Here is a 57,671-nt window from a genome sequence, read left to right on the forward strand (position 1 = left end):
ACATCGCCAGGCTTTGATTACAATTGATTAAAGCCAAGAGATATAAGTCTTTAGTCATACAGAATTGGTGCGGAGTGGTAGTTCAGTTGGTTAGAATACCGGCCTGTCACGCCGGGGGTCGCGGGTTCGAGTCCCGTCCACTCCGCCACTACTTAGAAACCCTAGCTGAGAAGCTGGGGTTTTTTGTTATTGAGTCGTTGGGGTGATTTGCTTTATAAATAAGCGATTAAACGTCTGAAGAGTAATTGGTGGTGGTAATTTGTCGCGGGATCGCTACAATAGGCACCTATATACAGGGGTATAGCTCCAATTGGCAGAGCAGCGGATTCCAAATCCGCGTGTTGGGGGTTCGAATCCCTCTACCCCTGCCAAATACCAAAGCATCGACATTGTCGGTGCTTTTTTGTATGTGAATCATCAAGCTTCTCGTAATCCGATTAAGGGTAGATGTGAACATGCAAACTACAAAAGGCGTGTTGGGTACTGGGTCGCCAGCCCGGTTGAATCCCTCTACCCCTGCCAAATACCAAAGCATCGGCATCGTCGGTGCTTTTTTTGTATGTGAATCATCAAGCTTCTCGTAAGCCGATTAAGGGTAGATGTGAACATGCAATCTACACAAAAGCGTGTTGGGGGCTGGGTCGCCAGCCCGGTCGAATCCCTCTACCCCTGCCAAACATCAAAGCATCGACATTGTCGGTGCTTTTTTTGTATGTGACTCATTATGCTTCTAGCACCCCTAACCCTCTTCCCTTTTTCTTCCTCCTGTTTCTTGTTCACATGTCGCGGTATGATGACTTTTTACCAATCGAAAGGAGCACCCTGTGGTAAGCATATTGTGGGTAGGACTTGGTGGCGCATTAGGGGCGTCTTCGCGTTTTTTAGTTTCAGAGTGGAGCGTCGCGGTGTTTGGTCGAGGATTTCCCTACGGCACCCTAATGGTTAATGTGCTGGGATCATTAGCGATGGGTGTCTTTTTAGCGGCGATGAGCCAAGAACTGATTGCCCCAGTGCCTTGGCGTCAACTGATTGCGATTGGCTTTTTGGGCGCGTTCACCACCTTCTCGACCTTTTCAGTGGATACCTTGCTTCTTTTTCAACATGGTGAGACGGTGAAAGCCTTGTTAAACGTGGGTCTCAACCTTGCGTTGTGCTTAGGAGCGGCCGCGATGGGGGCTTGGTTGCTAGGACGCATTACTGGGTAGGTAAAAACATGCCATTACGTCGCTTGTTGTTGCGGCGGTGATTTCTTATACTGGCGTTGAACTTGTCGGAGTGCCAATTGGCTGAGACCACGTTAAGTGGGATCCGTTGAACCTGATCTGGTTAGTACCAGCGAAGGGAACAAGAGATGCATCAGATCACAGACCGTACGCGTCTGCCAGTTTGCTCACATCTCAATTCAGCGTTTTCCGGCAAGCATTAATTCCCATAATGAACACCGGAGTAATGCTATGTCGACCCGTAAACAGGCCCGTCTTGAGGCCAAATCTTTTATCGATTCCCTCTCTGCGCAAACCTACCCCAACTCGGAAAAAGTCTATGTCGAGGGATCGCGACCCGATATTCGCGTAGGGATGCGAGAAATCCATTTGTCTCCGACCTTTGTGGGTGGCAGTAAAGATAATCCGCAGTACGAAGCCAATGAATCCATTCGGGTTTATGACACATCAGGGCCTTATACTGACCCACAGAGTGCTATCGATATTTACCAAGGCTTAGCGCCAGTGCGCAAAGCCTGGATTGATGAGCGTGCCGATACAGAGTTTCTTGATGCAGTGAGCTCAGACTATGCGCAGACCCGCCTTAGTGATGAAACCTTAGATGATCTTCGCTTTAGTGCCTTACCGTCTATCCGTCGGGCAAAACCTAACCAATGTGTGACCCAACTTCACTACGCACGCCAAGGCATTATCACCCCAGAGATGGAATTTATCGCTATCCGGGAAAATATGGGACGTCAGCAGTATCGTGAAGAGCAGCTAAACCGCCAGCACCCAGGAGAAAGCTTTGGCGCGCATTTACCCTCAAACATCACTCCCGAATTTGTGCGCCAAGAAGTTGCTGAAGGGCGTGCGATTATTCCGGCCAACATTAACCACCCAGAAGCGGAGCCGATGATTATTGGGCGTAACTTTCTGGTGAAAGTGAATGCCAATATTGGTAACTCGGCGGTGAGCTCCTCCATTGAAGAAGAAACCGAAAAGTTGGTGTGGGCGACCCGTTGGGGCGCGGATACGGTGATGGATTTATCGACCGGACGCAATATCCACGAAACCCGCGAGTGGATTTTACGTAATAGCCCAGTCCCGATTGGCACCGTGCCTATGTATCAGGCGCTTGAGAAAGTGAATGGCATTGCCGAAGACCTGACTTGGGAAGTGATGCGCGATACCTTGATAGAGCAAGCCGAGCAAGGGGTCGACTACTTTACCATTCACGCTGGGGTGCGTTTGCACTATGTGCCCATGACTGCCAATCGCGTGACTGGGATTGTCTCGCGTGGTGGGTCGATTATCGCCAAATGGTGCTTGGCGCATCATCAAGAAAGCTTCCTCTATACCCATTTTCGTGAAATCTGCGAGATTTGTGCTGCCTATGATGTATCGCTGTCATTAGGCGATGGGTTACGTCCCGGCTCAGTAGCTGACGCGAACGACGAAGCCCAGTTCAGTGAGTTACGTACCCTGGGCGAGCTAACCAAGGTGGCATGGGAATACGATGTGCAGGTGATGATTGAAGGCCCCGGCCATGTGCCCATGCACATGATCAAAGAGAATATGGACGAGCAGCTCACCCATTGCCACGAAGCGCCCTTTTATACTTTAGGCCCGCTGACTACCGATATTGCGCCTGGTTACGACCACATCACCTCCGGGATTGGTGCGGCGATGATTGGCTGGTTTGGGTGTGCGATGCTTTGCTATGTCACGCCCAAAGAACATCTGGGTCTGCCCAATAAAGAGGATGTTAAAACTGGGCTTATCACTTACAAGTTGTGTGCGCACGCCGCCGACTTAGCCAAAGGACATCCGGGCGCGCAGGTGCGAGATAACGCCATTTCCAAAGCGCGCTTTGAATTTCGCTGGGAAGATCAGTTTAACCTTGCATTAGATCCAGTGACGGCGCGTGCTTATCACGATGAAACACTGCCTCAAGAGTCGGGCAAGGTCGCGCATTTTTGCTCCATGTGTGGGCCAAAATTCTGCTCTATGAAGATCAGCCAAGAAGTCCGCGATTATGCCAAAGAAAATGGCTATGCCGCTGCGGGCGAAGCGATTGATGTCACCATGCTGGAAGACCCGTTAGCAGGCATGCAGCAAAAATCGCAAGAGTTTCGAGCAAAGGGCAGTGAGCTCTACCTGCAAAAATCCCATCATTCGTCACAACAAGGCGCTGAGGTAGCGGACAGCGATAAGGTGGAGTCATGAGCCTGACCCCGTTTGCATCTATGTCTGAAGGTATAGGCCCATTATATCCGGTGGTAGACGATGTGGACTTGCTCGAACGCTTGCTTTGCTTGGGGGTGAAAACCGTGCAACTGCGTGTGAAGCAGCCGGGACATCCCCAATTGGCAGACTGGGTACAGCGTGCGGTGGCGTTGGGCCGCGCGCACTATGCCCAGGTGTTTATCAACGATCACTGGCAGCTTGCGCTTGAAGCTGGCGCCTATGGCGTTCATCTGGGCCAGCAAGACATACAAGAGGCGGATCTTGACCGGCTCGCACGACAAGGCGTGCGCCTTGGCGTATCGACACGCAGTCCCGAACAACTTGCTGCAGCGATTGCGCTCTCGCCCAGTTATCTTGCCATCGGCCATATTTTTCCCACTACCACCAAACAGCTCGCCGAGCCGCCGCAAGGCATTTCTGCGTTAGCGCAGCAGGTGGCGACTGTGGATGGCCGCTTCCCGACGGTGGCGATTGGCGGTATTGATCTCAACCGAGCCCCTGACGTTTGGCGCACTGGCGTGGACGCCATTGCGGTGGTCCGTGCCGTGACGCAAGCGCCTGATTTAGCGGCGCGCATTGACGCATTTGACCGCTGTCTTAATCCATCCAGACAACAAGGAGGGCGTGATGCTATCGGACAGTGAATACCTGCGTTATAGCCGGCAAATCATGCTGCCAGAAGTTGGAGAGTGCGGGCAGCAGGCACTTAGCAAGGCGCGTGTGTTAATGGTCGGTGCCGGTGGGCTTGGAACCACCGCGGGCCTCTATCTTGCAGGCGCTGGCGTGGGTCAGTTAGCGATTGCTGACTCGGACCACATTGAGCTATCTAACTTGGCGCGTCAGGTGGCGTATCGGGAGGCGCAAATCGGCACCGATAAAGCCGCGTCGCTAGCCGCTAACTTGGTCGCGCTGAATCCACATTGCCAGTGCCGAGCCATCAATGCCTATCTAGAAGGTGAGCGTCTGGCGCTCGAAGTAGCGATGGCGGATGTGGTCCTTGATTGCAGTGATAATCTCGCCACTCGCCATGCAGTCAATCAAGCCTGTGTAGAGGCTGGTACGCCGTTGGTGAGCGCAGCGGCGATCGGTTGGCAAGGCCAGTTATTGGTTTATCAACCGCATAGCGCATGTTATGCGTGCGCCTTCGCAGACGTGACGCTTTCTGAACCCACACGCTGTGCAGAATCCGGGGTAATGGGACCTGTGGTCGGCATGATGGCCACCGCGCAAGCGCTGGAAGGAATAAAGCTGTTATTAGGGCAGGCGGTCGGGACCAATCGCTTGTCACGACTGGATGGACAAACCATGACATGGCAGCACTTTTCGCTGCCCGTGGATCCGCATTGTGCGGTTTGTCAGCCTAAGCGGGAGGTAAGCGATGCAGTTAACCATTAATGACACGCCGACAGAGGTCAATGCCACGACCGTCGCGCAATTGATTGAGGAGATGAAGGTGCCAGCCGAGTCGGTCGCAGTGGCGCTAAATCAGACCATTATTGCGCGTGATGCTTGGTCATCCACGTCACTTACCGCTGGCGATAGCTTGGCGGTCTTTCAAGCGATTGCCGGAGGATAATCATGTTAACCATTGCGGATACGACGTTTTCATCTCGACTGTTAACCGGCACCGGCAAGTTTGCTAGTCGCAAGACCATGGCCGAGTCACTGGCGGCCAGTGGTACTGAACTGGTCACCATGGCGCTAAAGCGAGTCGATGTCCATGCCATACAAGATGATATTTTAACCCCGCTGCGCGAGCTCGGTGTGCACCTGCTGCCCAATACCTCGGGGGCGAAGAATGCGCAAGAAGCGGTCTTTGCCGCGCGTCTTGCTCGAGAAGCATTGGGAACGCACTGGGTGAAGTTGGAAATTCACCCCGACTCCAAATATTTGATGCCTGACCCGATTGAAACCCTTCAAGCGGCGAAAACCCTTGTGGATGAGGGGTTTGCGGTGCTGCCGTATTGCCATGCTGACCCTGTGCTGTGTAAGCGTTTGGAAGAGGTGGGGTGCGCGGCGGTGATGCCTCTTGGGTCACCGATTGGCTCCAACCAAGGACTGGCCTCAATGGCGTTTCTCGACATCATTATCGAGCAAGCCCGTGTGCCGGTGATCATTGATGCTGGCATTGGCGCACCGTCAGATGCGGCGTTAGCGATGGAGCGCGGCGCTGATGCCGTCTTGGTGAACACCGCGATTGCCACCGCTGGCGATCCGATTGCCATGGGCGCGGCGTTCAAACAAGCGGTTGAAGCCGGACGATGTGCGTATCGCGCTGGGCTGGCGGGCACACAAAATCACGCCCACGCTTCTAGCCCCTTAACCGCGTTTCTTGACGCTAAGGAGGCGTGATGAGTTTTTCTGAGCGGTGGGCGGCACTCGATTGGGATCATCATCGGCTTTCGATTTACAGCAAAACGCGTCAAGATGTTGAGCGGGCGTTGGCCAAGTCATCGCGTAATTTGGACGACTTCGCCGCCCTGATCAGCCCTGCCGCTGAAGGATATCTCGAGGTCATGGCTCAGCAATCTGCGGCGCTGACGCGGCAGCGGTTTGGCTACACCATGGGGTTTTACATTCCGCTGTATCTCTCCAATTTGTGCGCCAACGTGTGTACTTATTGCGGTTTTTCGATGGAAAACCGAATCAAACGGCGCACGCTGGATGAAGCCGAGATCGCCGCCGAGTGTGAAGCGATCAAAAAAATGGGCTTTGACAGTGTGCTCTTGGTGACCGGTGAGCATGAAACCAAGGTAGGGCTCGAGTATTTTCTCCGCGCCTTACCGGTGGTGAAGCAATACTTTCATCATGTGGCGATGGAGGTGCAGCCGCTAGATACCGAGGCGTATCGCGCCTTGGTGGCACAAGGTGTGGATGCGGTGATGGTGTACCAAGAAACCTACCACGCTCCAACCTATGGGGAACACCACAAGCGCGGGAATAAAACCGACTTTCACTACCGGTTGCAAACCCCAGATAGGTTGGCACAAGCAGGGGTCGATAAGATCGGCTTGGGCGCCTTGATTGGCCTAGAGGACTGGCGTACCGACAGCTTTTTTACCGCCCAGCATCTGCATTATTTGGAAAAGCAATACTGGCAAAGCCGCTATTCGCTATCTTTTCCGCGCTTACGTCCTTGCGCGGGCGCGCTGCAGCCGAAATCGGTGATGACGGATAAGCAGCTGGTTCAGCTGATTTGTGCCTATCGGTTGTGGAATCCGCAGGTGGAGCTGTCGCTATCGACACGTGAGTCACCGCACTTTCGCGACAATGTGTTACCGCTTGGGGTCACGAGCTTATCCGCGGCGTCAAAAACCCAACCGGGCGGCTACGCGAACCCGGAGCCACAATTGGAGCAGTTTGCTATCAGTGATGAGCGCAGCGCGGCAGAGGTAGCCGCCAGCGTTCGTGCGCTCGGTTTTGAGGTGGTGTGGAAAGATTGGGATAACATCTACGATATCGCGCGTCAGGCGCAAATGGCTTCACAAACGGCAGCGGGTTAGCGACAATGCGGGCATGAAACGTATTACTGTATATGTAGGTCCGCGCTGTCCTCACTGTGAGGCGGCCAAAGCTTACTTGGATAAAAAAGGGCTGCGTTATCGTGTTGTCGATACGGCCACGCCCAAAGGCAAGAAGCTGCTGGCGGCAACTGGCTCGCGGGGTGTCCCGGTGATTTGCATTGGCGATACGACTTTGCGCGGCTTTTCTCCCAAAGCGGTCGAGAAAGCCCTGAAAGGGGAATAAAAAAAGCGTCCAATCGGACGCTTTTTGTTTTTCATACTCGGTGAAGACGCGACTTAACGACTTAACGGCGCGGTCGCTTGTTTTAACCAAGCTTGGTCTTGATCATCGAGGTGGGGACTGATTTCATCCCACACGGTTTGATGATAGCGATTCCACCACTGGATTTCCGCCTCGCTGAGTAAGCTCACATCGACCAAACGACGATCGATCGGTGCACGCGTGAGTGAGGCAAACCCGAGCATCGTCATGTCGCCCTCGGTGGGCTTTTCTTCAATCAACTCGAGGTTTTCAATCCGGATCCCAAACGCGTCGGCGCGATAGTAGCCCGGCTCGTTTGATACCACCATGCCCGGCAATAGCGCGACGCTATTGGGCGCTTTGGAAATGCGCTGCGGGCCTTCGTGCACGTCCAAGAAATGCCCGACACCGTGACCGGTGCCATGGTCAAAATCATAGCCGTGTTGCCACAAATACTGGCGTGCTAAGGCATCAAGCTGGCTGCCTGAGGTGCCTTTCGGGAACAGCGCGGTCGCTAACGCAATATGCCCTTTAAGCACCAGCGTGAAGGCCTTTTTGATCTCAGCGCTGCACTCGCCCACTGGCACGGTACGGGTGATGTCGGTGGTGCCGTCATAGTATTGACCGCCTGAGTCGACCAAGTAGACGTTGTTGCTCTCAATCACGCTCGGTTTGGGCTGATTGTTGTGGTTATAGTGACACATGGCCGCATTGCCACCGGCGGCGGAAATGGTATCAAAGCTTAAGTCGACCAGTTGATCGTCTTGTTGGCGGAATTGATACAGGGTGTCTGCGAGCACGGCTTCATCAGGGCGTTCACCGGCGTCGACTTGACGGTCAAACCAGGCCAAAAAGCGAGTCACGGCAACACCATCGCGCACGTGACAGGCACGCATACCGGCGATTTCTTGCGGGTTCTTGGCCGCTTTTTCAAGCGCACATGGGTCTTGCGCTTCCACCACAGTGACTTGCGCTTGTTGGAGGGTGTCCAGTGTCCACGCATTGGCACCGTTTGGGTCGACCAATACACGTTGACCGCTCAGCGCTTGCAGGGCATCAACCAGACTATCAGGGTGCGCGACGCTCACGCCTTGGCCTACGTGAGCAGCAAAGCCTTCGGGGAGACGGTCAGGGTCGATAAACACCGTCACGTCACCGGATTGCTTGATAATCGCTTGGGTCAGTACCACGGGCAAACGTGGGATATCGCGACCACGGATATTGAGCAGCCAACAGACGGCATCGGGTTGAGTGAGTACCGCGGCATCAAGATTCTGATCGGCTAACTGCTGGCCAATGGTTTGACGCTTATCCAAGCTGGCGCGGCCGGTTTTCTCTTCACCCAGTAAAATAGCAGGGCTATTAAGCGGGGCGGGGCGATCGTCCCACAAGCTTTCAATCGGGTTTTGCTCCACACTCACCAGTGTCAAAGCCCCATCCAACGCGCGTTGAGTGCGTTTGTACCAAGCAGCGCTATGCATGCGAGCGTCGATAGCCAGCTTGGCACCTTTTGGCAATTGTTGCTGGGCCCATTGTACCGGTGGCTCATCAATCAGGTGGCAGTAGTCAAACAAGCCGGCGGGGACTTGCTTACGGACTTGAACCACATAGCGGCCATCAACAAAAATTGCTGCCTTGTCGCGGGTGATCACCGCAGCGCCTGCTGAGCCGGTAAAGCCGGTCGCCCAGTGAAGGCGTTCGTTGTGCTCAGGCACATACTCACCGAGGTATTCGTCTTCATGGGGGATGAGTAGGGCGTCATAATCGTGTTGAGCCAGCCAGTGTCTTAGCTGCTCAATACGCTTGGTAAGGGTCGCGTCCATTATTCTTCCTTCTTTGTATGGGGTGAACTTGCCATGTTCGGCCACGCGTAAAAAACCAGTGGGTTAGACCCTAGCGCGATTGGCGATAGGCTACAATTTTGCTGGGCTAAATTGCTGACAGCGTGAAATAATCAAGGCTTTCAGCCATTGGTGCCCCGGGTCATTTTCTTGATTTTGATGCCAAAACAAGGTGTACGCCATCGGCGGTATTGGCGTCGGTAACGGCCTTACCACCAAATTGAGCGACGCGGCAATATAATGCGCAAACTGGCTTGGTGAAGTAAACACCAGGTCGGTATAGGTACACAGGCTCGCCGCACTGTTGAAATCTGGCACGTACATGGCAATGTCACGCTCAATATTACGCTCTGCCAGTTTATAGTCCAACAGCCAGCGGTCATTCCCATCACACTTCACCTGTACATGTCGCAGTCCAAGGTAACGCGCTTCATCCCATGGACCCTTGAGTGCCGGGTGATCAGCGCGCATCAATACACACTGGTGATCTTGGCAAAGCTCTTGGTAGCGTACGCCTTTGGGCGGCATCATGGTCAGCATGGCATCGGCGGGATTTAAATCTTTACCGGTAATGCCAAAGTCGATATTGCCTCGCGCAAGCCCATCAAAGGTGGTTTGATCCCAAGCGGCGGTATTAAGGGTGATAGCTGGGGCCGCTTCTAGCATATCGCCAATAAACTGTGGCAGTAGCAATGGATAGGCGCTCTCGACGAGGGCAAAGCGAAAACAGCGATCGCTTAAGTGCGGCTGAAAGTGATCCGGCTCGGTCATCGCCGCAACATCATTGAGTAAAGCGCGTAATTTGGCCTGTAAGGCTTGCGCTCGAACGGTGGGTTTGAGCCCGTGGGCCGCTCGCGTAAAAAGCGGGTCGTTAAATTGCGCTCTAAGTCGGGCTAAGTTTTTACTCACTGCCGATTGGCTTAAATGCAGCCGTTTTGCCGCGCCCGTGACATTACACTCTTCCAACAATACATGTAAGCACACCAATAAATTAAGGTCGGTGCGCTGCAGCTGGTCCAAATCCATTACAGGTATTCTCCTTGGGAATAACTGCTTTTACTATAAACCATTATGGTTCATATCCTGAAGCCACTATACTGCGTGCCTGTATAGAGGAGTAACCAATGTCACACACTGATTCACCGACATCGAATCGCTTACTGGTCGCCTTAATGGTGTTACTGGTGCTGTTTAGCCCGATGGCGATTGATATTTATTTACCGGCGTTGCCGCATATGGCGGGAGACTTTAACGTTAACCCGACGCTGGTACAGGATACCATCACTTGGTTTATGTTTAGCTTAGGCTTAGGTCAGCTGTTCGCTGGCCCGTTGGCTGATCGCTTTGGTCGCAAACCTGTAGCCGTCATTGGCATACTGCTCTATGGACTGAGCTCTTTGATGGCGTGGCTCGCCACCTCGATGGATATGATGCTGGTGGCGCGTTTGCTACAAGGTTTTGGCGCGTGCGCGACTTCCGTGTGTGCATTTGCAGCGGTGCGTGACAGATTCGGTGCAGAGCGCAGCGGCCACATGATTAGCTATCTTAATGGCGCGATTTGCTTTGTTCCTGCCTTGGCGCCGCTATTGGGGAGCTGGCTTACCCAAGTCTTTGACTGGCGCGCTAACTTCACCTTTATGCTCGGTTATGCGGTATTAGGGTTGGTATTAGTGATGGTCTTTTTGCCCGAGACACGCCCTGCGCACACGGACACTTCGGGTCGCCTATTTAGCGTACGCCGTTATTGGCAAGTGCTACGTGTACCAACATTTACCTACCACATCATCCTTTGCATGCTGGCTATGGCGGTGATCTTAGCGTATGTCACCTCCGCGCCTGTATTGCTGATGGATAGGTACGGTATTTCCATGAACAGTTTCACTTTTTGGTTTGGTGCCAACGCGGCATTAAACATTGCCGCGGCGATGCTAGCACCACGCTACATGCAAAAATTTGGTAGCCGCCGTGCGCTCAATATTGGCTTGATGATGCTGGTAGGCTCGGGTGGGCTGATGCTGGCATTAAGCTCTATTGCGACGCCTTGGGCCTTTATGTTGCCGATTTTTACCTCGTCATTTGGCTTTGCTTGGGTGTTAGGCGCGTCAGCCGGCGCCGCTTTAGCCCCATTTTCTGACCGTGCTGGCACAGCGGCAGCCTTATTGGGATTGTTCCAAATGAGTGGTGCAGGGCTTTTGGTCAGCTTAACCCAGCGCTTGGGGTTATCGGCCAGCGATCTGATGACCGTACATATGTGGCTCTTGTTGCCTGGCCTCGTGATTTTGTGGTCCCCAGTTGGGAAGCAATGGCATGCAGCAACGGTAAAACAGTAAGAAAATCAATAAAAACAACGTCTCAGTTGGCAAAGTATAATAAGACGTGAAAAACGCAGGGGTCTCGACAACCCATCATCCCTTTTCGCTGGCTTCGGCCAGCGTTTTTTTATTTTGCTAAAAGTGCGTGGTTCGGAGTATATTTACTAAGCAAATCGAATTAACGCTCATTCCTTTTCGTTTTTATCTCAAAGGTCAGTTACACACTATGTCATTATCGACAATCGAAATGGCGCGCGTCCTCGAACAACTTGAGGAATCGCCAGAAAAAATCATGTTTGGCAAATTACTGCAAGAATTAGGTAGCCAAAGTGAAGAGCGTGTACGCAGTGCTGCACGTCAAGTGCCACTGAAATACTTGCGTGAACTGGTTTACCAATTTAATTCTGTGATTGAAGAGCGCCGTTCTGAGCGCATTGAAGAAATCACCCAAGGCTTACTGCAAGATGGTCTTTCTGCTGACGAGCTCTATCAGTACATGACACAGCGTAAAGTTGGCTAACCCCTAGTCCACACTGTGTGATTGTGGCGCCCATAAGGTGACGCCACTGAGCTTTACATGAATGACTATGACGACGCACTGGCAGCGGACGGTTTGTCACGCTTGCCTGTGCGCTGTTGAATTAATAATCCCACCACAATACACATCAAACCAATTAAAGTGCTTAGATGAATGGTCTCACCAATAATGGTGGCGAGTAATAGCAGTGAAATAAACGGTGATATAAATATCAGATTACTGATCCGAGAGGTATTCTGAGTATATTTCATCGCGCTCAGCCACAGCATAAATGTCACGCCCATTTCAAAAAGACCAACGTAACTCACGGCGAGCCACCCTTGCCATGGAATGCCTTGCCACGATGCGGTTAGCCCCGCCAAAGTAAGAGAAATGGGTAGCGAAAGGACAAAGCTTAATAATATCCCGACTACAGGATCGGCAGCGTTTTTAGTATTTAATATCCAGTAGCCTGCCCATAGTAGTGTCGATAATAATGCCAACCCAATCCCCAATGGGCTATCAAATTGCAGCGAAAATAGTTGTCCCTTGGTGGCAATAATTACCACGCCGAAATACCCCAATGCCGCAGCAATCCAATCTTGACGACGAATCGTCTGCCCTAAGAAAAGCGCTGCCATCAACGTTAAGGTAATGGCCCAGCTGTAATTTAAAGGCTGCGCTAATGAGGCAGGTAATAGATCGTACGCCTTAAATAGGACTAAGTAATAAATCAGTGGATTGACGAGTCCTAATACAAGGTAGTAACCCGGTCGCGCGCGAAAGGTTGGCCAGATGGCGCCCAACTTGCCTTGGAGCGTAGCAATGGCGAGTAGGATCACCACAGAGACGACACTGGCGGCGGCCAGCATCTGTATGGGCGACATATAGCGTAGCGTTATCTTAAATGCGGTGGCGACGGTCGACCAAAGTAAGACGGCTGATAGGGCGAATATCAGCGCCTTGCGTTCATCATGCATGCTGCGTCCTTGCGATTATGCCAGTGTTTTTAGGCAGTCTACGGGATCCCGTGTCTCTGAGATAGACTGGACATTTATCCAGTGTGCGATTAGCCTTTGCTGACATAACTGACTGTAAAATAGAGACCTCGCTATGCTGGATGGCTTGTCGTTAACCTCATTGCATTTTATTGCGTTTTTACTCGGGGCGGGCGGTACCTGTGTGCTCGGTTATGCGGTGCATCGACGCGTGCTCGCGCAATACCAACATTGGTATCAGGCGCAGCAAGATCAGCAGCAAATAGCCTTTGAGGCACAACGCGAACACTGGCAACAACAACAGGCACATCAACAGCAAGAGCTGGATAACCTGGATGTTGAGCGCGACCGCTTGAGTCAAGAGCTACGCCACTATTACGGCAAGCTCACGTCGGCAGCTGAAAAATTGCGACAGTTGGAGCAGCTGCGGCAACATAACCAAAGTTTGGAGCAAAAACTTGATAGCTTGCGGGATGAAAAGGCCGAATTACTGGCTGAGCTTCGTGAAGTGAAAGCGAGCGCAGAACAACAATTACACGCCGCGCAAGAAAAACAAGCATTGCTCGAAAATGCAGAGGAACGCTTACGCGCCCAATTCGAACAGCTTGCCAATCAAGTGTTTGAACAAAAAGTTCACTCCGTCGATGAGCAAAATAAAATGAGTCTCGAGACATTACTTGGGCCGCTGAAATCGCAACTGGAAGGGTTTAAAAAGCAAGTGACTGACAGTTTTGGCGAACAAGCCAAAGAGCGTCATACCCTGATTCATGAAATCAAAAATCTGCAGCAATTAAACGCAGATATGACCCGCGAAGCCCATAACCTGACCCAAGCCCTTAAAGGGGATAACAAACAGCAAGGCAACTGGGGCGAAGTGGTATTGGCGCGTGTGTTAGAAGAATCTGGCTTGCGTGAAGGACACGAATACCATACTCAAGTGAACCTTGAGAATGAGCAAGGCAAACGCTATCAACCAGACGTGATTGTCAAACTGCCGCAAGACAAAGATGTGGTGATCGATGCCAAGATGGCATTGGTGGCCTACGAGCGTTATTACAATGCGGAGTCCATTGTTGAGCAAGATGCGGCTTTGAAAGAGCATGTGCAAGCGATCCGTGCCCACATCCGTGGCCTTGGACGCAAAGACTATCACCAATTGCATGGCGTGAAGACGCTGGATTATGTGTTGATGTTTATCCCTGTGGAGCCTGCCTTCCAAATTGCCATTGAAGCCGATCCGAGTCTGATTCGTGAGGCGATGGATAACAATATTATGTTAGTCAGCCCCACCACCTTGCTGGTGGCGTTACGTACCATCAATAACCTTTGGCGCTACGAATACCAAAACCAGAACGCCAAACAGATTGCAGAGAAAGCCAGTAAGCTCTACGACAAGGTGCGTTTATTTGTCAGCGACATGGAAGGGTTGGGGAGCGCATTGGGTAAAGCGAACGACAGTTATCATGGCGCGATGAATAAGCTCAGCCAAGGTCGAGGCAATATTCTTCGCCAAGCCGAGGGCTTTAAAGCCCTTGGCGTCGAGGTAAAGCGCGATATCAGTCCAGCACTTGCGAATGCGGCATTAACTTCTTTTTCTCCCCAAGGCGCAGACGAAGACGATCCGGTGTCTGACATTTCGTCTGTGAACAAATAGAAGAAACTTGGTCCCGCGCTTGGAGTCCGGATGGGCGATAAAGTAAACTAGGGCCAACACGTTAGGGGATTAACATGACAGATAAACAAACGCATCAGGACCAAGAGACCATCGACTTTGGCTTTCAGCAAGTTAAACGCCAAGAAAAAGAAAGCATGGTAGCCAATGTATTTCACTCGGTGGCCGCAAAATATGATCTGATGAACGACGTCATGTCGATGGGCATCCATCGGATATGGAAGCGTTTTACCATTGACTGCAGTGGCGTGCGCGCAGGGCAGAAAGTCCTCGACTTAGCCGGAGGAACGGGCGATCTGACCGCCAAATTCTCGCGTCTGGTCGGCGAGAGCGGTGAAGTGGTACTCGCCGATATCAATAATTCCATGCTGAAAGTGGGCCGAGACAAACTGCGTGATAAAGGCATTGTAGGCAATGTCAGTTACGTACAAGCGAACGCAGAAGCGTTGCCATTTCCCGATGATCACTTTGACTGTATCACCATCGCGTTTGGCCTGCGCAATGTCACCGATAAAGATGCGGCCTTGCGTTCGATGTTCCGTGTGCTCAAACCGGGGGGACGTCTGTTGGTGTTGGAGTTTTCCAAACCAGTCGTCGCGCCGCTTTCCAAAGTGTATGACGCCTACTCATTCCACGTCTTGCCGAAAATGGGCCAGCTTATTGTCAACGATCCAGATAGCTACCGCTACTTGGCCGAGTCGATTCGCATGCACCCTGATCAAGAAACATTAAAAGGAATGATGGAACAAGCCGGGTTTGAACAAACCAGCTACTACAACCTGACGGGTGGGATCGTGGCGCTGCACCGTGGATATAAATTCTAAGGAGCCAACATGGCACTTGATTCACTGTTGTGCGCGGCCCTGGAAACAGCGCTCAATGCTGTGATTGCTAAAGACGCCGACAGCCAGCGTCGCCTTGCTCGGCTAAAAGGGCGTTGTATCGGAGTCACTCTACAAGAGCTTGATCGCCAACTGATTTTTGTCTTCGGCCAACGTATTGATGTACTTAGCCATTACGAAGGTGAATGCGACGCGGCGCTATCGTTGTCACTGTCAGCACTGCCACAGCTACAGCAAAAAGCAAACTTAACCGCCTTAATCAAAGCGGATAAACTCACGCTGGAGGGGGATATCGATGTCGCCCAGCAGTTTTCTCAGTTGCTCAGTGGTATCGAACTAGACGTGGCAGAGTGGCTGGCACCTTACACCGGCGATGTGATTGCGCATACGGTGGTGAGTCAGGCGCAGCAGCGCTGGCAGCAATTGCAGCAATTGGCTCAACGGCAACAGCGCTATGCAGGAGAGGTGATTACGGAAGAATGGCGCTTAGCGCCTGGGCCATTAGAAGTGGCGTCATACAGTGACCAAGTGGACGAGCTGCGCAGCGATGTCGCGCGGTTGGAAGCCAGGTTTAAGCAGTTGGTAGAACGGGTGGAGTCTGCATGACACTCAATGAAATTCGTCGCTTGTATTTTATCATCCGTACCTTACTGCTTTATGGTGTGGATGCTTTACTCCCCAAACAACCCTTAACACGGCTGGCGCACCTTGGCCGCCAATCATTGTTTTGGCTGAAGAATCAGCACCCAGATAAGCCTGTAGGGGAGCGACTGCGTTTGGCGCTGCAAAGCTTGGGCCCGGTATGGGTGAAGCTTGGACAAATGATGTCGACGCGTCGTGATCTATTCCCCGCCGATATCGCCAACGAGCTGGCACAGTTGCAAGATAAAGTCGCACCCTTTGATGGCCACAAAGCCAAAGCGCAAATCGAAGCCTCGTTAGGCGGCCCGTTAGAAACCTGGTTTAGCGACTTTGACCCCCATCCACTCGCCTCTGCGTCGATCGCGCAAGTGCACACCGCTACGCTCAAATCGAATGGGCGTGAAGTGGTGCTGAAGGTGATCCGCCCCGATATTTTGCCAGTGATCCAAGCTGACTTGCGCTTGATGTATCGTGTGGCACGGCTGGTGGCGCGTTTTCTGCCTGATGCGCGTCGCTTAAAACCGGTCGAAGTGATCCGCGAGTACGAAAAAACCTTGCTCGATGAGCTGGATTTGATGCGTGAAGCGGCCAATACCATTCAGCTGCGCCGTAATTTTGAAAACGACCCGGCGCTGTATGTGCCCGAAGTGTTCAGTGACTACTGCCGCAAAGACGTGATGGTGTCTGAGCGAATCTATGGCATTCAAGTGTCGGATATCGAGGCGCTGGAAGCCAATGGCACTGACATGAAATTGCTGGCCGAGCGTGGGGTTGAGGTCTTCTTTACCCAGGTATTCCGAGACAGCTTTTTCCATGCGGATATGCATCCAGGCAATGTCTTTGTTTCCTACGAGCACCCGCATGATCCGCAGTGGATTGGGCTTGATTGCGGGATTGTCGGCACCCTTAATCGCGACGATAAACGCTATTTGGCAGAAAACTTTATCGCCTTTTTTAACCGCGATTACCGTAAAGTGGCGGAGCTGCATGTTGACTCTGGCTGGGTGCCGCACGACACCAACGTGGATGATTTTGAGTTTGCCATTCGCACCGTGTGTGAGCCCATTTTCGAAAAGCCATTGTGCGAAATCTCGTTCGGTAATGTTTTATTAAACCTATTTAACACCGCGCGCCGGTTTAATATGGAAGTGCAGCCACAGCTGGTGTTGTTGCAAAAAACCTTGCTCTACATTGAAGGGCTTGGGCGTCAGCTCTATCCGCAACTAGATTTGTGGACCACGGCGAAGCCATTTTTAGAGTCGTGGATGAAACAGCAAGTGGGGCCGCAAGCTGTCTGGGCGGCGGTGCGTGAAAAGGCACCGTTTTGGGCGGAAAAACTCCCCGAGATCCCAGAACTGGTGTACGACGGCTTACGGCAAGGTCGTCAGGTCAATCAGCGTTTAGAAGCCTATTATCACGGTTACTTGCAGACCAAACAGCGTCACTCGCGCGCCACTTATATGCTCGGGATTGGTGCGACGTTACTGCTGACGGCGACCATTTTGTTTGCCAACCGAGTCGAGACCTTACCGAGTGTCGCCGCTGCAGGTGCGGTTATCTTTTGGTTGTGGGGCTGGCGACTTTGTAATAAAACCTGTAATAAATAGCAGTTACACTGCTGCGCACATCAAGTTAACCAAATGGAAGAAAGGGAACCGGTATGGGTGGAATTAGTATTTGGCAGTTGCTGATCATTGCGGTGATTGTGGTGTTGTTATTTGGCACTAAGAAGCTGCGCAACATGGGCGGCGATCTTGGCTCGGCGGTCAAAGGCTTTAAAAAAGCGATGAACGATGACGACGCAAAGACCACTGACAAAGATGCGGATTTTCAGCAGCAGTCATTGGATAGCAGCGATAGCGACGCGTCGAAAAAAGAGCAAGCACGCAAAGATAAAGAGCAGGTGTAAGCCGTGTTTGATATTGGTTTCTGGGAGCTAGTGCTGATTGCCATTATCGGCCTCGTGGTGCTTGGCCCGGAGCGATTACCGGTCGCGATACGCAATGTGTCGCGCTGGGTGGGGGCGGCGAAACGGATGGCAGGATCTGTCCGTGATGAGCTTGAGCAAGAGCTCAAACTCAAAGAGCTCCAGGACAACTTACATAAGGCCGAACAAGCGGGGATGAAAGATTTGTCACCTGAGCTACAAGATTCGGTCGACACCCTACGTCAACGCGCGGCGGATGTACAACGCCCTTATGCAGCATCGCCTTCTTCTCATCACCCCGATGAAGGCGACGATGCGCCATCAACGGATAAGCGATAACGAGTCAGACGCTTTATGTTTTCGGTGAACAAACCACTATGTCTTCTGTGAACGATACTCAGCCCCTTATCAGCCACTTGATGGAGCTTCGTAACCGCCTGCTTCGCGCAATTATCGCCATCTTAGTGGTCTTTGCCTGCTTGGTGTATTTTGCCAATGATATTTACAGCCTGATAGCCCAGCCGCTGATCGACAAATTGCCCGAAGGGGCGAGCATGATCGCTACGGATGTCGCGTCTCCCTTCTTTACCCCAATTAAGCTGACTTTGGTCATATCCGTCTTCGTCGCCATCCCTGTGGTGCTATATCAAATCTGGGCGTTCGTTGCTCCCGGCCTGTATAAGCATGAACAGCGGTTAGTGATGCCGCTTTTGGTGTCGAGTTCGTTGCTGTTCTACGCGGGCGTGGCATTTGCGTACTGGGTGGTGCTGCCATTGGTGTTTGGCTTTTTCACGTCTATTGCGCCAGAAGGGGTGCAAGTGGCAACGGATATTGCCAGTTATCTCGACTTTATCTTGGCGCTCTTTCTCGCCTTTGGCATTGCCTTTGAGATCCCTATCGCGATTATACTGCTGGTTTGGACAGGGGCGACCACGGCACAAAGCTTAACCCGCAAGCGGCCCTATGTGGTAGTGGCTGCGTTTGTGGTGGGGATGATGCTGACGCCACCGGATATGATTTCACAAACCTTGCTGGCCATTCCCATGTGCTTGCTGTTCGAGTTGGGCGTGGTGCTATCGCGCTTTTATGTCCCACGTGAGAAATCAGAATCCGAGGAGGCCAGTGAATGATCGATATTGGTGTTAACCTGACAAGCACACGGTTTGATCAAGACAGAGAGACCGTGGTGGCTGATGCCAAACAGGCGGGCGTCACGGGCATGATTCTGACCGGCACCAGTATCGATGAGAGCCAAGCAGCCGCCGCGCTTGCGAGCTCTTATCCTGGTTTTGCCTATGCCACGGCGGGTGTTCACCCGCATGATGCCAAATCGGTCGAGGCGACAGATTTAAGCGCGATTCAGCAATTAGCGCAGCGTCCCGAGGTGGTCGCAATCGGTGAGTGTGGGCTTGATTTTAATCGGGACTTTTCGCCGCGGCCACAACAAGAAGCGGTCTTTGAGGCGCAGCTTGCGCTAGCGGCTGAGCTTTCAATGCCGGTGTTTATGCACTGTCGTGATGCCCACGATCGCTGGTTCGCCATTTTGCGTCCATGGCTCGACAAACTGCCCGCGGCGGTGCTGCATTGTTTTACTGGCGATGACCGCGCGCTGCGCGATTGCCTCGATGTCGGTTTATATATAGGGGTAACGGGATGGCTATGCGACGAGCGCCGCGGACAGCAGCTTCAGCAGCAGGTAAGCTGGTTGCCCGATGACAGGTTGATGATAGAAACCGATGCGCCGTATTTACAGCCTCGCGATATACGGCCGCGACCTAAACGCAGTCGTAATGAGCCGAAATACTTGCCCCATATCGCCCAAACAGTGGCACGATTACGTCAACAGCCTGTCGAACATATTATTGATTGCACAATAAAAAACACTCAGCGCTGCTTTTCTATTCAGTGACTGGGTGAACACTACACGAGGCAGTTCGCTGCCCCAAAGCCCAGGTCTGCAACTTAAAGGAGGATACAGTGACCGTATCCATTCAAGGCGCCTTTCCTGCTCGACGCCTGCGTCGTACACGCAAAACTGACTTTAGCCGCCGTATGGTGGCGGAACATTCATTGTCCGCAAGCGATTTGATTTACCCAATCTTCGTGCTCATGGGTAAGAATCGTCGTGAGCCAGTGGCATCTATGCCCGGCATCGAGCGACTCTCGATTGATTTATTGCTCCATGAAGCGGATTACCTTGCCAAGCTGGGTGTCCCTGCTATTGCGCTCTTTCCTGTGATCCCGAAAGAGTTTAAAACCAGTTGTGCCTCGGAGGCATTTAACCCTGAAGGGTTAGTGCCACGCGCGGTGCGCTTACTCAAAGAGCATGTGCCGCAAATGGGCGTGATCACCGATGTGGCACTAGACCCTTACACCGTGCACGGCCAAGACGGGATCATTGATGAAGACGGCTATGTGATGAACGAGCCCACCACCGAGGTACTGATCAAACAAGCCCTATCTCATGCCGAAGCGGGCGTCGATATTGTCGCGCCTTCTGACATGATGGATGGACGGATTGGTCGTATCCGTGAGGCATTGGAAGCCAATGGTCATATCAATACCCAGATCATGGCGTACTCTGCCAAGTATGCGTCCAATTACTACGGCCCGTTTCGCGATGCATTAGGCTCGGCGGCGAATCTGAAAGGCGGTAACAAGGCCAACTATCAAATGGATCCGGCCAACAGTGATGAAGCCTTGCACGAAGTGGCGATGGATATTGCTGAAGGGGCGGATACCGTGATGGTTAAACCCGGGATGCCGTATTTGGATGTGGTACGCCGGGTAAAAAATGAGCTTAAGGTGCCAACCTTTGCTTACCAAGTATCGGGTGAATATGCGATGCACAAAGCGGCAATCGATAATGGTTGGCTAAAAGAGCGCGAGACGGTGATGGAATCACTATTGTGCTTTAAGCGAGCGGGGGCAGATGGGATCCTGACTTACTTTGCTAAGCAAGTGGCCGAGTGGTTAGCGGAAGACGCTGGCGCTACTTTGCCTCCCAGACCGGAAGAGACGGTCGGTTAACTCTCCTTTTATGACAGCGCCCTTGCCCCGAGCAAGGGCGTTTTTTAGCCTGCCCAGTATAACCCCACAAAAGTCAAGGGATCACATTGCGGTTAATGGGGTTCTGTAGTGAGATCAGTGTTTCGGTGGATTGCACTTCGTCGATGGCTTGTAGCTTGTCAATCAACACAAACTGTAATTCTTCGATAGAGCGACACATGAGCTTAACGAAAATATTATAGGCCCCCGTGGTGTAGTAGGCTTCTACCACCTCGTCGAGCTGATTGAGTTTGTCTAGCGCCGAGTGGTAATCCCGCGCCGCTTTAAGGTTGATGCCGATAAAACAGCACACGTCGTAGCCGAGTTTTTTGGTATTGACCAATATTTCCGTGCCTTCGATGATGCCCGCGGCTTTCATTTTCTCAACCCGCACGTGAACTGTGGCGGGACTGACATTAAAGCGCTTGGCCATTTCTGCGTAGGGGACGCGTGCGTCATCCAACAGGGTAGAGAGAATACGACGATCTAGGTCATCTAATTTTGGCAACTCGTTCATTGTTTTAGTCTTTTTGTTATAGCATGGCCAGACTTTTCGTTAACGCGGTTGCTTAGCCACTTCGTTAACGCCTAATGTAGGGTATCGCGTTGTTTAGCAAGATACCAACAAACCAACAGGAAGGGGATGTGGGGATCAGATACATTTTCGGTGGTTTATTACTGCTTATCGCCAGTAGCGTCAATGCCGCACAAAAAGATGTGCTGGTGGTGCATTCCTATCATCCTGGCTTCTTTTGGAATCAGGCGTTGGTTGAAGGGTTGGAAACGGCGACACAAGGCGAAGAGATCGCCTTCCAGCATTCCTACCTAGAAAGTAAACGCTACCAATCGGATGCCTATCGCGAACAGCTTAAAGATGTTTATATCCATAAACTGACCAACCATGATTTTGATGCCATTCTCACCACGGATAATGCCGCACTCTGGCTCATCCATGAGCTGCATGAATACGTGGGAGAGACACCGGTCGTCTATGCGGGGCTCAATAACTTTGGTCGCCAACACTACCCCTTGTTGCCCAAGGTCACTGGGGTAAAAGAAGAAATAGACTTACCGCGCAACTTGTCGTTAATGAAGCGCTTACACCCAGATTTAAAGCGGGTGTACGTACTGCTCGATGAGACCTTTTCCAGTCGTCAGTATTGGAATGTGGTGAAGGCTCAGCTGAGAAACGATGGTAACGCGGGTGTTGAGGTTGTCAGGCTATCTAGCCTCTCTTTCCAAGCGTTGCATGACCGCATTCAAGCGATGCAGCCGGGCGAGGCGGTATATTATTTATCCTACTTTCGCGATAAAAATGGCACCTTTCTCGATAGGCTCAGTGGCATCAACTCACTGATCCAAAACGCGCCCGTGCCAATTTATGGTGCGATGAGCTTTATGCTGGGTCAGGGCGTGATCGGGGGCATTGTCATCGATGGAAAAACTCAAGGTCAGCACCAAGGTCAGCTGCTGTTGGATGTACTGGCAGGCAAGCTTCCTCCTGAGCGAGACAGTACTAACCTGATGTTATTCGATTACCCGGCGCTGAAAGATTGGGGCGTGGATGTGAGCGCCATCGAAGACGCTGTGGTGATCAATAAGCCTCAGCCGCTGTGGCTAAAGCACCAAGTTGCGTTTCAAGCCGTGGCATTGGCGGTGTTGGTATTGGGAAGCGTGATTGCCATGCTCGGTGCCAATATTCGCCAGTTACGCCGCAGTGAGTCAGCGTTAAAGCGCCACCGAGCGATGCTTAAAGGCATTTTTGATCAAAGTAACCAGTTTATTGCGCTGTTGGATGAGAACGGGATCTTGGTCTCAGGCAATGCCAGTTTTAACCAATTAATCAGCGTGAGTCACCCTTATCGTGGGCGGCCTTTATGGTTTTGGCCGATTTGGCGTAACCCCGCCCGCCTGGAGGAGTACCTCAAGCTCACCGATTTCTCCCAGCCTCGACGGTTTGAGCTTTGCCTCAGTGAAGCGCATCGTGAGGTGATCTTGGATGTAGCGGTCAAGGGGTTTCCCAGCGAAAATGGCCAACGGCGCGTCCTGTTAGAGGCCCGTGATATTACCCAGCGCAAACAAACCGAAGAGAAGCTACAACGAAGCGAAATTGAATACCGCATGTTGTATGAACAGCAACCTGTGATCCTATTAACCATTGATTACCAAGCACGTATTCAATCGCTCAATCAGTATGCCGCTGATCTGTTTGGTTATGACAAAGCCGCCTTATTAGGGCACAAGATCACCACTTTATATGTCGAGCATCAAGTGCCTCCCCATCGAATGATTAAACGCGATCACAACAACCAAGAGCAGGTATGGCGGCGTGAGATCCCGTATCGTGCCGGCAATGGTCATACCTTGTGGGTGCGTGAAACCGTGCGCGCGATGCATAATCAGACGCAATTGCTGGTGGTGGGCGAAGACATCACTGCGCATCGAGAAATGGAAAACCAGCTGACTTATCAAGCCCATCACGACTACTTAACAGGGCTGTATAATCGTAGCTATTTTGAGCAAAAGCTCGCCGCCGCGCTGTTACAAGCGCGAGAGGAAGATCAGTGTCACGCGATGTACTACATCGATATGGATCAATTTAAGCTGATTAACGACACCGCCGGACATGAAGCAGGGGACGAGGCGCTCAAACAAGTGGCGCAGATTATCCAGCAACATCTGCCAACAGGGGCGGTCTTATCGCGACTCGGGGGCGATGAATTTGGAGTGATTGCCTATCATCACTCGGCCGAACGCGCGCTGACTTGGGGGCACCAACTCCTGGCAATCTTGGCGGACAGTGAGTTTTTCTGGCACGGCAGTCGCATGCGCTTGGCGTGTTCGTTGGGGATTCGTCTTCTGGATCGTACCGCCGGCTCGCCGCAGCAGGTACACGCGCAAGCGGATACCGCCTGCTATGCCGCCAAAGACGAAGGGCGTAACCGTTTACACCTTTATCATCCGGATGATGAGGAGCTGCAACGCCGTGAGCAAGAAATGGCGTATGTCAGCCACATCCATGATGCCATTGCTCACGACCGCTTTGATATCTATGCACAGCAGATTGTCGATATCCGACCAGGTAGACAAGATACGCTCTACATCGAGGCGTTGGTGCGGATGCGCGATACCCAAGGCGGTTGGTTGCCGCCCAGCATGTTTATCCCAGCAGCCGAGCGCTACAATATGGCACATCAACTCGACACTGTGGTGGTGACCAAAACGCTGGCGTGGTTTGATGCTCACCCGGATCAGATTGCCAAGCTGGGTAAAATCTCGATTAACCTGTCGGGACGGTCAATCACCCAAAAAGATTTTGTCACCTTCTTAATCGCCGCGATTAAGCAAACCCAAGTGCCTAGCGAGTGCATCTGTCTGGAGATCACTGAAACCGCGGCGATTACCAACATGAGCAGTGCTATCGAGCTTTTCTCGCAGCTAAAAGCCTTGGGGTGTGTGATTGCCTTGGACGACTTTGGCGCGGGCATTTCGTCGTTTGGTTATTTGAAGCGCTTGCCTGTCGACATCATTAAAATCGATGGCCAATTTATCCGCGATATCGCCACCGATGACACCGATTACGCGATGGTGAAAGCAATCAATGAGTTGGCTAAACAAATGGGGAAACAAACCGTGGCGGAGTTTGTCGAGAACGCCGATATTCTCAATAAACTACGCGCGCTGGATGTGGATTATGCCCAAGGCTATCACTTTAGCGTACCCGCGCCCTTAGGCGAGCAGGTAAAAAATTGGTCGACGCGTCGAGAGACGATAAAGGAAAAAATCCATCTCTGATATACTCGGCGCATAACCAGCCGCGGAGAGCCAATGTGCAACTCAGTTTGATTTGCGACGCCCCTGACAAATCCGAGCAATTTGAGGGACTAAAAAGCAAGTGGTCACTTACACATACACCTGATTCGTCATTTGCGTTGATCATGACCACGACACGCCTTGAGCTGCGCAAACAGGATGAGCCTAAGTTAGGCGCTGTGTATGTCGACTTTGTTGGCGGTGCGGTCGGCCATCGGCGTAAGTTCGGTGGCGGCAAAGGGCAGGCAATCGCGAAGGCGGTGGGGCTCAACAAAGGCGTCACGCCACGGGTGTTGGATGCCACGGCTGGCTTGGGTCGTGATGCGTTCGTATTAGCATCCTTAGGTTGTCAGGTGCAAATGATTGAGCGGCATCCAGTGGTCGCCGCATTGCTCGACGATGGGCTACAGCGCGCCTATCAAGACAGTGAGATTGGTACATGGATGCAATCGCGCATGACACTGCTGCATGCCAGTAGTGAGCAAGCACTTACCGATATGGCGCAGACCCCTGGGCTACAACGACCTGATGTGGTCTATTTAGATCCTATGTATCCCCACAAGAAAAAAGCAGCCTTAGTGAAAAAAGAAATGCGTGTGTTTCAGGCTTTGGTGGGCGCTGACACGGACGCCGATGCCTTGTTAGCGCCTGCGTGCCAGCTCGCGCGTAGCCGCGTAGTGGTTAAGCGTCCAGATTATGCTGAGCCCTTGGCGGCAACGCCACCACACTCTAGTATTACCACCAAGAAGAACCGCTTTGACATGTATATCAACGCAGCGTTAAGTGCGGAGGCGTAAATGGCTAAGTCTTTGTGCAAATGGCGACGGGGTGAGGTTGAGGCCAACTTAAGTGCGCTCGCATCGATTACCACGCCACCGCGAGCGGCTTGCAGTAAGTGTGCGCGAGTCGCCAGTGAAAAAGGTTATCTCTGTCGCCCTATGCCTCTTGCCAGTGACGGGGATAAAAAAGCGCAAAAAGCCAAAAAAGCCAAGAATAAAGCGGACAAGAAAGACAAAAAGGGCAAAAAAGCGAACAAAGAAAAAAAGAAAGGCAAAAAAAGGAAGGAAAAATAAAGGCTCCATAGCGGACTAAGGAGCCTTGAAGGGCTTAGTCGAGGCCTTTTACCATCAGTACGGTCAGTAGTCCGGTGATCACTGAGACAATCAGGCCAGAAACGATTAGCCAAGGCAACATATCCATCATGTTCTGCACTCACTTCTTTGTTATGAATTGGGGGAAAAGCGAGCATGATTGAGCCTGAGTTTAGCGACATTCTCAATGTGCTAGACGTAGACAGTTAAGCTTAGTAACGATTAGAAACAAGGTGGCGACAAAGCCATCAATCCGCCCCCGTGGCACATAGGTCTATCAGTACAAAGGGTCCATCATGAGTGTCAATCAAGGAAAAGCCGATGTATCGGTTTGGGATAAAGAAGAAGCCTTAAGCCGGCTAATGGATAGCCCGGCGCTTCTTGATGAGGCTTGCAGTATATTTGTTGAAGAAAGTGAGCAACAACTGCCAAGCATGGAAAAGCAGCTTGCTAACGCCGACTACACCGCCTTGGCGCGCGAAGCGCACAAAATGAAAGGCAGCGCTGGCAATTTAGCGGCGCTCGAGCTGCATCAGCAAGCATTGACGCTCGAGCAAGCGGCAAAACAAGAGGCCGCCGACCAGGCCGCTGCTGCGTTAGCGGACATTAAAGAAGGCTTAGCACGATTTTGTGCGCAGCTCACCCACTAGCCGCCTGTCTCATCATGCTCGCGAGTGACCAATAAAAAACGCCGTGTTGAACACGGCGTTTTGATGTGAGCCCATTTCGCGCGGCTTAGCGCATGGTAACAAACTCTTCTGACCCGGTAGGGTGAATCGCGACCACACTATCAAAGTCCGCTTTGGTGGCGCCCATCTTCATCGCCACCGCAAAACCTTGAATCATTTCATCAACGGTAAAGCCAATACCGTGCAGACCGACCACTTTTTCTTCATCGCCTGCGCAAACCAGTTTCATCTTACAGGGTTGACGGTGCTGGGTGACGGCGGTGTACATGGCCGCAAAGCTGGAGGTATAGACTTTAATATTGTCATCGCCGTATTTGGCACGCGCCTCTGGTTCGCTCAAACCAATGGTGCCAATGGGTGGGTGACTGAATACCACGGTGGGAACCAAATCATAGTCCATTTTGGCATGCGTTTGGCCGTTAAACAGACGTTCTGAGAGCAGACGTCCAGCTTTGACGGCGACAGGCGTCAGCTCAATCCCGCCATCCATGATATCCCCGACACAGTGAATGTGTGGGACGCTGGTGGTCTGATAGGGGTCAACCTTGATGTAGCCATCGGCCGTGGTCTGCACGTCGGTGGCGCCGAGATTGATTTTATCGGTCGTCGGGTGACGGCCAATCGCCCAGATCAGGGTGTCCGTGTTGTGGGTGGTGCCGTTTTCAAAGGCCAGAGTCAGGCTACCATCACTTTCTTCAGTGACCGACACGGGGACATGTTGGGTGTGAAGAGTGGGGCCTTCTTTTTCCATTACCTCGACCAAGGTGTCGGTGACCATAGGGTCGAAGGTGCGTAATGGGCGGTCTTTACGCACAAATAAGTGGGTATCAGAGCCCAAGGCATGCAGTACGCCGGCGATTTCGACCGCAATGTAACCCGCACCGACCACGGCCACGCGTTTAGGTTGCTCGGGGAGGGCAAAGAAGCCATCGGAGTCAATCCCCAACTCTGCGCCTGGAATGTTCGGAATAGTGGGTGTGCCCCCCACGGCAATCAGAAAGTGATCGGCGGTGTAGTGCTCGCCATCCACTTCTACCGTGTTGTTATCGACAAAGCGGGCAAAACCACGAATGACATCGATATTGTTTTTACCCAGAACGTTGTCGTAAGCCTTATGAATGCGGCTAATGTAGGCTTCACGGTTATCCACTAAGGTCGACCAATTAAAGCCTTTCACGTCCACATCAAAGCCATAGTCTGATGCGTAAAGGTTAAGGGCTTCGGCAACTTGAGCGCCGTGCCACATGACTTTTTTAGGGACACAGCCTACGTTTACGCAGGTGCCACCAAGGTGCTTTGCTTCAATAAGGGCGACGTTAGCACCGTGCATCGCGGCACGGTTGGCTGAGGCAATACCGCCGCTGCCGCCACCGATACAGATGTAGTCGAAATGCTTCGCCATGTCTTTCTCCATCTTATAGGCACTGGGTGCCACTGGCATTGATATCGAGGTCAGCTTGTCGTGTTTGGCGTCGCTTGTAAAGCCACTATCTCTGACCCCTGAAGACATAGCATACCAAACCGACAGTGCGGCAGCAGTCTCAGAATCATTTTGTAACGCTCGCAATACACCCCGCTAAACGGGGAGGGATTGAAAAGCGTAGAGAGAGACGGCATATAAATAAGGTTACTTATCTGCCCGGGGCTCGCGATGCGAGCGCCTTATCAGCAAAAAGGAAGGCACTATGTCCAACCCGCTTCTTCAATTTGAGGATTTACCTCCGTTTTCCGCCATTAAGCCAGAGCATGTCAAACCAGCAGTGGAAGCCGCGATTGCTGACTGTCGCCAAGCGGTAGATGCCGCGGCGGCGACTGAGCAACCCAGCTGGGATTCGGTCAGTGTGCCTGTCACAGAGGCGGAAGATCGACTTGGCCGCATCTGGTCACCGGTGAGCCATATGAATGCGGTGGTCAATAGTCAGCCATTGCGTGAGGCGTATGAAAGCTGCCTGGCGTTACTGTCGGAATACTCCACCTGGCGTGGTCAGCACAAGGGGTTATACCAAGCATACAAAGCGATGAAAGACAGTGCTGAGTTTTCCGCCCTCGATGTGGCACAGCAAAAAGCGATTAACGATGCGCTGCAAGACTTTGAACTGTCCGGAATTGCCTTGCCAGCCGACCAGCAACACCGCTTTGGTGAGATTCAAAAGCGGTTGTCGGAGCTATCATCATCGTTTAGCAACAATGTGCTCGATGCCACCATGGGGTGGAGCAAGCTGATTAGCGATGAAAGTGACTTAGCGGGGTTACCCGAATCGGCGCGCAACGCGGCAAAAGCGCAAGCCGAGAGCAAGTCGCAACAAGGTTACTTATTTACCCTGGATATCCCTTCGTATCTGCCCGTCATGATGTACTGTGATAACCGAGCGCTGCGTCAGGAAATGTACGAAGCCTTTACCACGCGCGCCTCTGATCGCGGGCCGCAGGCGGGGCAGTGGGACAATACTGAGCTGATGAACGAGTCGCTGCGCCTCAAGCATGAGTTAGCACGTCTACTTGGCTTTAATCACTACAGTGAACTATCCCTCGCCACGAAAATGGCGGAAACCCCAGACCAGGTGATGGGCTTTTTGAATGATCTGGTCGATAAAGCGCGCCCACAAGGCGAGCGTGAATTCGCGGAAGTGAAAGCCTATGCCAAAGAAGAGTTTGGGGTTGATGCCCTCGAGCCTTGGGATATCCCTTATTACAGTGAAAAACTCAAGCAAGCACGCTACACCATCTCTGATGAAGCGCTTCGCCCTTACTTCCCTGAAGCACGTGTACTCTCCGGCTTGTTTGAAGTGATGCATCGTGTGTTTGGCATGACGATTACCGAGCGTAAAGGCATCGACACCTGGCATGAGAGCGTGCGCTTTTATGATATTCATGATAGCCAAGGCACCCTGCGCGGTAGCTTCTACCTTGACTTGTATGCGCGAGAAAACAAACGTGGCGGCGCATGGATGGATGAGTGTCGCGTTCGTCGTCGTCAAGCAGACGGTGAGCTACAAACGCCAGTGGCGTATTTAACCTGCAACTTTAACCCACCAGTGGGCGATGACCCTGCGCTGTTTACCCATGACGAAGTAGTGACCTTATTCCACGAATTTGGTCATGGCATTCACCATATGTTGACGCAAGTCGACGTAGCGGATGTGTCAGGGATCAATGGTGTGCCTTGGGATGCGGTTGAGCTGCCAAGCCAGTTTTTAGAGAACTGGTGCTGGGAGCAAGAGGCACTGAGCTTTATCTCGGGGCATTACCAAACGGGAGAAGCCTTACCGGAAGACATGCTAGAAAAAATGCTCGCCGCGAAGAACTTTAATTCGGCGATGGCGATGTTGCGCCAGCTTGAGTTCAGTTTATTCGACTTCCGTTTGTTCAGTGAGTTTGACCCAGAGGTCGGCCCGCGGATCATGGAAACACTCAGTGCGGTGCGTGAGCAGGTCTCTGTGGTTCCCGCGCCTGAGTGGAACCGTTTTCCGCACGCGTTTGGCCATATTTTTGCCGGTGGCTACAGTGCAGGCTACTACAGCTATAAATGGGCAGAAGTGCTATCGAGCGATGCTTACTCGCGCTTTGAAGAAGAAGGGATCTTTAACCGCGACACCGGCGAGGACTTCCTGAATCATATTCTCAGCCGTGGCGGCAGTGAGGCACCGAAAGATTTGTTTGTGCGCTTTAGAGGTCGCGAACCAAGCCCTGACGCCTTATTGCGTCATAGCGGGATCACCACCGCGTAGTGTCGCAGATCTTCAATAAAAAAAGCCCGCATCATCACTGGTGCGGGCTTTTTTATTCATCGCCGGTGTTAGATGCGAGTCTCGTCAGTGAGCACCACTAGGGGCAATCCAAGGCTTGATTGGCGCAAGGCCTCTTGCTCTAACTCGGCACGCAACAAGGGGCTGGCCTCGAGTAATGTGGTGTCCAAGTGGAGGGTAAGGGCATCCTCCTCGGCAGTGAGGGCTAGCATCGGTCGGACGCGACTGTCGCGTCGATGGCATAAGATCACCGCAATTCGCAGCAGGCGCAACAGACGATTGGCGCTGGTGGTAGACAGCGCGTGCTGGCCATCAATGAGCACCAGTTGCTCTCGATAGTAGCGGAGTAAGGTGGCGACTAATTGTTTCTGTGCTCGCGTAAAGCCGGGCAGATCGAGATGGGTGATCAAATACGCGGCATGATCACCATCTTGTTTAAAGCCAATGCTTAAACCAATTTCATGCACGCAGGCGGCGGCATGGAGCAAGCTTTGTGCTTCCGGCTCAGGTACCCAGGATGCCGGACATTGATTGAGCAGCTCCAAGGCGGTGTCGGCGACATTGATACCGTGTGCTTCATCCAGCTGATAGCGCGACTGGATGCTGGCAATGGTGCGGGCACGAATATCGCTATGGCGCATCGCGGTCATCATTTCATACACCAAGCCTTCTCGCAGCGCCCCACCCGCTAGAGTCATGCGTGTCACCTCTAAGCACTCGAAAATGGCGATCAGTATCGATAAGCCGCTTGGAAACACCAGCGCACGTTCTAACGTTAACCCCTCGATATCCAATGCGTCCATTTGCCCACAGGCGATGGCTTGATCGCGCAAACGAAGCAGTTTATCGAGTGTAATCACTTCATCCATGCCTTGGGTGACCATGATCTCTTGCAGTGCCTGCACGGTGCCGCTGGCACCTACGCAGCAGTCCCAACCGAGCGCACGATATTGCGCAATCAGCGGGGCTAACTCGGCTTTGGCGCCGGCAATCGCGGTATCAAACGCCGATTGATTGAGCACGCGATCGGCAAAATAGTCTTCTAAAAAGGTGACACAGCCCATATTGAGGCTTTGCAGTAAGGTAGGTTCAAATTGCTCGCCGATGATGAGCTCGGTGCTGGCACCACCGATGTCGACCACCAAGCGTTTGCCCGCTCCGCCAGAGGTATGCGCGACCCCTTGGTAGATGGTACGCGCCTCTTCTTCCCCCGAAATGATTTCAATCGGGTGGCCAAGCAGTTTGTTAGCTCGGGCTAAAAACGCATCCGCGTTGCTTGCGCGACGTAGAGCCGCCGTGGCGACGACACGGATATTGTCGGTGTTGAAATCTTGCAGGCGCTCGGCGAACAAGGCCAAGCAATCCCAGCCACGCTGCATGGCTTCGTCGCTTAGCTGTTGTTGATCGTCCATGCCTGCGGCGAGACGAACTTTTCGCTTAATTTTCGCGAGAGTTTGCACGCTGCCTGCCACTTGGCGCACCACCAGCATATGAAAGCTGTTGGAGCCTAAATCAATCGCGGCGTACAGCGACGGGGTCGATGTGGGATGTCCGTGACCACTCATGATGCGCTCTGACCTATGTGCCGTTAAACCTTATGCCGACTTTTGCGGACGGCGACGTTGGCGGTTACGGTTATTTCCGCCACCTTTGTTGTTGCTGCGACGCTGCGTATTGGGGCGCTTGGCCATTTTCTTCGGCGGCGGCAAATCTTTTAGCAGTGCACTGCGGTCAAATTCGCTGACTGGAATACTGTGTTCGATGTATTCTTCAATCGCGGGGAGATTGACGGCGTATTCTTCACACGCAAAGCTGATGGAGCTACCACTGGCGCCTGCACGCCCCGTTCGGCCAATGCGATGCACGTAGTCTTGTGCGTCGTCTGGGAGATCATAATTAAACACATGAGTCACCTGCGGAATATGCAGGCCGCGCGCCGCGACATCAGTCGCCACCAACAAATCCAGCTCACCATTAGTGAATTGTTCGAGGATTTTAACCCGTTTTTTCTGCGGCACGTCACCCGTAAGCAAGCCTACACGGTGGTTATCGGCGGCTAGATGCGCCCAAATCGATTCGCAGCGATGCTTAGTGTTGGCAAAAATAATCGCGCGTTCAGGCCAGTCTTCTTCGATCAAGGTTTGCAGCAGCGGCATTTTTTCCTTGTTCGATGGCTGGAACAATTCTTCTTTGATGCGATGGCCGGTAATTTGTTCGGGCTCGACCACCACATGCTCTGGGCTCGTCATGTGCTCGAAGGCTAGTTCTTGAACGCGATACGACAAGGTCGCCGAAAACAGCATGTTCAAGCGCTGATCGGGGGCGGGCATGCGGTTAAACAAAAAGCGGATATCTTTGATAAAACCGAGATCAAACATACGGTCGGCTTCATCGAGGACCACGGCTTGAATACCATGCAAATCAATCACTTTCTTTTTGTAAAAATCGATGATTCTACCACAGGTTCCGATTAAAATGTCGACACCCTGTTCAAGTGTTTGTTGCTGTTTGTCGTAGCCTTCGCCACCATAGGCAAGTCCTGCGCTGATCGACGTATTGGCTAATAGCGGCTCCGCATCATTATAGATCTGAATCGCTAATTCACGCGTAGGAGCTAATATGATGGCACGCGGTTGATTCTTTTTACGCGATGCAGGGGCATCGGTTGTAAGGAGGTGATGAAACGTCGCAGCCAGGAACGCCAGGGTTTTGCCTGTCCCCGTTTGCGCCTGTCCTGCAATGTCTTGGCCGGTGAGCAGGACCGGCAATGCCAAGGCTTGGATTGGGGTACATTGAGTAAACCCTTTGGCCTCCAAGCTCTTAAGAACATCGGCGTGCAAGCCGAGCTCGGCAAATTTCTGCTCTGTGATATGCGTCATTTTCATCCGGATAGAATATCAGCTTAGGCTTGCAATACGGAAGCGAATCCAGTCAAATAGTCCCATAATTTACTGGTCGCAATTTAGCCAGTAACAAAAACATGTATTGGAGTAGAAGATGAGCGACAAAATTATGCAGCTAACCGACGACAGCTTTGAAGCAGACGTTCTAAAAGCTGCAGGGCCTGTATTGGTAGATTTTTGGGCAGAATGGTGTGGACCTTGCAAAATGATCGCGCCAATCCTGGACGAAATCGCTGAAGAATACGCAGGTAAAGTCACCATCGGAAAACTGAACATTGACCAGAACGCAGGTACACCGCCTAAGTTCGGCATCCGTGGTATCCCAACGTTGCTGCTCTTTAAAGATGGCAACGTAGCAGCAACCAAGGTTGGTGCAGTGTCAAAAACTCAGTTGAAAGAGTTTCTTGACGCCAACCTCTAATGCTAAAGTAACCGTCGCTGCCTCTCAGCGGCGGTTGTTTTTCTGCTAACTAGACGATACCCCATTTAGGTGCTACCTTATTGCACGGAATTTGTACTTCTGTTCATCTCTCGAACATACCACTGGTCTCGACACGCTAACTAATTTCAGACCTCAACTTTGACAAACAAGACACTCACCACTATGAATCTTACCGAACTGAAGACTCAACCCGTCTCGACGCTGGTTGCGCTTGGCGAAAGCATGGGACTTGAAAACCTGGCTCGCTTGCGTAAACAGGACATCATTTTCTCGATCCTCAAACAGCACGCAAAAAGCGGTGAAGATATTTTCGGCAATGGCGTACTGGAAATTCTTCAAGACGGGTTTGGCTTCTTGCGCAGCGCAGACAGCTCGTATTTGGCCGGCCCGGACGACATTTATGTATCGCCAAGCCAAATTCGTCGCTTTAACCTGCGCACAGGCGATACCATCGCGGGTAAAATTCGGCCGCCAAAAGACGGCGAGCGCTACTTTGCGCTATTAAAAGTTAACCAAGTTAACAGTGACAAGCCAGACAATGCTCGCAGCAAAATCCTGTTTGAAAACTTGACCCCATTGCACGCCAGCGAGCGCATGGTGATGGAACGTGGGAATGGCTCCACCGAAGACATCACCGCCCGTGTACTCGACTTAGCCTCGCCGATTGGTAAAGGGCAACGTGGCTTGATTGTGGCACCGCCAAAAGCGGGTAAAACCATGCTGCTGCAAAACATTGCGCAAAGCATCGCGTTCAACCATCCGGATTGTGAACTGATGGTGCTCTTGATTGATGAGCGCCCAGAAGAAGTGACCGAGATGCAGCGCTTGGTGCAGGGTGAAGTGGTCGCGTCAACCTTTGACGAGCCAGCGAACCGTCACGTGCAAGTGGCTGAAATGGTTATCGAAAAAGCCAAACGCTTGGTGGAGCACAAAAAAGACGTGGTGATCTTGCTGGACTCGATTACCCGTTTGGCGCGTGCTTATAACACGGTTGTACCGTCGTCAGGCAAAGTATTGACCGGTGGTGTTGACGCCAACGCCTTGCACCGTCCTAAGCGTTTCTTTGGTGCGGCGCGTAATGTGGAAGAAGGTGGCAGCTTGACCATTATTGCCACTGCGCTGGTGGACACAGGCTCGAAGATGGACGAAGTGATTTACGAAGAGTTTAAAGGCACGGGTAATATGGAATTACACCTGTCGCGTAAGATTGCTGAAAAACGTGTTTTCCCTGCCATCGATTTCACCCGCTCTGGTACCCGTCGTGAAGAGTTGCTGACCAAGCCCGATGAACTACAAAAAATGTGGATCCTGCGCAAAATCGTCCACCCGATGGGCGAGCTGGAAGGCATGGAGTTCTTGATTGGTAAACTGGCGATGTCCAAAACCAACAATGAGTTCTTTGACGCCATGCGTCGGCAAAACTCGTAACTGATAACGCAATAATGTTAAGCACTGCGCATTCGCAGTGCTTTTTTATTGCCCCGTTGATACTGAGCTCGCACAATCATTGTCACCAAGGAAAGGTGACGCAGGACGCGTGACATCGAAGATAGGATTGCAACGGATGGCAAGACGTTTTCGCATCAAGTTATTAGGGATTGGCCTAGGTCTAGTGGGCCTTTTCTCGCTCTCTGTGTCGGCCAACGCGCCAGCGACAGAGGGCCAAATTGTGACTCAGCCTTTTATCGAGCAAGTGATAGATAAAGCGAGCACGATAGGTGCCATGCGGACTGCCTTTACCCTCCAAGCCAATGGCGAGATCAGCGCGCTTGAGTCGCACATCCGACAACTGCCGCCGCTCACCCGAGAAGCGACCTTATATCGGCTGCTTTCTTCGCCTCTGCGGCTTGATAACGACAAGTGGCGTGAGTACCTTGCTACTTTAAGTCAGCAGCAGCCGCACTTCTTATTGCGTCATCAACAAGATGGTTACTGGGTGACCACGCCAGCATTTCATTATGCCGCCGCGGCCCGCAAGCAGCTAAATCGCTATCGTCAGCAGCAATTAACCCAAGAGCTCGGCATGCTATTGAGCTATCGCCAATTAGTGATGGCCGAATGGATTGACCCCGATCAGCCCGACTATCGTCAACGCCGTGACGCCTTGGTGACCATGATTGCCGATTATGACGCCGATGGCTTAGCGTATTTGGCCGATCAGTACCTCAATGACCCGACCCTAATGTGGATGCCCGACAATGCTATTTTGGCGGCGTTGGCACAAGCCACTGAGCGTTCTGCGCTGTATGAGCGATTGTGGCGCCGAGGGACCGATCAGTATAGCCTTGCGGCCTTGCACGCGCTGCGTGAGCGGGGAACTGATCCCTTTGCACTGCGGCAAATGATGGCGGCGGCTGACAACCCCTCGCTGCGAGGACCTGCGATTCGACAACTGGCCAATTTGTCGCCGTTACCTGCACCCGTTGCCGACTTTTTGCTAACACAGCTGTCGTTGCGTCAAGGTAAAGAAGTGGCACAACTGCTGGTGGAAGCGGGCAAGGGGGATTGGTTGAGCGGATTACAAGACCAGCTCGGGCCGCTTGGTCAACAGCACATTGCATCTGCGTTACCGTCGCGCTAATGTCGAGCCTTTACCGATCCGGATACCGCTTAACTTGGTATCATAGAGGTGACCATTAACCCCTTGAGCCTGATATGAAACTTTCCGATTTGCGCGATTTTATTGACTATCTTGAAACCCAAGGCGAGCTAAAACGCATTAGCCAGCCGGTTGATCCCGATCTTGAGATGACCGAGATTTGCGACCGCACGTTACGAGCTGGTGGTCCCGCACTGTTGTTTGAAAATCCCGTGGGTTATGACATGCCGGTGCTGGCGAACCTGTTTGGTACCCCCAAGCGTGTTGCTTTGGGCATGGGGCGTCACGACGTCCTCGAGCTACGTGAAGTCGGCAAATTGCTTGCTTATCTCAAAGAGCCAGAGCCGCCCAAGGGCTTTCGTGATGCACTCGATAAACTGCCCGTTTTTCGCCAAGTGCTCAACATGCCGGCGAAAACCGTACGCCGCCCTCGTTGCCAAGAGGTGGTGCTGAGCGGCGATGAGGTCGACCTGGATACCATTCCGGTGATGCGCTGTTGGCCGGGTGATGTGGCACCCTTGCTTACCTGGGGACTGACAATCACGCGTGGCCCTAACAAAAAGCGGCAAAACCTGGGTATTTATCGCCAGCAAAAGATTGGCAAAAACAAAGTGATCATGCGTTGGTTGGCCCATCGCGGTGGTGCGTTAGATTTACATGATTGGATGCAAACCCATCCCAATGAACCTTTCCCAGTGACCGTGGCCTATGGTGCTGACCCTGCCACCATTCTAGGCGCGGTGACGCCCGTGCCGGATACCTTGTCCGAGTATGCGTTTGCCGGCTTATTACGGGGCAGTAAAACCGAAGTGGCCAAATGTATCAGCAACGACTTGGATGTACCGGCCAGTGCGGAAATTGTGATGGAAGGCTATATCGACCCTAATGAGTACGCGGATGAAGGGCCGTATGGCGATCATACCGGTTATTACAATGAGGTTGAGCGTCACCATGTGTTCACTGTGACGCATCTGACCATGCGCAAAAAACCGATTTATCACAGCACCTACACGGGGCGTCCACCGGATGAACCTGCCGTTTTAGGTGTGGCACTCAACGAGGTGTTTGTGCCGATTTTGCAAAAGCAGTTCCCAGAGATTGTCGATTTCTACCTACCGCCTGAAGGATGCTCGTATCGCATGGCGGTGGTAACCATGAAAAAACAATACCCCGGTCATGCCAAGCGGGTGATGATGGGGGTGTGGTCGTTCTTGCGCCAGTTTATGTACACCAAGTTTGTGATAGTGTGTGACGACGACGTCAACGCGCGTGATTGGAATGACGTGATCTGGGCAATAACCACGCGTATGGATCCGTCGCGCGATACCGTGATGGTGGATAATACTCCTATTGATTCGCTTGACTTTGCCTCTCCCGTGGTTGGGCTCGGCTCGAAAATGGGCCTCGATGCCACCAATAAATGGCAAGGGGAAACCGACCGTGAGTGGGGGACGCCTATTGCTAAAGATCCAGAGGTCGTCGCACGTGTCGACGCGATTTGGGATGAATTAGGGATCTTAGACTAATCCTATTGGAATGCGCTAGCATTCACCGTTAATGACACAAACACAGCCAAAGGCGGTAGTGATGCCGCCTCAAATAACCTCATCGGCTGTAGCAATAACAAACAGAGGAACAGAATGTCGATACTATGTGAAGTGACCGCCGTTGAGCCGTTGGCGTGTCACACCTACCGCATTATCCTAAAGCCGCAGCAGGCGGTGAGCTATCAGCCGGGGCAATACGTGATGGCGGTGATGGGTGAAAAAGATAAGCGCCCGTTTTCGCTGGCAAGCAGCCCATGTCGCGAAGCGGGTGCAGAGCTTGAGCTGCACGTTGGCGCGGCAGATGAAAACCCGTTTGCCTTAGAAGTGGTTGAAAAGGCCAAAGCCGCGTTAGAAAGTGGTCAAGCGGACTTTGAAATTACTGAGCCTGCCGGTGATGCTTGGCTACGTGAGAGCGAGCGTCCTTTGCTGCTGATTGCCGGTGGTACTGGTTTTTCTTACGTGCGCAGCATGGTCGATCACTGTATTAGCCAAGGTATACAGTCTCCGATCTTTATTTATTGGGGCGCCCGCACCCCTTGTCAGCTCTATGCGCATGATGAGCTGCAAGCACTGGCTGAGTCACACAGCAATATCACCTTTATGCCAGTGGTGGAGCAAGCCGAAGGCGAGTGGCGCGGCAAAGTGGGTAATGTATTGGAAGCGGTGATGGAAGATTTTGTCAGCCTCGGCGCTTATGACATCTACATCGCGGGCCGTTTTGAAATGGCGGGTGTGGCGCGTGACATGTTCTGCAAAGAGCGTGGCGTGAGCCGCGATCACCTTTACTCAGACGCGTTTGCCTTTATCTGATCGCGTCTTCTCTCTCGGATAAGTGAACAGGCAGGGATTTCCCTGCCTGTTTTGTGTTTGGGGGTGGCAGAGGCCGTGGGGCGGCCTACCGTGGGGCGGCACTCCGTTGCGCGGCAACGTGGCGTTTGACCCAGGTTTGGTTAAACCAAAGTGCAGCTAAAATCAACACTCCGCCACTGAGTAATGGCATGAGATCTGCCTCGCGATTCCAAATCAGTACATTGACCACAATGCCGGCTGGGATCAGGGCGTTGTTCATCACCGCGAGTGCCCCCGCATTAACCAGCGTCGCACCTTTATTCCAAAAGAAATACCCCAGTCCTGAGGCGATAGTGCCTAGATAAATCAATACACCCCACTGGGTGGGTGTCGTGGGCAGCTTGTTGCTGTTGCCCAGCAAGGCAAAAGCCAGCACACCCACCACTAAGGCGCCAAGATAAAACCAACCGAAGACCGCATGTTGGGGAAGGGGCGTTTGCTCTTTCTCAAGCAGGTATTTGTAACCAACTTGGCCAATCGCAAAGCACAGGTTGGCACCTTGCACCACCAAAAAGCCGATTAAAAAGTCAGGATTGACGGTCGCATAGCGGATCACCACGGCGCCAAGCACTGCAACCGCGGCAGTGACGAGATACCACGCGCTAAACTGGCGTTTTAAGGCATCGTAAATCAAGGTGACGTAAAGTGGGGTAAAGACGGTAAACAGCAGCACCTCTGGCACCGACAAAAATAAAAAGGATTGATAGAAAAAGCAGTACATAATGCCGAGTTGACATGCACCGACCAGCATCAATTTTGCGGCAAAGGCAGGGCGTACTTGGCGAGGGCGCAAAAAGGGCAAAAACACCAGTCCAGCCAATACAATGCGCATCAGCACAGAAAAATAACTGTCTACTTGGCCGGCGAGATACACGCCAATCAGGCTAAATGAAAAGGCCCACAGCAGTGTGACGCCGCTAAGATACCCCATGACTTCGGTTCCTTCGATAAAGTGGTAAAAAGGGCAGTGTACCGTTTCATCGCGGGGACGCAATCGGTTCATCTTGGTGCGGGTAGAAGATAAAGCGATGATGGCAGCAAGAAGGCGGAATCACCGCCTTCGCGGGGGAAGAAAGTGGTTCTGTTAGTCGCGGATAGGCACCATCAACAGATCCACCGGTGTTTTATTGAGTAACTGCTTGGTGGAGGAGAGCAACGAGCTCCAAAAGTCTTGGTGATGGCCGACCACGACCAGATCGATCCCCATATTTTGAATCGATTCAGTGATTTCTTCGGCAAGATCGCCACTGCTGACCAAGGTATGTGTCACTGGACTTTGCGCGTCACTGGCCAGTTGATTCAGCTTTTGCTGCGCTTCTTCAATCACACGGTTACGCGACTCGACCAAGTTAATGTCGATGAGCCCGGTGTAGAGCTCGGCGTAATTAACGTCGATATGGACTAAGGAAAGTTGGGCGTCGAGGGCACTGGCTAAGGCATCGGCTTTCTTGAGCAGGCGTTCACTGTCATCTGACAAATCGACAGCAACCAAAATATGCTTGTATGACATAGGGTTATCCTTTTTCTATCTGGCTGTCATCGCAGTTTAGCGAGCTTGCGTATAAAAAACAGTCACTGTGATCGCATTCCGATCAACAACTCGACGATGACACGAGTCATAAATTCGATACAAGACTCGGTCTCGATGCGGTTAGTCGGCGTGATCCGCTTGAAAACCAACGTGCTGCTGGTCAGAATGGCAGCTAACCCCAAATAAAGAGGATGTTTTATATGCTAGCACCTGCCATGGTTGACAGGCTCAATGAGCAGATCAATTTGGAGTTTTTCTCATCAAATCTATACTTACAAATGAGCGCTTGGTGTGAGGATCAAGGCTTCGAAGGAGCCGCGCGATTCCTGCATAAGCACGCACAAGAAGAGATGCAGCATATGCAGCGCCTTTTTACGTACGTCAGTGAGACAGGGGCGATGCCTATTTTGGGTTCGATTGACGCACCGCGTCATGAGTTCGCATCACTGGGCGAAGTGTTTCGCGAAACCTATCAACACGAGCGCTTGATTACGGAAAAAATTAACAGCTTGGCGCACGTTGCGTTTACCACACAAGATTATTCTACTTTCAATTTCTTGCAGTGGTATGTAGCGGAGCAGCATGAAGAAGAGAAGCTGTTTAAAGGCATACTCGATAAGATCGAGTTAGTCGGCGAAGATGGCAAGGCTCTGTTCTTTATTGACAAAGACTTGGCATCGATGGCGGTTGAAGAGTCTACGTCAGTGATGGACGGCTCAGCAGGGCAGTAATCTGGTTACCTCTCCCTCTGAGCGCTATCCGGCGTAGCGGAGGGAGAGGTCTATGAACGGTGATATCCTAATCGTGGCAGTTTTTACCGTCACACTGGTTAATTTCGCGCGCTACCTGTCTTCACTGCGCGCGCTCGTTGTGATGTTGCGCGACGCGAATCCGCTGCTTTATCAGCAAATTTGTCGCGGAGATAACAACTTTTTCTCACTCTCACCCCAAGGCGATATCTCGCGCCAAAAGCGCTTGTACCAGTACATTCGTAGTCAGGAGTATCTCCATCATCACGATGAAATATTCGTGAGCAAATGCAACAAAGTGCGCCATTTGTTCATCCTCAATGCTGCGTTGTCTGGTGCCTTGCTCGCGACCTTTTTTCTTGTCGCTTTTGCGGGCTGGTAAGCGGACGCCAACAATTTCGACAAAATGCTGACCTCGGTCAGCATTTTTTTTGTTAACCTGACGCCACTACTCGGATCACAGCGTAATTGAGGGAATCATGCAAAGCCTACTCCAATGGTGGCAGTCGCTTCATGAGGCAGCGGCGTGGGAATGGATCTCGGATGTTGTCACGTTAACGGGCATCAGTGCCATTGCATGGACGATTTGGCACGTACTGGTTGGGCGGCTGAAAGCCTTGGCGGAAAAGACTATCACCCGCTGGGACGACATCATTTGGCCGGCGATAGATACGCCTTTAAGTGTGTTGATTTGGTTATGGCCAGCCTCTCATTCGCTGGAAATCGTTGTCGATAACACCTTAGGCAATGTCTCACTCAGTTGGCTTACCTTGGTGCAAGATTTGGTGGTGATCTGGGTCATCATTTGGGTGCTGTTACGCCTAGTTAACAGCGGCGAGCAGGTGATGATTGAGACGAGCAAACGCGACCACACCACTATCAATACCTTGGGGAATGTCTTACGCGCCCTCTTTGTGTGCTTCGGGGTCTTGTCCTTGCTGAAAAGCCTGGGCGTTAGCGTCTCAGGTCTACTGACCGTCGGGGGTGTCGGGGGTTTAATTGTTGGTTTTGCCGCTAAGGACTTGCTGTCGAACTTCTTCGGTGGGGTGATGATTTACTTTGATCGCCCGTTTAAAGTCGGTGATTGGGTGCGCTCGCCGGATCGCAACATTGAGGGCACAGTGGAGAAAATTGGTATTCGTATGACGGTGGTGCGCACCTTTGATTTGCGCCCTTTATACGTTCCCAATTCGGTATTCAGTAACGTGGTGGTCGAGAACCCCTCGCGGATGCTCAACCGCCGCATCTATGAAACCATCGGACTACGTTACCAAGACGCCGATAAAATCAGCGCGGTGATTGACGATGTGTATGCCATGCTTGAAGCCCACCCAGACATTGAAACACGACAAACCTTGATTGTGAACTTCAATAGCTTTGGCCCACATTCGCTCGATTTCTTTATTTACACCTTCACCAAAACGGTGAACTGGCAACGTTATCACCGCGTGAAGCAGGATGTACTGCTGCAAGTGATTGGTATTATTCATCAGCACGGTGCGGATATTGCCTTCCCAACTCGTACGCTGCATATGGATCCAAGCCTGATGGCGCAGGGCGCCGATGCCATGGTGCCACCGCCCGAAGCGCAGGCGCGTTAAATCGCGCTTGCCGCTCACGTGCGGGCTGCTACAATGCCGCTCCCACAGGGTGAGCAGAGAATAAACAGGTAAGCGTGTGACTGAGTATGATGTAATTGTGATTGGCGCCGGTGCGGCAGGATTGATGTGTGCGGCACAAGCAGGCCAACGTGGCCGCCGTGTTTTGGTGGTGGATCATGCCAAAAAACCGGGCCGCAAGATCCTGATCTCAGGCGGCGGACGCTGCAATTTCACCAACTATGATGTCACCGCGAGTAACTTCCTGTGTGAAAACCCGCACTTCGTCAAATCCGCATTGGCACAATACAGCCAATGGGACTTTATTGGTCTGGTGGCCACCCATGGTGTGGCCTATCACGAGCGTGACCACGGCCAGCTGTTTTGTGATGACAGCGCCAAGGATATCGTTAACCTGCTCTTGGCCGAATGCGACCAAGCCACCATCAGTCAACGCTATCGCTGTGAAGTGCATGATATCGAACAAGAAGAAGCCGGCTTTCGCCTTAAACTCAATGGCGAGCCGGTGCGCTGCCAGTCGTTGGTGGTTGCCACGGGCGGCCTTTCGATGCCCAAGCTCGGCGCCACCCCCTTTGGTTATCAGCTTGCCGAACAATTTGGCTTAAAAGTGCTGCCCACCCGCGCCGCCTTGGTGCCGTATACCTTGCACCAAGAAGACAAAACCCGCTTTGCCGATATTTCCGGGGTGTCGGTGCCGTGTTCGATCACCACTGAATCGGGTGTGTGTTTTACCGAGAACCTGCTCTTTACCCACCGCGGCTTATCGGGACCGGCGGTGTTGCAAACCTCCTCGTTTTGGCAGCCGGGCGAAGCGGTCACTATCGATTTACTCCCTAGTGAGTCGCTAAAAGACGTGCTGGTGGCGATGCGTGATAAGCACCCCAACCAAACCTTAAAAACCTCACTGTCTCGCCTATTCCCCAAACGCCTGGTCGAGGTCTTGATTGCGCGCGATAGCTTGCCAGATAAACCGCTCAAGCAGCTCGATGACAAACAGCTCGATCAACTGCATCACTACTTTCACCAGTGGTCCATAGCCCCAAACGGCACCGAAGGTTACCGCACCGCAGAAGTGACGCTTGGTGGGGTAGATACCCACGCAATTTCCTCGAAAACCCTTGAAGCGCGAGATATCCCCGGCCTGTATTTTATCGGTGAAGTGCTTGATGTCACCGGCTGGCTCGGCGGCTATAACTTCCAATGGGCCTGGAGCTCCGGCTGGGTAGCCGGGCAGCATGTGTGATCTTGATTCTAAGTGCTCTCTAGTTGACTGTTTTTTAACTTAAAAATAGCAATCCTGTCTCAGTGTTGATACATTAGCGCGCGCTTGCCATGTCGGATAAAAATCATCCGGCGCTGTGAACCCGCGACGCGCTGGATGGGCTCGCGGTACCCTAGGGACGGGGTGACGGCTGTTCACTATTGCTACCTCGGTTATCGGGGAGTTTGGAATTAACCTGTCGTTGCTTTGAGAGCCGTTCCCATGCAGTTATCACTAAAACAAAAATTAATTGGGGCATGCTTATCTGCTGTATTGCTGATGGCCGCCTTTCTCACCTGGCTTGCTGTAAGCCAAATTCAAGCCCAAACCCAGTCGAGCATCTATAGCCGCGTCAGTGGTATCGCCGATGCAGCGACTGAATCGATCAGCGGTTGGGTGCAAATCCGTGCTGATATCACCAGTGCCTTTACCGATTACACCAGCAGTAGCCGTCGTGTGAGCTATTTGCAGCAAGCGCGTGAGGCCGGTGGGTTTGACGATATCTACTTTGGCACCCCAAAAGGCGCCATGTATCGTTCGCGTCCTGAGCGCAACCGCGATGATTATGACCCTCGCGTCCGTCCTTGGTACAAGCAAGCCGTGAGCGCAGGTAGCCCGATTATTACCACTGCTTACAGTGATGCGATTACCGGTGCGATGCTGGTGACCTTGGCCGAGCCAGTACGTCGCAATGGCGAATTAATCGGTGTGGTGGGCGCAGATGTGTTGATTGACCAGCTGATCCGTGACGTGACCCAATTAAAAGTGGGCAAAAATGCGAATGCGATGTTGCTAGGCGCCGATGGCACTTTTCTCGCTCACAAAGACAAAGCGCGCCTGCTAAAACCGTATCGCAGCCTGTCTCCTGAGCTGAATGAAAACCGCGTGCGTCAGGCGTTGGCACAGCAATCGCTGGTGGAATTGCCTGTCGATGGCGTTGATAAACTGTTTTATTTTGCCTCGGTTCCTAACACCGATTGGGTACTGGCGATTGAGCTGGATAAGCGCACCGAATACGCCAGCCAGCGTGATACCTTGTTCGACCTGATGCTGACCGCGGTGGTGATCACTTTGCTGGTGGCCGGTGCCGTGACGTGGTTGATGCACGTGTTGTTTCGTGACTTGCTCAATGTATCCGCCGCGCTAGAAGAAATTGCCTCCGGTGAAGGGGACTTAACCCAGCGCCTTGAGCCACACAGTAATGATGAAATTGGCAAACTTGCCAACAACTTCAACCGCTTTGTCGGCAACATGCACACTATGGTGTCGCACTTACGTCAGCTGTCTGGCTCGCTCAAGCAACAAGCCGAGCTAACCGCAGCACAAGCGGAAGAGCGCTCCACCCGGATTGGTCATCAGCAAGATGAAATCAATATGGTGGCGACCGCTATCCATGAAATGGCCTCGGCGACCCAAGATATTGCCGGCAATGCCGATAATACCGCGCGCACCGCCCAAGAGACCGAAAGCGTCGCCAATGATGGCGGCCAGCAAGTGGAGCAAAGTAAGCACTCGATCACCGAGCTTGCCCGTGAAGTGGAAGCGGCGACCGGTGTGATTGGTGAGCTGGATCAGCATGCGCACAGCATCACCAGCATCTTGTCGACCATTCAAGAAGTGGCCGAGCAAACCAATCTGCTGGCATTGAATGCCGCGATTGAAGCCGCACGCGCCGGTGAGCATGGCCGTGGCTTTGCGGTGGTAGCCGATGAAGTACGGATATTGAGCCAGCGTACCCATGCTTCAACCACCGAAATTCAGCAGATGATTGATACCTTGCAGCAGGCAACCGGTCGCGCGGTGACCATGATGCAAGATAGCCAGCAACGTGCGCATGCCAGTGTGGAAGATGCCAGTGCGGCGAACGAAAGCTTGAGCCAGATTGTCGCGGCGGTGAGCCAAATTAGCGATATGGCCACCCAAATTGCTTCGGCAGCGGAAGAGCAATCGAGCGTCACCGCGGAGATCACCCGTAACTCAGAGGGCATTCGCGATGTGTCCAATGAGCTATCGACCGAAGCGGATGAAGCCGCGCGTCAAGCCGCGACGTTATCCGAGCTTTCTCATAGCCTCGAGCAAGAGATCAGCCGCTTTAAGCTGTAGCCCATAAACGACGTAAACGCCGGGCATGGCAGCGCGCTGTGCTCGGCGTTTTTTTGTTCACGCGTTTGACGTCAGCACCTTGGGGGCGGGGAGTGGTGTAGTGTGATGGTGGCGATCGGCTTCGTAGCTCTCCATAAAGTGGACAAGAAAATGGTCCAGCTGCGTGGCGGCGTTCACGTCGCCTTGGCTTCGTAGTAATGCACTCACCGCTTCACTGGTACACAGGTGTCCCGGAGGCTGGTTGCGCCTAAGCGTATATTGCGAGGCGGCAGTCGACGGCAAACTGACCCGTGGCAGACCATTGAGCCACGGGCTTTTATTGAGCATTTTTCGCGCCTGCTGCCAAGTGGCATCCAGCACCACAAACTGTAACGGCGCGCGAGGTGCATTGGTGGCGGCTAACGCCTCTGTGCAAGAAACTGACCTATCCGCGCAAGAGATAGACCGAACCGCGTCAGCGAACAGTCTATCGGCGGGGACGGCATCGTCACTGGGAAACAACAACCAAGGTGACACATCACCGCGCGCCCAGCTGTCGAGCAAGGCTTGCGGTGGTTGTTTGCGTTGCCAAATTTCGATTTTCGTGTCGGGCAGCGCCGCTTTAACCAGTTTGCCGGTGTTGGATTGGCGCGCCGCTTCGTTTTCGTGCATCACCAGCACGCATTGCAATTGGCTTTCCAGCGGCCAATAGCAGTGACAGATACAGTGATAGGTAAAACCGCATTGGCGGCAGGGCGAACGGGCCATCAGACTCTCCTCAAGGTGTCAGGTTGCTATTGTGCGCAAGTCCGACAAGGAATGCGAGCCCGCGTGCCACGGGCGCGCGCGTCTACGTTATTCTTCGCCTAATACCGCCCCTTGTTGGGTGGCATAGATGCCATCGGCAAATAATGCCGTGTCTGAGCTATCCGGTTTAGGTGCGCGAGGCGCAGTGCTGGGGTTAAGTGGATAACGCTGCCCATCAAATTGCATCACATGGTGGCCGGCCGGCGCACCACCGCCACCGACTGGCACGACCAAATCATGCCAGCCCTGGCTTTGGCTGCGTGCTAATAAAAGGGGCACATGCACCAGTGTCATGCGGCTATTAAACTGCCAGCCTTGCGCCTCGCCTTTAAACACCAGTAAGGTGCAGCCGCCACTGCCACAGCTGTCGGTCAAGACCAACAGCTCAGCTTGCCCGTCTTGATTGAGGTCGTGGGTAAGCCAGCGATAAGTGAGTGGGCCGGATTGGCCGTTATCGCTAAGATAGTCTTTGAGTGCTTGCTCAACGCGCGGGTTTCTCTCGGCGCTGCCTTTCATGCCGGTTTGGTTTGATACGTTCACGGCATCCCCGACTTTGAGCCTCAGCGTTAAACCCTCATGACCTAATGAGTAGGTGTTGCCATTAAAGGTTTCCTCGGAGGCGGTGAGGGAAAACCCGTTACGTGTATATATGCGCTCAGACACCACCATTTGCTCACCACTACGGGTAGTGAGTACTTGGACTTGGTTCTCCCCGACTGGCTGCCAAATCCCGGTTTCTTTGGTCACCGCTTCCCCTTGTGGGTGGTAGCTGGTGATGGCGCTATGATCGGGCAGCAACGTCAGTTGGGTGGTCAGTGTCGGTTGGCCGGGCGACTGGCTGGTACCTTGGTATTCTCCCGCCCAATGCTGACTGGTATCCACGGAAGGTAAGATCGCACACCCTTGGTAAGTGCCTTTCGCCGTTTTTAAACGTGCTTGCCAGCCATAGAGGGTGTTGGCGCTTTGTTGGCAGCCTTGGGCGCTAAGCGTTAAAGCGGCTTGTTGAGCACGGAATTGTGCCTGCTCTTGGCTCATGCTTTGTCCGCTGAGCGGGCGCTCTTGTGAGTCTTGCTCGCTTTCCCATGCCAGATGCCCTTGGCCGACAGCGGCTGACCAGGTGGTAGGGGTTTGGCCTTCCGCCAACAAGGTATTACGCGGTTGTGCGCATCCCTCTAATTCGCTGGTGAGCATATTTAAGCGGGTCATGGTCACCGCGGCAGGGTAGTCGGCACTGTACCCGCGGCGTGACACAGGTGTGAAATAGCCCTCAAACTCACTGTATACCGGACCGGACTGCTGCGATAAGGTCGCGCGTTGGTCAGCGGTTAAATCAAGCCAGTACTGTTTTTGACTGCCGCACGGCGTGAAGCTGGCCGTTTCTGGGCTGACAGAGATGCGACCGGTTTGCATAAAAGGTTGCGGCGTGTGAACCAAGCCGGTTGAAACCTTGTCGCTGCGATGGCCCAGCTCTACCGGACCGGAGGTGCTACCGCACCCGGCGAGGGCAAGCAAACTCATCGAGGCGATGATAAGGGGACGAAGAGATGGCACGAAAAACTCCTTGTACTGAACGAGAGTAGGCAGGCTTGCGCCCTGAATGCAGGCAGGGCAAGATTGCCGCCACCATCCGATTAAGAGCAAGCTAGCATGAGTTATTGGTTATTTAAAACAGAGCCAGATACCTTTTCGATAGACACACTAAAGCAGCAAAAGGTTTCATGCTGGGAAGGGGTGCGCAATTATCAAGCGCGTAATATGCTGCGTGATGAGGTCAAAGTGGGCGATGAGGTGCTGATTTATCATTCCTCGTGCAAACAAGTGGGTGTCGCCGGTGTGGCGACCGTGGTCCGCGCTTGTTATCCCGATCATACCCAATTTGAGCCAGATAGCGGCTACTTTGATCCGAAAGCCACACCTGAAACCCCACGTTGGTTTATGGTGGATGTGGAATATCAGCGTCATGTGCCGTTAATTGCACTGGCAGAGATGAAGCAAAATCCGGCGCTGGCCGAGATGCCGTTAGTGAAAAAAGGTAACCGACTGAGTGTGATGCCGGTTACCGCAGCGCAATGGCAGGCGATCCTGGCGATGGCGGGGGAATAGTGCATCGCCATCAGGCGCCTGTTGGCTCACGGTGTGAGCCAGGTCGCTTATAAAAGTGAGTCTAATAGGTGCGCTTTCAAATAGCGCGCCACCGCTTCATCAGCATGACTACCAATAATGGCTTTATCTGAGAGGGTGGCCTTGACGCGCGCTTGTGCGGTGGCCATTACCAAGCCTTGTCCGGCGGCACGTAGCATTTCGACATCGTTCATGCCATCGCCAAACGCGATACAGTCCGCCAAGTTGAGCTGATGACGACGTGCCACTTCCTCTAACGCGGCCCCTTTGGACACCCCATTGCCCATCACTTCCAGGCAGAATGGCGTCGAAAATGCCACGCTGATGTTCTCGCCATACTGCGACAAAAACTGATGCTCGTATTTGAGTAGGTGGTCGTGATCGTGGCGAATAAAGAAAATCTTCGCGATGTTATCGACCGGTGGGTTGTCCACATCAAACTCCTGGGCGTTAAAGCCAGAATCTTTATGATAGCGGGCGAGCTCTTCATCCATTTTGCTCAGCAGCCAGTCATTATCGCGGTATAGGTGAATGGTGACGGTCGGATCCTGCTTCACCTCGTTAATCAGGTTGGCAACAATCTCAGGGTCAACATTGTGTTGGAATACCAAGTTGTCATCACTGTCATGCACGCGTGCGCCATTGGAGGTGATCATGTATGCAGGAATGCCAACGGTTTCACGAATGCTCGCTACGTCAACATGATGACGACCCGTGGCAAACACAAAATGGATGCCTTGCTGGTGCAGTTGTTCCAACACCTGTTTGGTATAGGGCGCGATACTGTGCTCTGGGGTGAGCAGGGTACCATCGAGATCGGAAGCGACGAGTTTGTACATCATGTCCTCATTAGTTAGGCGATCACAATCACAGTATGTTTGAGTCTACTGCAACTGACGACGGTGAAAAAGGGAACCCTCTCACTGAGCGATTTCCGCTTTTAGTGTTGGCTCTGACGTTGAAAAAAATCATCAATGGCCGTGAACGCTGCCAGCCGATGTGTATCGGTTTCAAACAAGATTTCATGTCGTGAGCCTTGGAAAAACTGCCATTGACTCGGCTGATTGGCTTGCCGGCGTAAAAAATGGAACTCGGCCATCGCGGGATTAGACACAATCTGCTCGCCGCCAGCTTGGCAAATGAGTGTCGGAGTGGCCAATTGGGGGGCGATGGCTAAGCAGTGCTGGGCTGCGGCCATTCCCTCTGCAATCCAGCGAGCGCTAGGCCCGCCGATCTGCAGTTGAGGTTGGTTGATGTAGAGCTGACGAAACCAGGCATACCGTGCGCGAGAATGGGTCAGGCGGTTTTGCTCAAACGGCACATGACGATAACCAACTTGTCCGGGCCCAAACCGTGGTGGATGCTGATAGCGCGCCAGCGAACGACACAACCAAGGCGCGATACGTCCAAGCCACGGGCTGACGTGCACGCCAAACATCGGCGCGGTCATTGCAAGCCCGTCTATCGCATGGGGAAATCGATGCGCATAGAGTGCGGCGATGGCCCCGCCCATAGAGTGGGCGAGCATAAAGGTATGGTCGTACTGTCGGTGCGCCCCGATAAACTGCATGAAGGTCGCCAGATCAGTGACATAGTCGTCAAAGCGTTCGACATGACCCAGATCGCGCGGTTTGATCACGAGCCGCTCGGACAAACCTTGGCCGCGGTGATCAAAGCTGTAAACGTCATAGCCCATCTGAACGAGGTCATAAAAGATCTCTTGATACTTCATCACGCTTTCAATGCGGCCATTGACCACCACGACCGCTTGCCTATTCTGCGGACGGGTAAAGCTGCACCAGTGTAAACGCAGCCCTCCTTCCCCGTGGAAGTAGCCTTGTTCACGCTGTTGCCAAAAAGGTGTTATGTGGTGCTTAAATGCGTCGCTCAGCACTGCTTCACGAGCGAGAGAGTGCGCGTCAAAAGCCGGCTGATCATTACTGTCGGCGAGATCTGTCATCTTGGTTTACCATCACTGAGATAGGTTTACTATAACCGTCTTAAAGGATGGATGAAAATGACACTTATGGGAAAAGCGCCGCGCCAAAAAGAAAAGGCAAGCGCGAGCGCTTGCCTTAACACCGAATAACGATACGTTACTGGTTGAAGTTGTAGTAGGTTTCTGCACCAGGGCCAACGGGCAGACCGAGCACGAAAACCCATACGTAGAATAGGATGCTCCATCCCACCATAAAGATCATCGAATAAGGCAACATGGTGGCAATCAAGGTGCCTATGCCAAGGTTTTTCACATAGCGACACGCCACCGCCAGAATCAGCCCGAAGTAACTCATCATCGGGGTAATGATGTTGGTCACTGAATCGCCAATCCGGTAGGCTGATTGAATCGTCTCTGGGGCATAACCGACCAGCATCAACATAGGTACAAAGATGGGGGCGGTGATGGCCCACTGCGCCGATGCCGAGCCGACCGAGAGGTTAATCAGGCCACACATCAAGATGAAGGCAAAGAATAATGCTGGCCCTGTTAAACCGATGGTTTGCAAAAAGTCAGCGCCGCCGACCGCAATCACTTGGCCAAAATTGGTCCATTTAAAGAACGCCACAAATTGCGCCGCGAAAAACACCAGCACGATATACATGCCCATGGCGCTCATCGACTTAGACATCGAATCAATCACGTCGCGATCGTTATTGATGGTGCCGACGGTACGGCCAAACACAATACCGGGAACGGCAAAGAACACCATAATAAAGGCAACAATGCCTTTCAAAAACGGCGAGCCTGCCACTTCATTGGTCTCGGGGTGACGCAGTGGTCCCCACTCTGGGACGATGGTGAGCGCTAAAATGCCGCTGACAATCAGTACCGCAATCCCGGCATTACGAAGACCGCGTTTCTCGTCATCATTAAGCTTGCTCGCGGAGGCGGCGGCGACATCTTCAGAGGCTTGGTCGTGGTCATACTGGCCCAGCTTAGGCTCGACAATCTTATCGGTGATCCACGCACCAACAATCGCGATGAAGAAGGTAGAAACGAACATAAAGTACCAGTTCATTTCGGGCCCAACGATGTAGTCTGGGTCAATCATTTGCGCGGCTGACTCGGTGATCCCCGACAGCAAGGGGTCGACAGTTCCCAACAACAAGTTAGCAGAGTAACCGCCTGATACCCCGGCAAACGCTGCGGCAAGCCCGGCTAATGGATGACGGCCTAATGAATGGAAGATCATCGCGGCAAGCGGGATTAAAACCACGTAACCGAGCTCTGAAGCCGTATTCGAGATAATACCGGCAAAGACAATGGTAAAGGTGACGGTACGGCGCGACGCGCCCATTACCAGGCCGCGCATGGAGGCTGACAGCAGTCCTGAATGTTCTGCGACCGACACACCGAGCATGGCCACCAGCACGGTGCCGAGTGGGGCAAAGCCGGTAAAGTTTTTCACCAAGTTGGTGACGATCATTTGCAAACCTTCGGCGTTGAGCAGGCTTTGCACATAAATCATGCCATCTGCCGCACGTCCTTTTGCGCCCTCTGGGCGAGGATCGGCGACAGACACATCAAAGTAGCCAGCGACACCCGAGGCGATCAGGATAGCGACACAGAAAATCGCGAATAAGGTCACTGGATGAGGGAGCAGGTTGCCGAGCCACTCGACGGTATCGAGAAAGCGCGTAAACAGTGTGCGCTTGTGCGGCCCACCTTGTTGCTCTGTGGTACTTGAGTGCATGGGGTTGGTCTCCTTCGTTGTACTGCATTTCCCGTCTATGGGAAAAGGAGGCCGAATGTTAATTGTTTTTTAACTTAAATAGCAAGATTAAAAGCTAGTTAGTGAGCGTAAAACTCGATCTACGTGCTGCTAATAAGGCAAAAAAGAAACATATTTGACTGGATAATGACTTTAACGGACATCATTTGACGCGAAGTTGGCGTATGATGGATGCGTGCTCGATCCGGTCACTGGTTAAAAGTGTTAACAAATGCAACAGACTGAAACACAGACACATATTGATTACCTCGACATATTGCGTGTCCTCGCTGCCTTTTTCGTGGTGGCGATTCATGTACTGGGTCCGTATCGGTTTCAAATTGGTGATATTGCGCTGAGTGATTGGGTGGTCGCGGTAGGGCTAAACAGTGCAAGTCGCTGGGCGGTGCCGATTTTTATTATGATTTCGGGCTTACTGCTGCTCTCGTCGACGCGGCCTTTCCGCTTGCGCCATTTTATCCGTCGCCGCGTGGTTAAGGTGGTGGTGCCCTTTCTGGTGTGGTCGTTCGCGTTTGCGTGTCTGTCTGGACTGACGCCGGATGGTTTTTCGTGGCAGACCGTCACCCAAACATTGGGCGCGGCCCCTCAGCATGAAACTTATTATCACCTTGGCTTTTTCTACTATTACATCCCGTTGTTGCTGTGGGTGCCATTGCTACGCCCGTTAATGCCACGCTTACCGTCATGGTCAGTGGCTTTTATCGGATTAGCATGGATAAGCTTAACGGCTTGGTATTTAACCGGCGCGCATGGCTGGTGGCGGAATGATTTTATCCTCTATGGCGGCTACTTATGGTTAGGCTATTGGCTACACCAAGCGCCACGTGCGTTGTTACTGTGGTGGGCGCTGGGCTTACTGGCTTTGGGTATGACCGAGTATCACGTGTTAACCACCAGTGTTGCGCATCAGCGTTATATCACTGAGGGTTGGTTATCGTATACCACGATCAACACGGTGCTGATTAGTGCGGCACTTTTCCTTGCCGTCAAACATTGGCGAGCGAATAAAGCGACACCATCGTGGGTTGCAACCCTGAGTCGTTATAGCCTGGGGATCTACTTGATTCACCCCGTGTTTCTTTGGCCCGTCAGGGCTTACTGGCCCACTTTATCGCCCGCTCTGGTTTGGATCCCCTTGCTGACGTTATATGCCTTTGCGGGGGCGGCGCTGACCACTGCTGTATTGCAACGATATCGCGCCACCGCGTGGTTGGTGCCATAAATGATGACACTTTTGACGACAACGGCGGTCATAACTGATTGAATATAGGATGACAGGATCAGATCGCAATCATGAAGCCTGATGCCCCTAAATGGTATAAAAACCACCATACTCATAAAATGGGAGCTGGTAAGGAGAGAGACCATGGATGACGTCGCAGTCGTGATTAAACACAGTAAGCGCCTAGAAGGCTTGCTGCGTGAGCACTATCACGCCGAAGGGAAGGGGCTCCATCAGCTCATCGACAGTAGCCAAAAACGCCTGCCGCATGATGTGATCAAAAAACTGCGCTTTGTCGCCACTATTCGTAACAAGGTCGTTCATGAAGAGGGTTACGAAGTGGACGATATACGTGAATTTATATCGGTGAGTAAGTATTGTGAGTCAGAATTAGTACCGCGAAGCAACCGATTGATTTGGCGGCTTGCCGCGGGGCTTATCCTGCTGTTTACCGCGGGGGCAATTGGTTTTTACGCGCAAGTGTGGCCGCAATGGAGTGGCTAGCTAACCACAATAATCGGTTGTCACCCCACGGTTAACGTTACGATTTTTTTAAACTGGATCTTGTTCTCATCAAGGGACGCTGGACATCTCCGCCAGCCAGCCTAGACTTGGCGTCCTTGTCTTGAAAGGAATGATACTCATGTGGAGCTGGTTCGCTGTCTGTTGTTCTGGACTGCTGCATATCTCCGCAGCCTACCGGGGCCCACGTTGGCAGTTTTATCTTTTTAAACCGCTGACTATTGTGATGCTCATGGCTATAGTGGGCACTCACATTAGCGTCTCTCATTATGCGCAATGGGTCTTCGTCGCGCTATTGCTCTCTGTGGTGGGCGATGTCTTTTTAATGCTCCCCAAAGACAGGTTTGTGCAGGGGTTAACCAGTTTTTTACTCGCACACCTGGTCTATATCTTCGCGTTTTGGGCGCAATTTGACGGCCATATGGTATGGTGGCTGCCCGCCATGTTGTCTGGCCTGGGCATTATCGTCTTTCTTTTACTGCTCCCAAACTTAGGGCAGCTCGCGCTGCCTGTGGCCGTGTATATTGCCGTGATCACCCAGATGGTATGGGCGGCCGGTGAATACTGGCTCAATACTCACTCCCCCGCGGCGGCACTCGCACTGGCCGGTGCTATCTGTTTTATGGTGTCAGATACCGTGCTGGCGTTTGCGCGTTTTAAGGGCGAATTTCGTGCGGCACAAGCGATGGTGATGTCGAGTTATTTTTTAGCGCAAGCACTGATCAGTGCCTCGGTGGTGATCGCCCAAGGAGGGTGAGATGGAAAAAGTCTATCAAGCGATGAACACCTTGGAGGCGCACAGCTTAAAAGGCCTGTTATCCAGCCATCGTATTGATTGTGTATTGAAAGGCGAAGCGCTGAGTGCGGCAGTGGGCGAGTTACCCACTGATGTGCAAGGCGTAACCTTATGGGTTGCCCCAGAAAATGTCGCTCAAGCAAGGCAATTACTGCAGGCGTATGAAGAGCAAAGCGAGACACACTGGGTATGCCAGCACTGTGGAGAAGAGAACGCCGGCAGTTTTGAACTATGCTGGCAATGCCAGCATAGTCGCGAATGACACTTACATCATATGCTTGCGGCGAATATCGAGCAGCGCAAAAATCCCAAAAATCAGGATTGACCATTTTTCCCAGCGCGTCATGGTAATTTTGTCGCCAAATGCTCCTAAGAAAATCAGCATTTGTAGCCCATGCATCACCAACAAAAAGCCGGTCATGATATAGAGCGCCATGGCGGCCACCCCTGGAAACGGGTGAACGATATTGGCCAGTAAGACGATCCAAACAAAGGCGATGGCGGCTTTGGCGAGTAGAATTAGTCCTTTCATAGTGTGTCTCTTACATTTGGTCGTTGAAATATAGACGGAAGTTGACTTGTCCGGCACGTTTTTCACGATGACAGTGCCAGTTTCCTGGGACGTGATAGTCATCCAGCTCACTTTCCGCTTCAACGTAAATACATGCCCCAGGTGCGAGCCATCCGTTGTTTGCGAGCGCAGCCAAGGTGTCGTTAAGCAACCCTTGATGAAACGGGGGATCGACAAAGACCACATCGAATGGGCCGTTTTGCGGTGGCGCGGCGAGTAGAGTCAGTGCATCTGTGCTATCTACTTGCGCATTCTCTGCGCCAAGCTGATCGAGGTTATCTCGAAGTTGTTTGGCCGCTACGGGGTTTTTTTCGCAAAACTGCGTCCAAGTCGCGCCACGAGAGAGCGCCTCAAAGCCCAGTCCACCACTGCCCGCAAACACATCCAAGCAGCGTGCTCCCGGAAGATGGGGCGCCAGCCAATTAAATACGGTTTCTTTCACCCGGTCGGTAGTGGGGCGTAACCCCTGTGCGTCTTGCACGACAAGCTTACGGCCACGCCAGCGGCCAGCAATGATACGAACAGCTCCAGCCCCACGGGAAGCGTGAGCTGATGAAGATTTGCGGTTGGCGCGTTTAACCATAGATTTTTTGACCGTAAAGAAGGTGATAGACTATGCCGATTCGGTATTGAGCCGCTGATTGTATCAAGCATGCTTTAGGATTTGCCAATGGCAGAAAAAAAGAAACGTGGATTTATGTCATGGTTGGGTCTGGGTCGGAAAAAAGACCAGACACAGCCTGAACCAGAACAAGCGTCACCAACGACTGCGCCAGACGTGGCGGAAGAGACGGCAGAGTCAACCACATCGGTAGAAACACCGATTGATGAGGCGAACTCGCAACAACCGCAAGAAACCCTTGCATCTGATAGCGAAAGCGAAGTCAATACCGTGCCAGAGCCAGAGCCAGAGCCAGAGCCAGAGCCAGAGCCAGAGCCAGAGCCAGAGCCAGAGCCAGAGCCAGAGCCAGAGCCAGAGCCAGAGCCAGAGCCAGAGCCAGAGCCAGAGCCAGAGCCAGAGCCAGAATCTGCTGCGGTTCGCGAGCGTGAAAGACCGCAACGTGAAGGCTTTTTTGCCCGCCTAAAGCGTGGCCTGCAAAAAACCAAAACCAACTTAGGTTCTGGATTTTTTGGCCTGTTTAGCGGTAAGAAAATCGATGATGACTTATTCGAGGAGCTCGAAGAGCAGCTGCTTATCTCCGATGTGGGGATGGAAGCGACCACTAAAATCATCGATAACCTGACCGATAAAGCCAGTCGCCGCGAGCTGAAAGATGGCGAAGCCTTGTATGGCATTCTTAAACAAGAAATGGCGCAGATGCTGGAAAAGGTCGAGCAACCGTTGGTGCTGACTGACCAAAAGCCTTACGTGATCTTAATGGTCGGGGTCAATGGAGTGGGCAAGACGACCACCATCGGCAAATTAGCACGCCAGTTCCAAGATCAAGGTAAATCTGTGATGCTGGCTGCCGGTGATACCTTCCGTGCGGCCGCGGTCGAGCAACTGCAAGCTTGGGGCGAACGCAATCAGGTGCCTGTGATTGCCCAACACACAGGCGCAGACAGTGCCTCCGTGCTGTATGACGCGATTGAGGCGGCGAAAGCGCGCAACGTCGATGTGGTGATTGCCGATACCGCCGGGCGCTTGCAGAACAAAGCCAACTTAATGGAAGAGCTGCGCAAGATTGTGCGCGTGATGCAAAAGTTGGATGTGGGTGCCCCACATGAGGTGATGCTGACACTGGATGCCGGTACCGGGCAAAACGCCATTAGCCAAGCGAAATTGTTCAATGAAATTGCACCGATAACGGGGATTACGCTGACAAAATTAGACGGCACTGCCAAAGGCGGAGTGATTTTTGCTGTGGCAGAACAATTTAATATTCCGATTCGCTATATTGGTGTCGGTGAAGGCATTGAAGATTTACGCACCTTTAACGCCAACGACTTTATCGAGGCGC

56 protein-coding genes, 2 tRNA genes and 1 riboswitch (1 of these 59 running past the window's edge) are annotated in these 57,671 nt (G+C 52.5%); of the genes, 42 read left to right on the forward strand and 16 right to left on the reverse strand.

What is annotated here, in order from left to right:
- Positions 1-71 precede the first annotated feature (71 nt).
- From EHW56_RS08885 to EHW56_RS08930, 10 genes are all read left to right on the forward strand, one after another.
- Positions 72-148 (forward strand) — tRNA-Asp (locus EHW56_RS08885).
- Positions 149-294: 146 nt separating this feature from the next.
- Positions 295-371: transfer RNA gene (locus EHW56_RS08890), tRNA-Trp, on the forward strand.
- A gap of 453 nt (positions 372-824) precedes the next feature.
- The gene (gene crcB / locus EHW56_RS08895; protein ID WP_069586806.1) at positions 825-1,205 is read left to right on the forward strand and encodes a fluoride efflux transporter CrcB; all 381 of its coding nucleotides are present in this window, start codon (positions 825-827) and stop codon (positions 1,203-1,205) included.
- Between the two features lie 56 nt (positions 1,206-1,261).
- A riboswitch (TPP riboswitch) is annotated at positions 1,262-1,361 on the forward strand.
- 93 nt (positions 1,362-1,454) lie between these two features.
- Positions 1,455-3,431, forward strand: a complete 1,977-nt coding sequence (gene thiC / locus EHW56_RS08900; RefSeq protein WP_152797244.1) for a phosphomethylpyrimidine synthase ThiC — start codon at positions 1,455-1,457, stop codon at positions 3,429-3,431.
- Positions 3,428-4,096, forward strand: a complete 669-nt coding sequence (gene thiE / locus EHW56_RS08905) for a thiamine phosphate synthase (RefSeq protein WP_152797242.1) — start codon at positions 3,428-3,430, stop codon at positions 4,094-4,096. Before thiC ends, thiE begins: the two co-directional genes overlap by 4 nt.
- Entirely contained in the window at positions 4,080-4,847 is a 768-nt protein-coding gene (locus EHW56_RS08910) for a HesA/MoeB/ThiF family protein (RefSeq protein ID WP_152797241.1), read from the forward strand. The genes thiE and EHW56_RS08910 overlap by 17 nt, the downstream gene beginning before the upstream one ends.
- The gene (gene thiS / locus EHW56_RS08915) at positions 4,831-5,028 is read left to right on the forward strand and encodes a sulfur carrier protein ThiS (protein ID WP_046074603.1); all 198 of its coding nucleotides are present in this window, start codon (positions 4,831-4,833) and stop codon (positions 5,026-5,028) included. The genes EHW56_RS08910 and thiS overlap by 17 nt, the downstream gene beginning before the upstream one ends.
- A gap of 2 nt (positions 5,029-5,030) precedes the next feature.
- Complete coding sequence (locus EHW56_RS08920; protein WP_152797239.1) at positions 5,031-5,804, forward strand: thiazole synthase; 774 nt, start codon at positions 5,031-5,033, stop codon at positions 5,802-5,804.
- Positions 5,804-6,955, forward strand: a complete 1,152-nt coding sequence (gene thiH, locus EHW56_RS08925; RefSeq protein ID WP_152797237.1) for a 2-iminoacetate synthase ThiH — start codon at positions 5,804-5,806, stop codon at positions 6,953-6,955. The genes EHW56_RS08920 and thiH overlap by 1 nt, the downstream gene beginning before the upstream one ends.
- Positions 6,956-6,968: 13 nt before the next feature.
- Positions 6,969-7,199: a glutaredoxin family protein gene (locus EHW56_RS08930; protein WP_069361819.1), complete on the forward strand. Its 231-nt coding sequence runs from the start codon at positions 6,969-6,971 to the stop codon at positions 7,197-7,199.
- A 53-nt stretch (positions 7,200-7,252) separates the two neighbouring features.
- On the opposite strand, the gene EHW56_RS08935 is transcribed toward EHW56_RS08930, so the two are convergent.
- Both EHW56_RS08935 and EHW56_RS08940 read right to left on the reverse strand, forming a co-directional pair.
- The gene (locus EHW56_RS08935; protein ID WP_152797235.1) at positions 7,253-9,040 is read right to left on the reverse strand and encodes an aminopeptidase P family protein; all 1,788 of its coding nucleotides are present in this window, start codon (positions 9,038-9,040) and stop codon (positions 7,253-7,255) included.
- A gap of 90 nt (positions 9,041-9,130) precedes the next feature.
- Positions 9,131-10,084 carry a LysR family transcriptional regulator gene (locus EHW56_RS08940; protein WP_152797233.1) on the reverse strand — a complete coding sequence of 318 codons (954 nt, stop codon included), beginning with the start codon at positions 10,082-10,084 and terminating at the stop codon, positions 9,131-9,133.
- Positions 10,085-10,182: 98 nt separating this feature from the next.
- Between EHW56_RS08940 and EHW56_RS08945 the strand changes: the two genes are divergently transcribed.
- On the forward strand, positions 10,183-11,388 hold the full coding sequence (locus EHW56_RS08945; RefSeq protein ID WP_077479574.1) for a multidrug effflux MFS transporter: 1,206 nt from the start codon (positions 10,183-10,185) through the stop codon (positions 11,386-11,388).
- Between the two features lie 208 nt (positions 11,389-11,596).
- Positions 11,597-11,890 carry a hypothetical protein gene (locus tag EHW56_RS08950; protein WP_069588237.1) on the forward strand — a complete coding sequence of 98 codons (294 nt, stop codon included), beginning with the start codon at positions 11,597-11,599 and terminating at the stop codon, positions 11,888-11,890.
- A gap of 65 nt (positions 11,891-11,955) precedes the next feature.
- Here the strand turns inward: EHW56_RS08950 and EHW56_RS08955 are convergent, their stop codons facing one another.
- Positions 11,956-12,867, reverse strand: coding sequence for a DMT family transporter (locus EHW56_RS08955; RefSeq protein WP_077479573.1), 912 nt, complete (start codon positions 12,865-12,867; stop codon positions 11,956-11,958).
- 133 nt (positions 12,868-13,000) lie between these two features.
- On the opposite strand from EHW56_RS08955, the gene rmuC reads away from it, so the two are divergent.
- The 9 genes from rmuC (at position 13,001) to hemB (ending at position 20,998) form a co-directional block, all read left to right on the forward strand.
- Entirely contained in the window at positions 13,001-14,539 is a 1,539-nt protein-coding gene (gene rmuC, locus EHW56_RS08960; protein WP_077479572.1) for a DNA recombination protein RmuC, read from the forward strand.
- A gap of 74 nt (positions 14,540-14,613) precedes the next feature.
- Positions 14,614-15,381 (forward strand): bifunctional demethylmenaquinone methyltransferase/2-methoxy-6-polyprenyl-1,4-benzoquinol methylase UbiE, encoded by a 768-nt coding sequence (gene ubiE / locus EHW56_RS08965; protein ID WP_152797231.1) that lies wholly within the window; start codon positions 14,614-14,616, stop codon positions 15,379-15,381.
- Positions 15,382-15,390: 9 nt separating this feature from the next.
- Positions 15,391-16,005, forward strand: a complete 615-nt coding sequence (locus tag EHW56_RS08970) for an SCP2 domain-containing protein (protein WP_077578165.1) — start codon at positions 15,391-15,393, stop codon at positions 16,003-16,005.
- Positions 16,002-17,648, forward strand: a complete 1,647-nt coding sequence (gene ubiB / locus EHW56_RS08975) for a ubiquinone biosynthesis regulatory protein kinase UbiB (protein ID WP_046074592.1) — start codon at positions 16,002-16,004, stop codon at positions 17,646-17,648. Before EHW56_RS08970 ends, ubiB begins: the two co-directional genes overlap by 4 nt.
- A 53-nt stretch (positions 17,649-17,701) precedes the next feature.
- Positions 17,702-17,950 (forward strand): Sec-independent protein translocase subunit TatA, encoded by a 249-nt coding sequence (gene tatA / locus EHW56_RS08980; RefSeq protein WP_069361810.1) that lies wholly within the window; start codon positions 17,702-17,704, stop codon positions 17,948-17,950.
- Positions 17,951-17,953: 3 nt separating this feature from the next.
- Positions 17,954-18,307 carry a Sec-independent protein translocase protein TatB gene (gene tatB, locus EHW56_RS08985; RefSeq protein ID WP_172970064.1) on the forward strand — a complete coding sequence of 118 codons (354 nt, stop codon included), beginning with the start codon at positions 17,954-17,956 and terminating at the stop codon, positions 18,305-18,307.
- A gap of 38 nt (positions 18,308-18,345) precedes the next feature.
- Positions 18,346-19,098: a twin-arginine translocase subunit TatC gene (tatC, locus tag EHW56_RS08990; protein ID WP_046074589.1), complete on the forward strand. Its 753-nt coding sequence runs from the start codon at positions 18,346-18,348 to the stop codon at positions 19,096-19,098.
- Positions 19,095-19,877 (forward strand): TatD family hydrolase, encoded by a 783-nt coding sequence (locus EHW56_RS08995; protein WP_046074588.1) that lies wholly within the window; start codon positions 19,095-19,097, stop codon positions 19,875-19,877. The genes tatC and EHW56_RS08995 overlap by 4 nt, the downstream gene beginning before the upstream one ends.
- Before the next feature lie 68 nt (positions 19,878-19,945).
- Complete coding sequence (hemB, locus tag EHW56_RS09000) at positions 19,946-20,998, forward strand: porphobilinogen synthase (RefSeq protein WP_046074587.1); 1,053 nt, start codon at positions 19,946-19,948, stop codon at positions 20,996-20,998.
- 73 nt (positions 20,999-21,071) lie between these two features.
- Here the strand turns inward: hemB and asnC are convergent, their stop codons facing one another.
- Positions 21,072-21,533 carry a transcriptional regulator AsnC gene (asnC, locus tag EHW56_RS09005; RefSeq protein ID WP_074213846.1) on the reverse strand — a complete coding sequence of 154 codons (462 nt, stop codon included), beginning with the start codon at positions 21,531-21,533 and terminating at the stop codon, positions 21,072-21,074.
- Positions 21,534-21,661: 128 nt separating this feature from the next.
- On the opposite strand from asnC, the gene EHW56_RS09010 reads away from it, so the two are divergent.
- The 4 genes from EHW56_RS09010 (at position 21,662) to EHW56_RS09025 (ending at position 26,570) form a co-directional block, all read left to right on the forward strand.
- Complete coding sequence (locus EHW56_RS09010; RefSeq protein ID WP_370517168.1) at positions 21,662-24,811, forward strand: ABC transporter substrate binding protein; 3,150 nt, start codon at positions 21,662-21,664, stop codon at positions 24,809-24,811.
- Positions 24,812-24,846: 35 nt separating this feature from the next.
- Entirely contained in the window at positions 24,847-25,626 is a 780-nt protein-coding gene (locus EHW56_RS09015) for a class I SAM-dependent methyltransferase (RefSeq protein ID WP_077606785.1), read from the forward strand.
- On the forward strand, positions 25,627-25,902 hold the full coding sequence (locus tag EHW56_RS09020) for a hypothetical protein (RefSeq protein WP_152797229.1): 276 nt from the start codon (positions 25,627-25,629) through the stop codon (positions 25,900-25,902).
- Between the two features lie 314 nt (positions 25,903-26,216).
- Positions 26,217-26,570: an Hpt domain-containing protein gene (locus EHW56_RS09025; protein WP_052708052.1), complete on the forward strand. Its 354-nt coding sequence runs from the start codon at positions 26,217-26,219 to the stop codon at positions 26,568-26,570.
- An 85-nt stretch (positions 26,571-26,655) separates the two neighbouring features.
- Here EHW56_RS09025 and gorA read toward each other — a convergent pair whose 3' ends face one another.
- Positions 26,656-28,011 carry a glutathione-disulfide reductase gene (gene gorA / locus EHW56_RS09030; RefSeq protein ID WP_046074583.1) on the reverse strand — a complete coding sequence of 452 codons (1,356 nt, stop codon included), beginning with the start codon at positions 28,009-28,011 and terminating at the stop codon, positions 26,656-26,658.
- Positions 28,012-28,294: 283 nt separating this feature from the next.
- On the opposite strand from gorA, the gene prlC reads away from it, so the two are divergent.
- Positions 28,295-30,337, forward strand: coding sequence for an oligopeptidase A (gene prlC, locus EHW56_RS09035; protein ID WP_046074582.1), 2,043 nt, complete (start codon positions 28,295-28,297; stop codon positions 30,335-30,337).
- Between the two features lie 68 nt (positions 30,338-30,405).
- Here the strand turns inward: prlC and gppA are convergent, their stop codons facing one another.
- Positions 30,406-31,920 carry a guanosine-5'-triphosphate,3'-diphosphate diphosphatase gene (gene gppA / locus EHW56_RS09040; RefSeq protein WP_152797227.1) on the reverse strand — a complete coding sequence of 505 codons (1,515 nt, stop codon included), beginning with the start codon at positions 31,918-31,920 and terminating at the stop codon, positions 30,406-30,408.
- A 30-nt stretch (positions 31,921-31,950) separates the two neighbouring features.
- Positions 31,951-33,240: an ATP-dependent RNA helicase RhlB gene (gene rhlB / locus EHW56_RS09045; RefSeq protein ID WP_046074580.1), complete on the reverse strand. Its 1,290-nt coding sequence runs from the start codon at positions 33,238-33,240 to the stop codon at positions 31,951-31,953.
- Between the two features lie 112 nt (positions 33,241-33,352).
- Here rhlB and trxA point away from each other — a divergent pair, with 112 nt between their 5' ends.
- The 5 genes from trxA to fre all read left to right on the forward strand — a co-directional run bounded on the left by trxA (position 33,353) and on the right by fre (position 38,656).
- Complete coding sequence (gene trxA / locus EHW56_RS09050) at positions 33,353-33,679, forward strand: thioredoxin TrxA (RefSeq protein WP_046074579.1); 327 nt, start codon at positions 33,353-33,355, stop codon at positions 33,677-33,679.
- Between the two features lie 183 nt (positions 33,680-33,862).
- A complete protein-coding gene (gene rho / locus EHW56_RS09055) occupies positions 33,863-35,128 on the forward strand; it encodes a transcription termination factor Rho (protein ID WP_077578169.1) in 1,266 nt (421 codons plus the stop codon).
- A gap of 136 nt (positions 35,129-35,264) precedes the next feature.
- Complete coding sequence (locus EHW56_RS09060) at positions 35,265-36,281, forward strand: hypothetical protein (RefSeq protein WP_152797225.1); 1,017 nt, start codon at positions 35,265-35,267, stop codon at positions 36,279-36,281.
- 74 nt (positions 36,282-36,355) lie between these two features.
- Entirely contained in the window at positions 36,356-37,825 is a 1,470-nt protein-coding gene (ubiD, locus tag EHW56_RS09065; protein WP_046074577.1) for a 4-hydroxy-3-polyprenylbenzoate decarboxylase, read from the forward strand.
- Between the two features lie 114 nt (positions 37,826-37,939).
- Positions 37,940-38,656, forward strand: a complete 717-nt coding sequence (gene fre, locus EHW56_RS09070; protein WP_046074576.1) for an NAD(P)H-flavin reductase — start codon at positions 37,940-37,942, stop codon at positions 38,654-38,656.
- Positions 38,657-38,741: 85 nt separating this feature from the next.
- Here the strand turns inward: fre and EHW56_RS09075 are convergent, their stop codons facing one another.
- Both EHW56_RS09075 and EHW56_RS09080 read right to left on the reverse strand, forming a co-directional pair.
- Entirely contained in the window at positions 38,742-39,626 is an 885-nt protein-coding gene (locus EHW56_RS09075) for a carboxylate/amino acid/amine transporter (RefSeq protein WP_152797223.1), read from the reverse strand.
- Positions 39,627-39,779: 153 nt separating this feature from the next.
- Positions 39,780-40,205: a universal stress protein gene (locus tag EHW56_RS09080; protein WP_046074574.1), complete on the reverse strand. Its 426-nt coding sequence runs from the start codon at positions 40,203-40,205 to the stop codon at positions 39,780-39,782.
- Positions 40,206-40,426: 221 nt separating this feature from the next.
- On the opposite strand from EHW56_RS09080, the gene ftnA reads away from it, so the two are divergent.
- From ftnA to EHW56_RS09105, 5 genes are all read left to right on the forward strand, one after another.
- The gene (gene ftnA, locus EHW56_RS09085) at positions 40,427-40,957 is read left to right on the forward strand and encodes a non-heme ferritin (RefSeq protein WP_046074610.1); all 531 of its coding nucleotides are present in this window, start codon (positions 40,427-40,429) and stop codon (positions 40,955-40,957) included.
- 52 nt (positions 40,958-41,009) lie between these two features.
- On the forward strand, positions 41,010-41,357 hold the full coding sequence (locus EHW56_RS09090) for a universal stress protein UspB (RefSeq protein WP_046074573.1): 348 nt from the start codon (positions 41,010-41,012) through the stop codon (positions 41,355-41,357).
- Between the two features lie 97 nt (positions 41,358-41,454).
- Positions 41,455-42,576: a mechanosensitive ion channel family protein gene (locus tag EHW56_RS09095; protein ID WP_077578172.1), complete on the forward strand. Its 1,122-nt coding sequence runs from the start codon at positions 41,455-41,457 to the stop codon at positions 42,574-42,576.
- 76 nt (positions 42,577-42,652) lie between these two features.
- Positions 42,653-43,837 (forward strand): NAD(P)/FAD-dependent oxidoreductase, encoded by a 1,185-nt coding sequence (locus tag EHW56_RS09100; protein WP_046074571.1) that lies wholly within the window; start codon positions 42,653-42,655, stop codon positions 43,835-43,837.
- Between the two features lie 240 nt (positions 43,838-44,077).
- Complete coding sequence (locus EHW56_RS09105) at positions 44,078-45,958, forward strand: methyl-accepting chemotaxis protein (protein ID WP_152800085.1); 1,881 nt, start codon at positions 44,078-44,080, stop codon at positions 45,956-45,958.
- 57 nt (positions 45,959-46,015) lie between these two features.
- On the opposite strand, the gene EHW56_RS09110 is transcribed toward EHW56_RS09105, so the two are convergent.
- Entirely contained in the window at positions 46,016-46,705 is a 690-nt protein-coding gene (locus tag EHW56_RS09110) for a tRNA-uridine aminocarboxypropyltransferase (RefSeq protein ID WP_152800087.1), read from the reverse strand.
- Positions 46,706-46,792: 87 nt separating this feature from the next.
- Entirely contained in the window at positions 46,793-48,295 is a 1,503-nt protein-coding gene (locus tag EHW56_RS09115) for a hypothetical protein (protein ID WP_152800089.1), read from the reverse strand.
- Between the two features lie 96 nt (positions 48,296-48,391).
- Between EHW56_RS09115 and EHW56_RS09120 the strand changes: the two genes are divergently transcribed.
- Complete coding sequence (locus tag EHW56_RS09120) at positions 48,392-48,847, forward strand: EVE domain-containing protein (protein WP_046074568.1); 456 nt, start codon at positions 48,392-48,394, stop codon at positions 48,845-48,847.
- Positions 48,848-48,894: 47 nt separating this feature from the next.
- On the opposite strand, the gene EHW56_RS09125 is transcribed toward EHW56_RS09120, so the two are convergent.
- From EHW56_RS09125 to EHW56_RS09135, 3 genes are all read right to left on the reverse strand, one after another.
- Positions 48,895-49,704, reverse strand: a complete 810-nt coding sequence (locus EHW56_RS09125; protein ID WP_046074567.1) for a Cof-type HAD-IIB family hydrolase — start codon at positions 49,702-49,704, stop codon at positions 48,895-48,897.
- Positions 49,705-49,805: 101 nt separating this feature from the next.
- On the reverse strand, positions 49,806-50,825 hold the full coding sequence (locus EHW56_RS09130) for an alpha/beta fold hydrolase (RefSeq protein WP_152800091.1): 1,020 nt from the start codon (positions 50,823-50,825) through the stop codon (positions 49,806-49,808).
- Between the two features lie 136 nt (positions 50,826-50,961).
- Positions 50,962-52,560, reverse strand: coding sequence for an AbgT family transporter (locus EHW56_RS09135; protein WP_046074566.1), 1,599 nt, complete (start codon positions 52,558-52,560; stop codon positions 50,962-50,964).
- A gap of 250 nt (positions 52,561-52,810) precedes the next feature.
- On the opposite strand from EHW56_RS09135, the gene EHW56_RS09140 reads away from it, so the two are divergent.
- From EHW56_RS09140 to EHW56_RS09155, 4 genes are all read left to right on the forward strand, one after another.
- Complete coding sequence (locus EHW56_RS09140) at positions 52,811-53,821, forward strand: acyltransferase (RefSeq protein WP_077667386.1); 1,011 nt, start codon at positions 52,811-52,813, stop codon at positions 53,819-53,821.
- A gap of 144 nt (positions 53,822-53,965) precedes the next feature.
- Positions 53,966-54,325, forward strand: coding sequence for a DUF4145 domain-containing protein (locus EHW56_RS09145; protein ID WP_046074564.1), 360 nt, complete (start codon positions 53,966-53,968; stop codon positions 54,323-54,325).
- A 139-nt stretch (positions 54,326-54,464) separates the two neighbouring features.
- Positions 54,465-55,100 carry a lysoplasmalogenase gene (locus EHW56_RS09150; RefSeq protein WP_046074563.1) on the forward strand — a complete coding sequence of 212 codons (636 nt, stop codon included), beginning with the start codon at positions 54,465-54,467 and terminating at the stop codon, positions 55,098-55,100.
- Position 55,101: 1 nt separating this feature from the next.
- A complete protein-coding gene (locus EHW56_RS09155; RefSeq protein ID WP_046074562.1) occupies positions 55,102-55,401 on the forward strand; it encodes a DUF2007 domain-containing protein in 300 nt (99 codons plus the stop codon).
- A 3-nt stretch (positions 55,402-55,404) separates the two neighbouring features.
- On the opposite strand, the gene EHW56_RS09160 is transcribed toward EHW56_RS09155, so the two are convergent.
- On the reverse strand, positions 55,405-55,671 hold the full coding sequence (locus tag EHW56_RS09160) for a DUF1145 domain-containing protein (RefSeq protein WP_046074561.1): 267 nt from the start codon (positions 55,669-55,671) through the stop codon (positions 55,405-55,407).
- Between the two features lie 10 nt (positions 55,672-55,681).
- Entirely contained in the window at positions 55,682-56,293 is a 612-nt protein-coding gene (gene rsmD / locus EHW56_RS09165) for a 16S rRNA (guanine(966)-N(2))-methyltransferase RsmD (RefSeq protein ID WP_152800093.1), read from the reverse strand.
- Positions 56,294-56,380: 87 nt separating this feature from the next.
- Here rsmD and ftsY point away from each other — a divergent pair, with 87 nt between their 5' ends.
- Positions 56,381-57,671, forward strand: partial view of a signal recognition particle-docking protein FtsY gene (gene ftsY, locus EHW56_RS09170; protein WP_152800406.1) — the 5' portion only. 20 nt of this gene lie beyond the right edge of the window; only the first 1,291 of its 1,311 coding nucleotides appear in the window; the start codon lies at positions 56,381-56,383; the stop codon falls past the right edge of the window.

This window comes from Salinivibrio sp. VGrn1 (genome assembly GCF_009377995.1).
Lineage (GTDB): Bacteria > Pseudomonadota > Gammaproteobacteria > Enterobacterales > Vibrionaceae > Salinivibrio > Salinivibrio siamensis.

Bases quoted from the DNA above. Each gene is read 5' to 3' on its own strand.
- thiC (WP_152797244.1), top strand. From the start codon at position 1,455: ATGTCGACCCGTAAACAGGCCCGTCTTGAGGCCAAATCTTTTATCGAT.
- thiE (WP_152797242.1), top strand. From the start codon at position 3,428: ATGAGCCTGACCCCGTTTGCATCTATGTCTGAAGGTATAGGCCCATTA.
- EHW56_RS08910 (WP_152797241.1), top strand. From the start codon at position 4,080: ATGCTATCGGACAGTGAATACCTGCGTTATAGCCGGCAAATCATGCTG.
- thiS (WP_046074603.1), top strand. From the start codon at position 4,831: ATGCAGTTAACCATTAATGACACGCCGACAGAGGTCAATGCCACGACC.
- EHW56_RS08920 (WP_152797239.1), top strand. From the start codon at position 5,031: ATGTTAACCATTGCGGATACGACGTTTTCATCTCGACTGTTAACCGGC.
- thiH (WP_152797237.1), top strand. From the start codon at position 5,804: ATGAGTTTTTCTGAGCGGTGGGCGGCACTCGATTGGGATCATCATCGG.
- EHW56_RS08930 (WP_069361819.1), top strand. From the start codon at position 6,969: ATGAAACGTATTACTGTATATGTAGGTCCGCGCTGTCCTCACTGTGAG.
- EHW56_RS08935 (WP_152797235.1), bottom strand. From the start codon at position 9,040: ATGGACGCGACCCTTACCAAGCGTATTGAGCAGCTAAGACACTGGCTG.
- EHW56_RS08940 (WP_152797233.1), bottom strand. From the start codon at position 10,084: ATGGATTTGGACCAGCTGCAGCGCACCGACCTTAATTTATTGGTGTGC.
- EHW56_RS08945 (WP_077479574.1), top strand. From the start codon at position 10,183: ATGTCACACACTGATTCACCGACATCGAATCGCTTACTGGTCGCCTTA.
- EHW56_RS08950 (WP_069588237.1), top strand. From the start codon at position 11,597: ATGTCATTATCGACAATCGAAATGGCGCGCGTCCTCGAACAACTTGAG.
- EHW56_RS08955 (WP_077479573.1), bottom strand. From the start codon at position 12,867: ATGCATGATGAACGCAAGGCGCTGATATTCGCCCTATCAGCCGTCTTA.
- rmuC (WP_077479572.1), top strand. From the start codon at position 13,001: ATGCTGGATGGCTTGTCGTTAACCTCATTGCATTTTATTGCGTTTTTA.
- ubiE (WP_152797231.1), top strand. From the start codon at position 14,614: ATGACAGATAAACAAACGCATCAGGACCAAGAGACCATCGACTTTGGC.
- EHW56_RS08970 (WP_077578165.1), top strand. From the start codon at position 15,391: ATGGCACTTGATTCACTGTTGTGCGCGGCCCTGGAAACAGCGCTCAAT.
- ubiB (WP_046074592.1), top strand. From the start codon at position 16,002: ATGACACTCAATGAAATTCGTCGCTTGTATTTTATCATCCGTACCTTA.
- tatA (WP_069361810.1), top strand. From the start codon at position 17,702: ATGGGTGGAATTAGTATTTGGCAGTTGCTGATCATTGCGGTGATTGTG.
- tatC (WP_046074589.1), top strand. From the start codon at position 18,346: ATGTCTTCTGTGAACGATACTCAGCCCCTTATCAGCCACTTGATGGAG.
- EHW56_RS08995 (WP_046074588.1), top strand. From the start codon at position 19,095: ATGATCGATATTGGTGTTAACCTGACAAGCACACGGTTTGATCAAGAC.
- asnC (WP_074213846.1), bottom strand. From the start codon at position 21,533: ATGAACGAGTTGCCAAAATTAGATGACCTAGATCGTCGTATTCTCTCT.
- EHW56_RS09020 (WP_152797229.1), top strand. From the start codon at position 25,627: ATGGCTAAGTCTTTGTGCAAATGGCGACGGGGTGAGGTTGAGGCCAAC.
- EHW56_RS09025 (WP_052708052.1), top strand. From the start codon at position 26,217: ATGAGTGTCAATCAAGGAAAAGCCGATGTATCGGTTTGGGATAAAGAA.
- gorA (WP_046074583.1), bottom strand. From the start codon at position 28,011: ATGGCGAAGCATTTCGACTACATCTGTATCGGTGGCGGCAGCGGCGGT.
- prlC (WP_046074582.1), top strand. From the start codon at position 28,295: ATGTCCAACCCGCTTCTTCAATTTGAGGATTTACCTCCGTTTTCCGCC.
- gppA (WP_152797227.1), bottom strand. From the start codon at position 31,920: ATGAGTGGTCACGGACATCCCACATCGACCCCGTCGCTGTACGCCGCG.
- rhlB (WP_046074580.1), bottom strand. From the start codon at position 33,240: ATGAAAATGACGCATATCACAGAGCAGAAATTTGCCGAGCTCGGCTTG.
- trxA (WP_046074579.1), top strand. From the start codon at position 33,353: ATGAGCGACAAAATTATGCAGCTAACCGACGACAGCTTTGAAGCAGAC.
- rho (WP_077578169.1), top strand. From the start codon at position 33,863: ATGAATCTTACCGAACTGAAGACTCAACCCGTCTCGACGCTGGTTGCG.
- EHW56_RS09060 (WP_152797225.1), top strand. From the start codon at position 35,265: ATGGCAAGACGTTTTCGCATCAAGTTATTAGGGATTGGCCTAGGTCTA.
- ubiD (WP_046074577.1), top strand. From the start codon at position 36,356: ATGAAACTTTCCGATTTGCGCGATTTTATTGACTATCTTGAAACCCAA.
- fre (WP_046074576.1), top strand. From the start codon at position 37,940: ATGTCGATACTATGTGAAGTGACCGCCGTTGAGCCGTTGGCGTGTCAC.
- EHW56_RS09075 (WP_152797223.1), bottom strand. From the start codon at position 39,626: ATGGGGTATCTTAGCGGCGTCACACTGCTGTGGGCCTTTTCATTTAGC.
- EHW56_RS09080 (WP_046074574.1), bottom strand. From the start codon at position 40,205: ATGTCATACAAGCATATTTTGGTTGCTGTCGATTTGTCAGATGACAGT.
- ftnA (WP_046074610.1), top strand. From the start codon at position 40,427: ATGCTAGCACCTGCCATGGTTGACAGGCTCAATGAGCAGATCAATTTG.
- EHW56_RS09090 (WP_046074573.1), top strand. From the start codon at position 41,010: ATGAACGGTGATATCCTAATCGTGGCAGTTTTTACCGTCACACTGGTT.
- EHW56_RS09095 (WP_077578172.1), top strand. From the start codon at position 41,455: ATGCAAAGCCTACTCCAATGGTGGCAGTCGCTTCATGAGGCAGCGGCG.
- EHW56_RS09105 (WP_152800085.1), top strand. From the start codon at position 44,078: ATGCAGTTATCACTAAAACAAAAATTAATTGGGGCATGCTTATCTGCT.
- EHW56_RS09110 (WP_152800087.1), bottom strand. From the start codon at position 46,705: ATGGCCCGTTCGCCCTGCCGCCAATGCGGTTTTACCTATCACTGTATC.
- EHW56_RS09120 (WP_046074568.1), top strand. From the start codon at position 48,392: ATGAGTTATTGGTTATTTAAAACAGAGCCAGATACCTTTTCGATAGAC.
- EHW56_RS09125 (WP_046074567.1), bottom strand. From the start codon at position 49,704: ATGTACAAACTCGTCGCTTCCGATCTCGATGGTACCCTGCTCACCCCA.
- EHW56_RS09130 (WP_152800091.1), bottom strand. From the start codon at position 50,825: ATGACAGATCTCGCCGACAGTAATGATCAGCCGGCTTTTGACGCGCAC.
- EHW56_RS09135 (WP_046074566.1), bottom strand. From the start codon at position 52,560: ATGCACTCAAGTACCACAGAGCAACAAGGTGGGCCGCACAAGCGCACA.
- EHW56_RS09140 (WP_077667386.1), top strand. From the start codon at position 52,811: ATGCAACAGACTGAAACACAGACACATATTGATTACCTCGACATATTG.
- EHW56_RS09145 (WP_046074564.1), top strand. From the start codon at position 53,966: ATGGATGACGTCGCAGTCGTGATTAAACACAGTAAGCGCCTAGAAGGC.
- EHW56_RS09150 (WP_046074563.1), top strand. From the start codon at position 54,465: ATGTGGAGCTGGTTCGCTGTCTGTTGTTCTGGACTGCTGCATATCTCC.
- EHW56_RS09155 (WP_046074562.1), top strand. From the start codon at position 55,102: ATGGAAAAAGTCTATCAAGCGATGAACACCTTGGAGGCGCACAGCTTA.
- EHW56_RS09160 (WP_046074561.1), bottom strand. From the start codon at position 55,671: ATGAAAGGACTAATTCTACTCGCCAAAGCCGCCATCGCCTTTGTTTGG.
- rsmD (WP_152800093.1), bottom strand. From the start codon at position 56,293: ATGGTTAAACGCGCCAACCGCAAATCTTCATCAGCTCACGCTTCCCGT.